The sequence below is a fragment of the Nocardia sp. NPDC005998 genome (genome assembly GCF_040614395.1).
Classification (GTDB): domain Bacteria; phylum Actinomycetota; class Actinomycetes; order Mycobacteriales; family Mycobacteriaceae; genus Nocardia.
The window spans coordinates 170,529-220,601 of record NZ_JBEXUI010000012.1; the positions used below are offsets into that span (position 1 = coordinate 170,529).

The 50,073-nt window shown below is 64.4% G+C and carries 37 protein-coding genes and 5 pseudogenes (1 of these 42 cut by a window edge); 19 read left to right on the forward strand and 23 right to left on the reverse strand.

What is annotated here, in order from left to right; all coding sequences use genetic code 11:
• A protein-coding gene (lpdA, locus tag ABZ293_RS19045) for a dihydrolipoyl dehydrogenase (RefSeq protein ID WP_355182234.1) crosses the window boundary here: on the reverse strand, nt 1-1,377 show its 5' portion. 81 nt of this gene lie to the left of the window's left edge; the window shows 1,377 of its 1,458 coding nt (coding positions 1-1,377); it begins with the start codon at nt 1,375-1,377; the stop codon falls past the left edge of the window.
• Between the two features lie 176 nt (nt 1,378-1,553).
• Nucleotides 1,554-2,753 carry a helix-turn-helix domain-containing protein gene (locus tag ABZ293_RS19050; RefSeq protein ID WP_355182236.1) on the reverse strand — a complete coding sequence of 400 codons (1,200 nt, stop codon included), beginning with the start codon at nt 2,751-2,753 and terminating at the stop codon, nt 1,554-1,556.
• A gap of 553 nt (nt 2,754-3,306) precedes the next feature.
• Between ABZ293_RS19050 and ABZ293_RS19055 the strand changes: the two genes are divergently transcribed.
• The 4 genes from ABZ293_RS19055 to ABZ293_RS19070 all read left to right on the forward strand — a co-directional run bounded on the left by ABZ293_RS19055 (nt 3,307) and on the right by ABZ293_RS19070 (nt 5,761).
• Complete coding sequence (locus tag ABZ293_RS19055; RefSeq protein WP_355182238.1) at nt 3,307-4,020, forward strand: SDR family oxidoreductase; 714 nt, start codon at nt 3,307-3,309, stop codon at nt 4,018-4,020.
• Between the two features lie 76 nt (nt 4,021-4,096).
• Complete coding sequence (locus tag ABZ293_RS19060) at nt 4,097-4,462, forward strand: SgcJ/EcaC family oxidoreductase (RefSeq protein WP_355182240.1); 366 nt, start codon at nt 4,097-4,099, stop codon at nt 4,460-4,462.
• A 37-nt stretch (nt 4,463-4,499) separates the two neighbouring features.
• Nucleotides 4,500-5,531 carry a nitronate monooxygenase gene (locus ABZ293_RS19065; RefSeq protein WP_355182242.1) on the forward strand — a complete coding sequence of 344 codons (1,032 nt, stop codon included), beginning with the start codon at nt 4,500-4,502 and terminating at the stop codon, nt 5,529-5,531.
• 92 nt (nt 5,532-5,623) lie between these two features.
• Nucleotides 5,624-5,761, forward strand: a complete 138-nt coding sequence (locus ABZ293_RS19070) for a hypothetical protein (protein WP_355182244.1) — start codon at nt 5,624-5,626, stop codon at nt 5,759-5,761.
• A 278-nt stretch (nt 5,762-6,039) separates the two neighbouring features.
• Here ABZ293_RS19070 and ABZ293_RS19075 read toward each other — a convergent pair whose 3' ends face one another.
• Complete coding sequence (locus ABZ293_RS19075) at nt 6,040-6,663, reverse strand: TetR/AcrR family transcriptional regulator (protein WP_355182246.1); 624 nt, start codon at nt 6,661-6,663, stop codon at nt 6,040-6,042.
• A gap of 94 nt (nt 6,664-6,757) precedes the next feature.
• A complete protein-coding gene (locus tag ABZ293_RS19080; protein WP_355182248.1) occupies nt 6,758-7,669 on the reverse strand; it encodes a LysR family transcriptional regulator in 912 nt (303 codons plus the stop codon).
• A 177-nt stretch (nt 7,670-7,846) separates the two neighbouring features.
• Here ABZ293_RS19080 and wrbA point away from each other — a divergent pair, with 177 nt between their 5' ends.
• Both wrbA and ABZ293_RS19090 read left to right on the forward strand, forming a co-directional pair.
• Nucleotides 7,847-8,455, forward strand: coding sequence for an NAD(P)H:quinone oxidoreductase (gene wrbA / locus ABZ293_RS19085; protein WP_355182250.1), 609 nt, complete (start codon nt 7,847-7,849; stop codon nt 8,453-8,455).
• 148 nt (nt 8,456-8,603) lie between these two features.
• Nucleotides 8,604-9,086 carry a DUF3237 family protein gene (locus tag ABZ293_RS19090; RefSeq protein WP_355182252.1) on the forward strand — a complete coding sequence of 161 codons (483 nt, stop codon included), beginning with the start codon at nt 8,604-8,606 and terminating at the stop codon, nt 9,084-9,086.
• Between the two features lie 382 nt (nt 9,087-9,468).
• On the opposite strand, the gene ABZ293_RS19095 is transcribed toward ABZ293_RS19090, so the two are convergent.
• The 9 genes from ABZ293_RS19095 to ABZ293_RS19135 all read right to left on the reverse strand — a co-directional run bounded on the left by ABZ293_RS19095 (nt 9,469) and on the right by ABZ293_RS19135 (nt 17,703).
• Nucleotides 9,469-9,789, reverse strand: coding sequence for a DUF202 domain-containing protein (locus ABZ293_RS19095; RefSeq protein ID WP_355182254.1), 321 nt, complete (start codon nt 9,787-9,789; stop codon nt 9,469-9,471).
• On the reverse strand, nt 9,790-10,143 hold the full coding sequence (locus tag ABZ293_RS19100) for a DUF202 domain-containing protein (RefSeq protein ID WP_355182256.1): 354 nt from the start codon (nt 10,141-10,143) through the stop codon (nt 9,790-9,792).
• Nucleotides 10,143-11,141: a LysR family transcriptional regulator gene (locus ABZ293_RS19105; RefSeq protein WP_355182258.1), complete on the reverse strand. Its 999-nt coding sequence runs from the start codon at nt 11,139-11,141 to the stop codon at nt 10,143-10,145. The genes ABZ293_RS19100 and ABZ293_RS19105 overlap by 1 nt, the downstream gene beginning before the upstream one ends.
• 39 nt (nt 11,142-11,180) lie before the next feature.
• Nucleotides 11,181-12,374, reverse strand: a complete 1,194-nt coding sequence (locus ABZ293_RS19110; RefSeq protein WP_355182260.1) for an acyl-CoA dehydrogenase family protein — start codon at nt 12,372-12,374, stop codon at nt 11,181-11,183.
• Nucleotides 12,374-13,600: a CoA transferase gene (locus ABZ293_RS19115; protein WP_355182261.1), complete on the reverse strand. Its 1,227-nt coding sequence runs from the start codon at nt 13,598-13,600 to the stop codon at nt 12,374-12,376. Before ABZ293_RS19115 ends, ABZ293_RS19110 begins: the two co-directional genes overlap by 1 nt.
• Nucleotides 13,597-14,949 (reverse strand): MFS transporter, encoded by a 1,353-nt coding sequence (locus ABZ293_RS19120; protein ID WP_355182263.1) that lies wholly within the window; start codon nt 14,947-14,949, stop codon nt 13,597-13,599. Before ABZ293_RS19120 ends, ABZ293_RS19115 begins: the two co-directional genes overlap by 4 nt.
• A gap of 319 nt (nt 14,950-15,268) precedes the next feature.
• Entirely contained in the window at nt 15,269-16,069 is an 801-nt protein-coding gene (locus ABZ293_RS19125) for an alpha/beta hydrolase (RefSeq protein ID WP_355182265.1), read from the reverse strand.
• A 48-nt stretch (nt 16,070-16,117) separates the two neighbouring features.
• Complete coding sequence (locus tag ABZ293_RS19130) at nt 16,118-16,822, reverse strand: alpha/beta hydrolase (protein ID WP_355182267.1); 705 nt, start codon at nt 16,820-16,822, stop codon at nt 16,118-16,120.
• Nucleotides 16,823-16,878: 56 nt separating this feature from the next.
• Entirely contained in the window at nt 16,879-17,703 is an 825-nt protein-coding gene (locus tag ABZ293_RS19135) for an alpha/beta hydrolase (protein ID WP_355182269.1), read from the reverse strand.
• Between the two features lie 204 nt (nt 17,704-17,907).
• Here ABZ293_RS19135 and ABZ293_RS19140 point away from each other — a divergent pair, with 204 nt between their 5' ends.
• Nucleotides 17,908-20,697 (forward strand): AAA family ATPase, encoded by a 2,790-nt coding sequence (locus ABZ293_RS19140; protein ID WP_355182270.1) that lies wholly within the window; start codon nt 17,908-17,910, stop codon nt 20,695-20,697.
• 462 nt (nt 20,698-21,159) lie between these two features.
• Here ABZ293_RS19140 and ABZ293_RS19145 read toward each other — a convergent pair whose 3' ends face one another.
• On the reverse strand, nt 21,160-21,738 hold the full coding sequence (locus ABZ293_RS19145) for an ester cyclase (protein ID WP_355182272.1): 579 nt from the start codon (nt 21,736-21,738) through the stop codon (nt 21,160-21,162).
• A 160-nt stretch (nt 21,739-21,898) separates the two neighbouring features.
• Here ABZ293_RS19145 and ABZ293_RS19150 point away from each other — a divergent pair, with 160 nt between their 5' ends.
• Nucleotides 21,899-22,510, forward strand: coding sequence for a helix-turn-helix domain-containing protein (locus tag ABZ293_RS19150; RefSeq protein ID WP_355182274.1), 612 nt, complete (start codon nt 21,899-21,901; stop codon nt 22,508-22,510).
• A 104-nt stretch (nt 22,511-22,614) separates the two neighbouring features.
• On the opposite strand, the gene ABZ293_RS19155 is transcribed toward ABZ293_RS19150, so the two are convergent.
• The 3 genes and pseudogenes from ABZ293_RS19155 to ABZ293_RS19165 all read right to left on the reverse strand — a co-directional run bounded on the left by ABZ293_RS19155 (nt 22,615) and on the right by ABZ293_RS19165 (nt 25,463).
• Complete coding sequence (locus tag ABZ293_RS19155) at nt 22,615-23,577, reverse strand: cytochrome P450 (protein WP_355182276.1); 963 nt, start codon at nt 23,575-23,577, stop codon at nt 22,615-22,617.
• A gap of 458 nt (nt 23,578-24,035) precedes the next feature.
• A pseudogene (locus ABZ293_RS19160) lies at nt 24,036-24,140 on the reverse strand (IS5/IS1182 family transposase); the annotation flags it as partial.
• 42 nt (nt 24,141-24,182) lie between these two features.
• Entirely contained in the window at nt 24,183-25,463 is a 1,281-nt protein-coding gene (locus ABZ293_RS19165; protein WP_355182278.1) for a GAF domain-containing protein, read from the reverse strand.
• Nucleotides 25,464-25,635: 172 nt separating this feature from the next.
• Here ABZ293_RS19165 and ABZ293_RS19170 point away from each other — a divergent pair, with 172 nt between their 5' ends.
• The gene (locus ABZ293_RS19170) at nt 25,636-26,439 is read left to right on the forward strand and encodes an alpha/beta hydrolase (RefSeq protein ID WP_355182280.1); all 804 of its coding nucleotides are present in this window, start codon (nt 25,636-25,638) and stop codon (nt 26,437-26,439) included.
• Nucleotides 26,440-26,787: 348 nt separating this feature from the next.
• Nucleotides 26,788-27,192, forward strand: coding sequence for a hypothetical protein (locus ABZ293_RS19175; protein WP_355182282.1), 405 nt, complete (start codon nt 26,788-26,790; stop codon nt 27,190-27,192).
• A 464-nt stretch (nt 27,193-27,656) separates the two neighbouring features.
• Here the strand turns inward: ABZ293_RS19175 and ABZ293_RS19180 are convergent.
• Nucleotides 27,657-27,912, reverse strand: a pseudogene (locus ABZ293_RS19180) (cytochrome P450); the annotation flags it as partial.
• An 817-nt stretch (nt 27,913-28,729) separates the two neighbouring features.
• Complete coding sequence (locus ABZ293_RS19185; RefSeq protein ID WP_355182284.1) at nt 28,730-30,148, reverse strand: condensation domain-containing protein; 1,419 nt, start codon at nt 30,146-30,148, stop codon at nt 28,730-28,732.
• 452 nt (nt 30,149-30,600) lie between these two features.
• On the opposite strand from ABZ293_RS19185, the gene ABZ293_RS19190 reads away from it, so the two are divergent.
• On the forward strand, nt 30,601-31,299 hold the full coding sequence (locus ABZ293_RS19190; protein WP_355182286.1) for an FkbM family methyltransferase: 699 nt from the start codon (nt 30,601-30,603) through the stop codon (nt 31,297-31,299).
• Nucleotides 31,300-31,473: 174 nt separating this feature from the next.
• Here ABZ293_RS19190 and ABZ293_RS19195 read toward each other — a convergent pair whose 3' ends face one another.
• A complete protein-coding gene (locus tag ABZ293_RS19195) occupies nt 31,474-32,652 on the reverse strand; it encodes a GDSL-type esterase/lipase family protein (RefSeq protein ID WP_355182288.1) in 1,179 nt (392 codons plus the stop codon).
• Between the two features lie 88 nt (nt 32,653-32,740).
• On the reverse strand, nt 32,741-33,310 hold the full coding sequence (locus ABZ293_RS19200) for a WHG domain-containing protein (RefSeq protein WP_355182290.1): 570 nt from the start codon (nt 33,308-33,310) through the stop codon (nt 32,741-32,743).
• Nucleotides 33,311-33,689: 379 nt separating this feature from the next.
• On the opposite strand from ABZ293_RS19200, the gene ABZ293_RS19205 reads away from it, so the two are divergent.
• The 4 genes and pseudogenes from ABZ293_RS19205 (at nt 33,690) to ABZ293_RS19220 (ending at nt 37,574) form a co-directional block, all read left to right on the forward strand.
• Entirely contained in the window at nt 33,690-34,592 is a 903-nt protein-coding gene (locus tag ABZ293_RS19205; protein WP_355182292.1) for a PHB depolymerase family esterase, read from the forward strand.
• Nucleotides 34,593-35,082: 490 nt separating this feature from the next.
• A pseudogene (locus ABZ293_RS19210) lies at nt 35,083-36,249 on the forward strand (IS256 family transposase); the annotation flags it as partial.
• Nucleotides 36,250-36,340: 91 nt separating this feature from the next.
• A pseudogene (locus ABZ293_RS19215) lies at nt 36,341-36,495 on the forward strand (transposase); the annotation flags it as partial.
• Nucleotides 36,496-36,878: 383 nt separating this feature from the next.
• Entirely contained in the window at nt 36,879-37,574 is a 696-nt protein-coding gene (locus ABZ293_RS19220) for a hypothetical protein (RefSeq protein ID WP_355182293.1), read from the forward strand.
• A 2,695-nt stretch (nt 37,575-40,269) separates the two neighbouring features.
• On the opposite strand, the gene ABZ293_RS19225 is transcribed toward ABZ293_RS19220, so the two are convergent.
• Nucleotides 40,270-41,346: a LuxR C-terminal-related transcriptional regulator gene (locus ABZ293_RS19225; protein WP_355182295.1), complete on the reverse strand. Its 1,077-nt coding sequence runs from the start codon at nt 41,344-41,346 to the stop codon at nt 40,270-40,272.
• A gap of 57 nt (nt 41,347-41,403) precedes the next feature.
• Between ABZ293_RS19225 and ABZ293_RS19230 the strand changes: the two genes are divergently transcribed.
• The 4 genes and pseudogenes from ABZ293_RS19230 (at nt 41,404) to ABZ293_RS19245 (ending at nt 46,425) form a co-directional block, all read left to right on the forward strand.
• A complete protein-coding gene (locus ABZ293_RS19230) occupies nt 41,404-41,880 on the forward strand; it encodes a hypothetical protein (protein WP_355182297.1) in 477 nt (158 codons plus the stop codon).
• Between the two features lie 609 nt (nt 41,881-42,489).
• Nucleotides 42,490-42,942 (forward strand): annotated as a pseudogene (locus ABZ293_RS19235) (ATP-binding protein); the annotation flags it as partial.
• 96 nt (nt 42,943-43,038) lie between these two features.
• Nucleotides 43,039-45,210, forward strand: coding sequence for a LuxR C-terminal-related transcriptional regulator (locus ABZ293_RS19240; RefSeq protein WP_355182320.1), 2,172 nt, complete (start codon nt 43,039-43,041; stop codon nt 45,208-45,210).
• A gap of 450 nt (nt 45,211-45,660) precedes the next feature.
• Complete coding sequence (locus ABZ293_RS19245; protein WP_355182299.1) at nt 45,661-46,425, forward strand: hypothetical protein; 765 nt, start codon at nt 45,661-45,663, stop codon at nt 46,423-46,425.
• 1,153 nt (nt 46,426-47,578) lie between these two features.
• Here ABZ293_RS19245 and ABZ293_RS19250 read toward each other — a convergent pair.
• Nucleotides 47,579-49,912 carry a helix-turn-helix transcriptional regulator gene (locus tag ABZ293_RS19250; RefSeq protein WP_355182301.1) on the reverse strand — a complete coding sequence of 778 codons (2,334 nt, stop codon included), beginning with the start codon at nt 49,910-49,912 and terminating at the stop codon, nt 47,579-47,581.
• Between the last annotated feature and the right edge of the window lie 161 nt (nt 49,913-50,073).

Consider the following 50,073-nt stretch of genomic DNA (forward strand, 5'->3'; position numbering starts at 1 on the left):
GGGGTGGGCGTGGATGGTGTCGGCGAGTTCCTCGAGGGTGGCCTCGAGCGAAATCGCTAGGGCGCCTTCGGCGATCAGGTCGCTGGCCGACGGGCCGATGATGTGCACGCCGAGCACTTCCTGATGCCGCGCACCGGCGACGATCTTCACGAAGCCCTCGGTCTCGCCGAAGGTCTTGGCGCGGCCGAGCGCTGCGAACGGGAACTTGGCACTGATCACCTCGTGGCCGGCAGCGTGGGCGGCGTCCTCGGTGAGGCCAACGCTGGCGATCTCCGGATGGGTGAAGGTCGCGGCCGGGATCACGGCGTAGTCGATGTGGGCGTCGTAGCCGGCGATAGCGTCGGCCGCGGTCAGGCCCTGGTGCGAGGCGACGTGCGCGAGCAGCGCCTTGCCGGTGACATCGCCAATGGCATAGACATGCTCGACACCGGTGCGCAGCTGCTCGTCGACCGGGATGAAACCCCGTGCGTCCGTGGCGATTCCAGCTAGATCCAGGCCGAGCTCGGTGGTATTGGGGCGGCGTCCCACACCGACCAGCACCACATCGGCATCGATCTCCCGAGCCTTCGGTCCGCCCACGCCGACGCGCAGCGCGCCCTCCGCCTGCACAATTCCGGTGACGGTCGAGCCGGTCAGCACGCTGATGCCGCGCTTGCCGAAAGAGCGCCCAAGCGCGACACCGATCTCCTTGTCCTCCAACGGAACCAGGCGATCCTGCATCTCAACGACAGTGACCTCACTGCCGAAAGTGGCGAATAGGCTCGCCCACTCCGCGCCCACCGCGCTGCCGCCGATGACGACCAGCCGCTTGGGCACCTCGGTCAGCCCGAACGCGCCGTCGGAGGTGATAACACCGGGCAGGTCTGCGCCCGGCACAGGCAGCAGCGCCGGCACCGAACCGGTCGCAATGATCACGTCGGTGGCGCTGACGTTGCGGACGGCGGTAGCCGTCGGCGCGGCAGCATAACGGGGCCCACCGGGGAAGACCGGCGACTGGCCCGCCTCGAACACCTCCACGGTGCTGGGGCCGGTGAACCGGGCATGGCCCTCGATGAGGGTCACGCCATTGGCCTTCAGCAGGCCGCCGACGCCGTCGGTGAGTTCCTTGACGATGCCATCCTTGCGCTGACGCACAGCGGCGAAGTCGAAGCGGACATTATCGGCGTGGATACCGAAATCCGCGGCGTCCTTGATGGTCTGAAAGATCTCGGCCGACCGCAGCATCGCCTTGGTGGGAATGCAGCCCCAGTTCAGGCAGACGCCGCCCGGGCGCTCCTTCTCCACCAATCCGACGCGCAGGCCGCGCTGGGCCGCACGGATGGCCGCGACGTACCCGCCGGGACCGCCGCCGACCACCAGAAGATCGAAATCCGGCACTCGTGGTGCTCCTCATCCTCGAATGAAGCCGACCCACCTTGGGTTGCGTCGTGGGTCGTTCATCCGAGTGTTCTGGTAATCAGAAGCCCAAACAATGACCTCGAAGTCCATTAATCCAGCATCCGAATTGGGCGCTGCGCCCAATTCGGTTGTTGGGACGAGCGGTTTCGCTCGGGTTAGTCGCGGGCCTGTCCGCCGAGGTTGAGAGCCGCCAGCGCAAGGGAAAGCTCCAGGTAGGGACGCTGTCCCTCCAGCGGGCGGCCGAGCAGTGTGGTGATGCGCTCCAGCCGGTTGATCACCGTGTTCCGATGGCAGTGCAGCCGCGGTGCAGCATTGGCCGCCGAGCGGTTCTCGGCCAGCCAAACCGCCAGGGTGCGCAGCAGCACATCCCGCTCTTTGACCGGCAGGTCGAGCACCGGCCCGAGGGTGGACCGCACCAACAGTTCGGCCAGGTCGGGCGACCGCAGCAGAAGCACCTCGGGATAGCGCTCATCGAGCGAAACCAGCACTCCCACAGCATCATCCGGCACAGTATCGAGCGCGAGAAGCGCCAACGCGTGCGCGGTAACGATCTCAGCCAACCCGGCGACCGCAGCAGAGACCGCCGCCCGCCCACGCACCTGCGATCGCAGCAGCTGCAGGACAGATTCGACCGATCGATGCTCCAGCGCGAGCAATCCCACTGTCGAATCCGTCCGATCGTGCCACACCGAACGAATTCCCACGGATGCCAACGCCGTTTCCGATCCAATGCGCAGCGGGTGCGACCCACCACGCGCCACCACCACGACATAGTCCCCGTGCACCGGCAGGTTCAACTCCCGCGCCGCCCGAGCCGCGAACAAGGCATCGCGCGCCCGCCCCGCGAGCAAATCCTCGATCAACCCGTGCCGCCGCCGCTCATCCCGCCGCACCCGATCCAGCTCGGTATTGCGATACGAAGTGACCAGAGCCGACGACATCCCGTCGATCACCGCCCAGATAGCAGTCCCCATCTCCCGGAACTGTGCGGGCGCCACATCCCCGGCCTTGTCCAGCAGCGCCTCCCACACAATGCGCCCGCCAAGCCGGAACGTGCGCTGCATAGCCTCCAACGGCACCCCCTGCTCCGCACGCAACTCACCGATCGACGCCGCCACATCATCGCGTTCAGGCCCAGCAGCCTGCCCACCGAGCAAGTCCAGAATCCGGGTAAGGAACCGCTGGCATCCATCCCGCAGATCCGCGCGTGTCACCGCCGAGTAATCGGTCCACTCCGGATTGTCGGTGAAGATAGCCGCCATCAACCGCCGGGTCAGTTCAGGAATCTCGCCCCGCAGTGCCGTAGCCAGTTCCGGTGATCCCAACGCGGACCCGGCCTTCTTGGGTGCCGCCATATCAGCACACGTTACGCCGAGCACCCCGGCCGACCGCACGGTGATAGCGCCGCCGGGCACTGCTGGAGCAGCGTTTGTGGCGTGCGCCCACGCCATAGGCAGCGACCCGGATATTCCCGACGGGACCGCGGCAGGCATCGAGCCGAGTCGAACTGGCGGACAACGGATTTCCGAAAACCCGCATGCCCCATAGGCCACCGCCCATATCCCTACACGATTCAGTCGCGGGTACCAACTATCTCAGCATCCGAGATCACCGCCGGCGATGCCCCACTCGGGCCAGCGCCTCACACCTCGGCGTATCGGATCGGAAACACGCTGACGGCCTTCGCAAATAGCAAACTTGTAGCTACCAAGCGCACAGCGCGATCGGGCCCGCTGCCGTAAAGCGGGCGCCGAGTACTTGCCGGCGCCCGCTAGGACAGAAATCCTCCGTGCTGGGAGCCAGAAAGTCGCACAGATCTGCTGCCAGTCGGTATCCCTCACACAATCTGACTGGTTAAGTAGATGACCGGTCGTCTTCACTCGGCCGATACGCAAAGGAGCACATGAGATGAGCATGCAACCGCAGAAAGTGGCTGTGATCACCGGCGCCTCACAGGGCATCGGTGCCGGACTGGTCGAGGGATACCGCAAGGCAGGCTTCGGTGTCGTCGCCACCTCCCGCACCATCACCGCATCCGACGACCCCGAGGTGGTGACCGTGCAGGGCGACATCGCCGATCCCGGCACCGCAGAACAGGTCGTTGCGGCCGCGCTGGATCGATTCGGCCGCATCGACACCCTGGTCAACAACGCGGGCGTCTTCCTCGCCAAGCCGTTCACCGAATACACCCAGGCCGACTACGACCTGGTCGTGGGCGTGAACGTCACCGGGTTCTTCCACATCACCCGCCGCGTGGTCGCGGCGATGCTCCCCCAGGGCTCGGGTCACCTCGTGCAGATCACCACCAGCCTCGTCGAGCATGCCAGCTCGGATGTGAACTCGGTGCTGGCGTCACTGACCAAGGGTGGACTGCAGTCGGCGACCAAGGCGCTCGCCATTGAGTACGCCGGGCGCGGTCTGCGCGCCAACGCGGTCGCGCTGGGTGTCGTCAGGACGCCGATGCACGCCCCGGAGTATCACGAAGCGCTGGCCGCGATGCATCCCATCGGCCGCATGGGCGAGGTCTCCGATGTCGTGGACGCAGTCCTCTACCTCGAGAACGCACCGTATGTGACCGGCGCGGTTCTCAACGTCGACGGTGGTCAGGGCGCGGGCCGCTGAACCGCCACCCCCGACCGGTGTGCTTCCCGCCCCGAGCGCACACGACACCGTCTCCTGATAAATGAGAGGGAAAGTCATGATCGATACCGAACGCACGGTCGCAACCGTGCTCGACGGCTGGAAGGCCGCGATCGACAACCACGAACCAGAGAAGGTCGCCTCCTTCTTCACCCACGACGCCCTGTTCCAAGGCTTCCGCCCCACCTACTCCATCGGCCGCCGAGGCGTGGCCGACTACTATGCCTCGCAGCCGCTCGGCCTCTCCGCCGACTACCGCATTCTCGAAACCAGGCAGCTCTCCGACGACGTGATCGTCGGATACCAAACCGTGGACTTCGGCTTCACCGATCGCCCCACACTTCCGGTTCATCTCACCGTCATTCTCCGAAATATGGCGGGTACCTGGCTGATCAGTCACTACCACGTCTCCAGAATCGACTAGACGAGAACAAGGCGAACAACGAAAGGTAGGACCAACGATGGGCTCACCACTCACCGGACTCGGAGTCATGAACCCCGTGCTCGCCGCGCCGATGGCCGGCGGGCCGTCGACACCCGAGTTCGTCATCGAAGCGGGCCGAGCAGGGAGCCTCGGATTCGTCGCCGCCGGGTACAAGGACATCGACGCGCTGTCGGAGCATGTCGGAGCGGTCCGGGCAGCCGGCGTCGCCTTCGGAGTGAACCTCTTCGCACCGAACCCGGTTCCGATCGCTCAGGATGCCTACCGCACCTACTCGCGCCTGCTTCAGCCCGAGGCAGATGTCGACGGAATCGACCTCAGCGAGATCGGACTGCGCGAGGACGACGATCACTGGGACGCAAAGATCGCGCTCCTCCTCGCCGACCCGGTCCCGGTGGTCAGCTTCACCTTCGGCATCCCCTCTGCCGCCGTCATCGCCGCATTCAAGAAAACAGGCACGGTCACCATCCAGACCGTGACCTCCACCGCCGAGGCGCAGCAGGCGGCGGACGCCGGAGTCGACATGCTCGCCGTGCAGGCCTCCGCGGCCGGTGGGCACTCCGGCACGCTGACGCCGGGGACGATTCCCCCGGTGATTCCCCTCGACGATCTCATCCGTCAGATCACTGCCGCCGTGTCGATCCCCGTCATCGGCGCAGGCGGCATCGGAACAGCGGATGGCGTCGCAGCGGCCATCCGCGCTGGAGCGGCAGCCGTCTCGGTTGGCACCGTTCTACTCCGCGCCGACGAGAGCGGCGCCTCCACCGCCCACAAGACCGCCATCGCCGACCCGGCCTTCGACACAACCATCGTGACGCGTGCGTTCACCGGTCGCCCGGCACGCGCACTCCGCAATGCCTTCACCGACAGGTATACCGAGATCGCACCCACCGGCTATCCGGCAGTGCACTATCTCACCAGCCCGATCCGCAAAGCCGCCACCTCGGCGGGCGACGCCCAGCGAATCCATCTCTGGGCGGGCACCGGATACCGAGAGGCGACCCCGGAACCCGTCGCCCGCATCCTCACCCGCCTCGCCTCCACATTGTGACGGCGGCGAACCAGGACTCCCCCGCAGCGCCGAAGGCGGATTCGACCTCACCCCGCAGACCGCCCTGCCGACACGAATGGGGTTCGACACGAATGGGGCTCGACGAACTCAGCCGGGTGGTCGAGCGCTATGCCGACGTCACGGCTGATGCGGATCGCCACCACATTGACCAGACAGCCCGGTTCGGTCTGGCACGAAAACCGATGCGGGGCAACTCGCCGCAGCACTGAGATTGGGGAGAACGCAAGCGAGTGGACGCGGAAGTGCCGCGGCGATCGAGGTTATTCGTCCCCTCGCCGAACCATTTCGACTCGAACCAGTCGACGAGCTGTGCACGACCGCGAGGGCGATGCTTCCGAAAGCCCCGCGATTGGCGACAAGGCATGCGCCACTGCAGGATTGGTGCCGATCCGAGCCGCCCGACAGACCGGTGATGACGAACTCTCGGGCTCGAGAGATCAAGGCCGCGGCATGTCGGCCGCGGGAATGTGGCGCTGATCGTCAGCGATCACACCAGCGTCGGCGTACTCGCCGCCGTGGGGTCGGCGCCCAACAGTGCCAGGCAGTTGGCCCACAGGGGAGTCAGATGGCTCGTGTTGTTGTAGAGCTTCGCGAACATCACCTGGCCCTCGAGTTGCGCCACGACCGATCGCGCAGCACCGTGGGTGTCGGAGACGGCGACCTGTCCGAGCGCGAGAGCTTCGGCGACAACAGCTTCCACCATCTCGACTTCGGCATCGAAGATCTGCTGCAGGCGCTCGCGCAGCGCCTCGGTGTGGTTGCTCATCTCGAGGGTGAGGTTGCCGAACAAACAGCCCGAAACGGTTCCACAGCTGTTCTGCCCCGACCGTTGAGCAGCCTCGGTCTCCTCGAACAGCTGCCGCAACCGCAACAGCGGCGGCGCGTCGCTTTCGAGTATGCGGATCCAATCACTGCGCTGCGCAGCCCAGTGCTCGTCGATCACGACCAGCGCCAGCGCTTCCTTGGACTCGAAGAAATAGTAGAAGCTGCCTTTGGGCACTCCGGCGGTCTTGCAGATCTCCGCCACCCCCAGAGCCGAATAGCCGCGTTGTTCTAGCAACGAGGCCGCGGCCTCGAGAATCTTCTCCCGGGCGTCACTGGTTCTTCCCATCCCACCATTGTAGACCGGTCATCTACTGAATGGATGTGCGAATCGCGTGGGTCGGGCCTGGGGGCGACTCCATTATGTGGGGCCGCGCAATCCCCTACTGGTGGAACGGATCCGCGGCTGGCAACCACGTATCGGCCGCATGGATCGCCGCGGGCCGATCGCCGGTCAGCAGATCGACCACGGCGAGAACACCGGGGCGGGACTCGCTGAGCCGCCACACCAGCGACCAGGTCCAGCACGGCTCGGGCGCGATCACCGGCCGGCGAATCAGGTCCTGCGGCATCGGCGTGGTTTGCCCCTTGGGCGAGTTGATGACTGGTCGGCGACTGCGGCGCACATGCTCGAAGAACGCCGGCCCGGTGATCCCGCTGTCGGAAATCGACACGATGCGAGCCCCACTTGCCCGCGCGAACTCCTCGGCGAACGTGTTCCACGACGACCACATCGCCGCGTCGTCATCGACCAGGATATCGGTATCACAAGCTTGGATCGCGCCCGTCGTCCGCCCGGCCGACACCGCATGGAGCCGGTCCGCGCCGATAAGGGCGGCATTCAGTTCCAGGCGCGCCAAATCGTGGGTCTGCAGCCAGCACACCGCCAGATCCAAGCCGCCTTCGGCCACACGCTGAGCCTGGGTGTGCGATGGGGCGACCCACGTATCGAGCAAAACCTGAGCCACCGTCGACGTACGCCCCAGCAGATCCGGTGGCAACCAGTTGACGTAGCCCAGCCGCACCGGCTCGAGCGCCACTACTCCGGCCGCGCGGCGGCGCAGGTTCTCGGCTCGCTCCACCACGTCGCGGACGTAGGGAAGCAGCGACGCGCCCGCAGCGGTCAACGCGACCGAACGGCGGTCTCGGTCGAACAACCGCACACCGAGATCGCGCTCGAGGCTCTTGATCTGCTGAGACAGCGAAGGACCCGCAATCAGCAGCTTCTTGGCTGCCCGGCCGTAGTTCAGCTCTTCGGCGACCGCGAGGAAATAACGCAACTGACGCAGCTCCACAAAACCCTATTGTACAGCGGTAAGAGCTTTTGCCTCTCAGGCGCTAGGCAATAAGTCCCTGCGAACACGGTCAGAACTTGGTTTTTTGTCGACCGGTCGTCTACTGTCATAAACGACTGGTCATCTACGACGAGTCAGAGGCACTCAGCTACCACTCAATGAAACGGAGACGCCGCTGTGGCTACCCCAGTGAATGTCGCGATCGTGTACTACTCGTCTACGGGCACCGTGGCCGAAATCGCCAAGGAACTCCATGACGCGGCGATCAAGACAGGGGCCGAGGTCCGGCTGCTCAAGGCAGCCGAGTTAGCTCCACGCGAAGCAATCGAGTCGAACCCGAATTGGGCGGCCAATCACGCCGCCACCGCGACGATTCCGCACGCCACCCCCGCCGACATCGAATGGGCCGATGTCGTCCTGTTCGGCACCGCGACCCGCTTCGGCAATGTCTCGGCCCAGCTCAAGCAGTTCATGGACTCCCTCGGCGGACTGTGGTCCCAGGGCAAACTGGCCAACAAGGTCTACAGCGGCTTCACCTCCTCCGCCACCGACCACGGCGGTCAGGAGTCCACGCTGCTGGCCCTTTACAACAGCATCTACCACTTCGGTGGCATCCTGGTCGCTCCCGGCTTCACCGATCCGCTGAAGTTCACCGATGGCAACCCGTACGGCACCTCGCATGTGGACAGTCAGGGCAGCAATCCGGTCAACGAGGCCACTCGTGCTGCCGCGCGATACCAGGCCCAGCGCGCCGTCCAGATCGCGACCCAACTCAAAGCGGCCTGATCGCAGGCCCGATTCCGGGGAGTCGGCGGGCATCGGTGCACGCGTGCAGACCTGCTGGGCGGCACGCCTGCACACCATCGTGGGGTGATGCCCGCCCAGCGATCCACGCAGACAGCAACCGGCCCGCGCAAAGACGGAGGTTCACCTCATGACCACCACACCACTGCCAGCCCCGAAGCTTCGTCTGGTCCTTCACATAGACGCCGCCCTCGGCACGCCCGTCGATCTGGGACAGGACGCCGACGGCCGACGGCACCGGATCGTGCCACATGTCGGTGGCACCTTCACCGGCCCGGAACTGATGACCGGGATCGTCCTGCCAGGCGTCAGCGGCGACTGGCTGACCATCAATCCGGACGGTTCCAGCATCGGCGACATCCGCATGGGCCTGCACTCCGCCTCGGGCGCCAACCTTTACCTGCAGATGCGCGCGTTGCGACACGGCCCACCAGAAGTGCTCGCCCGGCTGGCGGCCGGGGCGGATGTCGACCCCTCCGAGTACGTCTTCCGCGCTAACGCACAGATCGAAGCCACCGAACCGGATCTGAGTTGGCTCAACCTCGGTGTATTCACCGTTGTCGCCGGCCGCCAACCCGATGGAGTGTCCTTCGACGTGTACATCGTCGAGTAGCCGACCGGCCCGAGCACCCCCACCCGGCGCCCGAATAGCCCGGGACAGGCATTCAACAACCGTTGCTTCCCTTCGACGAGAATCGGCAAGACGGGCAGGCGCTTACGGGTGTCCTGGTCCATGCGGGCCTTACGCCGCGAGACCATACTTCCAGTGCTGGATGTCGTCGGCGCGGATCGGGCAGGGCACCGCCCACCGGCCCCAGCGGATCGGGTCGTCGAAGGCCCCGAGACAGAGCCTCTAGCCGCACCTGCGGCGGGCGGTACGGCCCGCCGGGCAGGGCGTCTGTGTGGGATCAGAGGGTGGGCCTATCAGCCAATGAAATTCAAGGTGGTCTTCCTGGCTTGCTGGTTCGCCGGCGCTGGGCCGCCCGCACCTGGCCTCACCGCATCAGAACCCACAGTCCACTGAGGCTCAGCAGGACGACACTCACGGCCAAGCCGGCTCCGGCGCCCACCGCCGGCGCGGCGTACTCGTCGGCAAATCGCGTCATCCGGACCGACCGCGTGCGATGCTCATAGAGGCCGACGCCGGCGACGAGCGTGCCGGCGATCGCCGGTCCCACAAGGGCCACGAAACCGCTCGACGGAAGCCAACGCAGGCACGCCGCGACCAACCCGAGTATCGACAGGCTGGTACGAACGAAGGACAGCGAGGTGCGCTCGGGCTGGAGCCCGCTGTCGGTCACCTGGACAGCGGGCATTCAGGAGTTCACCACTGTTACGACCAGGACGGCGGTGCAGATGACGAGCACCACACCGACAACTGGTGCCATCACCGGCGCCGGCAGGGTGCGGCCCGTCCGCAGCGCTCGCTCCGCGCTGATCCAATGCGCGAACGAGGCAACCGCGATTACGCCGCCGGTAACCAGCAGTATGGCGGCCAACATTGCACGAATCGCCGGCGCGAGCACGTCGCCACCAAAGGCCTCCAACCCGACGCCGCATGCGACGAATGCTGTTGCCGTCCGCATCCAGGCAAGGTAGGTGCGCTCGTTCGCGAGGGTGAAGCGCGGGTCCGGGTCCTCCCCAGATCGAAACGGTGTCCAGTTCGGCATCAACTGACCGGTCCCTTCGAAACGATGTGTCTTTTCGAGTCCAGTTCGGCTTCCGCCTCGAGCGCTGCATCGAGAAGTGATGTGCCAGCGTTCTGAAGTTCGGCGATTCGCGCATTGCGCCGTGCCAGATCGGCGTGACTCTGCACGACGAAACTCCTGGCCGCTGGGTTGAGGGCACCCGGGCGATGCACGATTCCGAACGGCGTACGGATATCGGGGTTCGTCTCGACCACGACGGCGCCGAGGCGGTGCGCAGCCGTCGCCATCCGCAACGGCAGGAAAGCACTGGCGGCGCCGTTGAGGACGAGGGTCATCTGCGCGTGCCGGTTCGGCACCTGCGCTCTGATCAGCGGGATCACCGATTCCCGTCGCAGTACCGAAGCGACGATATCGTTCTCGCGGCGAGCCGAATTGCTCACCGCCAATGGAACACCGTGAAGTCGTGCCAGCTCGAACGGTCGGGTCGTCTCGGTGGGAGTCCCGGGTGGCATCACGAGCAACAACCGCTGGACCCCCAGTTCCACCAGCTCGAGGTTGTCCGTCGGGACCGGAAAGGTCGTGAACCCGAGCTCGCAATGCCCGGCGAACACCGCGTCGCAGAGTTCCCCGGCACCCGGGAACTCCGACAGGTCGATCCGGATGTCGGGATAAAGTCTCATGAACGAGGCACTCCACGCGGCCACGGCCTCACTGGACATCTCCGGCATCGTGCCGATCGTGACCGACCCGACCTGTAGTTCACGGGCCCCACGCATGATGTCGTGCGCGGCGACGAGGTCGCTCAGCACCTTGCGGGCGGGCTCCACCAGTAGTTGACCTGCGGGATTGAGGACGAGATTTCGTCCGGTCCGGTGGAACAAGCTCAGCTTCAACTCACGTTCGAGCTGGCGGATGCCTTGTGAGAGGGACGCCTGCGCTACATGGAGGTGCTGGGCTGCCCGGTTCACGCCATCATGCTCGACAACGGCAAGGAAATACTCGAGTTGCCGTATGTCCATGACACAGTCTTCCTTTCGCATCGACGGATTGGCCGTCGCTCAGACACGGTAGGAGTCGGGCAATGTCCCGTCGACGCCGACCTGCTTGATCATGGCCTTGGCGAGGTTCCGCTCGTGGATCGGCGAGGATCCCTCATAGACACGCAGCGCCCGGACATCACGCCACATCCGCGGAACGGGGTGCGGGCCGACGATCCCCTCACCGCCCAGCAACTGGACACAACGATCGGCGACCCGACTCGCCATCTCGGAGCTGTACAACTTCGCCGCGGCGATGCGGTGCCGCGGGATGACACCTTGGTCGAACGCTCGGGCGCTCTCGACAACCAGCGCCCGGCCGGCTTCCATCTCGGCGAAACTCGCGCCGAGCGTCGCCCGAACGGCACCGAGGTCGGACAGCGGAGCCCCGAACTGCGTGCGGCCGGAGACATGCGCCGTCGTTTCTTCCAGCATTCGGGTCGCTTGGCCGACACAGGTCGCCGCGACGTGCAGGCGCGCGTGGTTGATGCCGCGCAGCGCCATTGTCAGGCCCGTGCCCTCCACCCCGCCGAGCAGGTTGTGCGCCGGCACCTCGACACCGTCGAAATAGATCTCGCCGACCGGTGCCTCGGCGTGCCCGTTCATGATTGCTGGCAACACAGTTCGCACACCCGGCGACGTGGCGTCCACGATGAACGCCGAGACCCCGTCGGCGCCGGGTGCGGTCTCGTCGGTGCGGGCGAAGACGACGAACGCGTCCGCCCAGCCGGCGTTCGTAATGTAGCGCTTGCTCCCGTCGAGGAAGTACACATCACCCTTGCGGTCGGCGGTGGTGCGCACGCGTGCCGCGTCCGAACCGGCGGATTCCTCGGTGAGTGCAAACGCGGTGACCAACTCCCCCGCCGCCATCGCCGGAAGCAGCGCTCGCCGTTGGTCTTCGGTGCCGTGGTCGAGGATCGCCTGCGAGCACAGGCCGATCACCGTCGAGAACCGCGACCGGTACACGCACGACGCACGGGTGAACTCGAACGTGAGCTGCACCTGCTGTTCCATGGTCCATTCGAGCCCGCCGTAGACACGGGGAATCGAGATCGCGAACAGCCCGAGTGCCGCCATCCGGTCGACGATGCGGGTGGGCACCGCGCCCGCCTCCACCATCTCGTTCTCGGCCGGGATCAGCTCGTTCTCGGTGAACTCGGCGATCACCTTCAGGTAGGTGGAGAATTCGTAGCCCAGGATCTCGGGGTCGATCATTAAAGGGAGCCTTTCGAAGAGGGGCAGTTGAATGCGGAGTCACCGACGACGCGGCTATCGAGCAGTCCGGCTACCTCCTGGTCCGTGTAACCGAGTTCGTGCAGGACGGCGGCAGTGTGCTGTCCCAGGGCAGGCGCAGCGACCGAGGTGGTGTGACGGCGGCCGTCGAGTGTGAATGCCAGGCCCGGACTGGTGTACCAGCCGGCGTCGTCGGCGACATCGACGAGGATCGCCGAGGCCAGCACGTCCTTGTCGTCCGCGATGTCGTCGAACGATCGGATTGCGCCGCAAACAATCTGGGCGGAAAGCAGCCGCGCGACCACCTGGTCGCGGGTCATCGTCCCAAATGCCTCGGAGAGTGCGGCGAGGAGTTCTTGTCGGTGCGCGACCCGTGCGGGGTTGTCGATGAACCTCGGATCGTCGATCATGTCTGGACGCTCGATGAGATGGCAGAGTGCAGACCACTTTTCGGCCGTGTATGCCGAGAGCACGATCTTTCCGTCTGCCAGGGTGACCACGTCGGCGGCTGGCGCGGCATGTGCCTGGCCGTTTCCCTTGCGCCGCGGAGCGCGGCCCGTAATCGTGTACTCCCCCCAGTTTGCCGCCTGCATCGCCAGCGTCGCCTCCATCAGCGAGGTTTGGACGTGCGCGCCTCGACCGGTCGCGGTCCGTTGGTACAGCGCGGCGAGTATGCCAGTGGCAAGCGCATTGGCCGCGGCGACGTCAGCGACGGCCAGACCCAGCCGTTGTGGTTCTCCCTCCGCTTCGCCGGTGGCGTGCATGAGCCCGAACTCCGCCTGAGCGGCGATGTCGAGTCCTGGACGGGCACTCGAGGGCCCGTTGACCCCGAACCCGGTCACGCTTCCGTGCACCAGTCGGGGATAGCGTCCGCTCAGTTCATCCGCACCGATGCCGAGCCGTTCGGCGGAGCCGTTGCGGAAGTTCTGTACCAGCACATCGGCCTCCGCCAGCAGCTTGTGCAGAATCACCCGCGCTTCCTCTTGGCCGAGATCGAGGGCGATGCTGCGCTTGTCCCGGTTGTAGGCCTGCACCATCGCTTCGCCGAACGTACCGATGCCACGTGCCTGGTCTCCGCGCAGGCTTTCCACCTTGAGCACATCCGCGCCGAGGTCCGCGAGGGTCTGGCAGGCGCTGGGCCCGGCAATGTACTGGCCGAGGTCGAGCACCCGGATGCCTGCGAGAGGTCCACTCATGGTGTTGGTCACCGAGCCTCCCGCGCCGTGTACTCGACAGTCAGCTGCTCGAGCCTGGCCTTGGCCTTCTCCGGGTTCAGCATCGCGCCGCCGACGACACCGAGCACGCACACTGTGATGCCGACGAACATGAAGCCGGTCGAGTAGCCCTGCGCCGCGCTGGGCGCATGCTCGACGATGAGTCCGAGGGCGTACGGCGCCACGATTCCAGCGACGCTGTAGGCGGCGATGATGCACCCGAAGAACGCCACCCGCTGACGGGCAGGCAGAAAGTCCGACGCCCCGGCGAACGCGACCGAGAATGCGACACTGTTGACGGCAAACGCGGCGATCACGAAAACCAGCTGCACCGGCCCGGGCGCGAGCTGGGTGAAGATCACCATCGAGATGCCTCCGACCAGCAGGTACGCGCCGGTGAGGTAGCCGCGCGCAACTCGCGAGCCGTAGCCCTTACGTAGCAGCCGTCCCGACAGCAGACCCGCCGACAGCAGGACGACGACCGCGACCACGTACGGCAGCGTCACCAGCGTCCCGACCGTCCTCGCCGAGTACCCGAGCCCCTCGTTCATGTATGCGGGCAGCCACGCCACCTTCAGAGAGGAGATGAGGTAGCCGGCGAACGAGAGGAGGACCAAACCCCAGAAGCTCCGCAGCATCAGCAGGCGCCGGAAGGGAACCACGATCGTGCCGTTGGGGTCTTGCTCGTCCACCGTCGCGATCCCCTCGACCGCAGCATCTGTCCGTTTGAACGGCAGCTTCTCCGTGTACCAGAACCAGGCGATCATCCAGAGCACACCCATGCCGACCAGGACAGCGAAGGCGGCGTGCCACGACCAGGTCAGAATCACCCACGTCAACAAGGGTGCTGCCACCAGCGGACCGACCGACGAGCCGGCGTTGACCAGCGCGCCGGCTGTGGCACGCTTCTCGGGCGAGAACCGGTCGGCGACGATCGACTGACACAGCGCGTGTGCGGGACCTTCGAAGAAGCCCAACACTATTCGGCACGCCAGCACCACACCGAATGACGTCTGGACGGTCAGTGGAAGCATGCTGGCGATCCAGCAGATCATCAGCAATCCGGCGCCCCAGGTGTAGGAGATCTTGCGGAGCACGGCGGTGAGAGTGACCGCCCCGATGGCGAACAGCCAGAAGAATGCACTGCCGAGCAGTCCGTACTGGCCCGCGGACAATCCGAGGTCTGCACGGATCTGTCGACTGGCAAAGCCGATCGCGGACTTGTCGGCGAAGTTCAGCGTGAAGAACAGGAACAGCAGGACGACGATGCCCCACGCGCGCCGGTTTGCCGGACGCGGGCGTCGGAGTCCGACGTCGCTGGGACGGGTATCGATCTTCACCATGAATATCCTCCGGAGTATGCGCTCGCGCAGCGGACGTCCCCGGCGGCGCATGTGATCGAGGCCACTGGAGCGGTACCAACAATCACAGCCAAGTCCCGGCGCATCATCAACCGGCAATACGCGGTCCGCCCGTACGCTTCTACCTATAGGTGCTGGTCAGAGGAGGTAGCACGGGCGGGCGCCGAGGCCACACCCAGTCGCCGGCGGGATTCGCGATCGGCATCCAGCACGCGTCGGCGCCGCCGTGAGCATTGCGCCCACGCACCGGAATGCAGCTGTGCCGCGTGGAATGTCCACGCGGCACAGCGGTTGTTGCTGGTCAGGAGACGGAATTGACGGCGTTGACGATAACCTTCGCTACGGCGTCGGGCTGAGAGACCGTGAGCGCGTGCGAGGCTCCGGCGATTTCAACGGTGTCGCGGGCCCCGGCACGCTGGGCCATGAACCGATGTGCGGCGACCGGGATGGTGTAGTCCGCGTCGGCGAAGATGAACCACGACGGCAGGTTCTTCCAGTTGGGTGCCCCGGACTTGCCATTGAGAGCGCGGTCATTGAGCGGGCGCTGGGTACGGGCGTCGAGTGCTGCTCGGGTAACGGGCACGTCCGCGGCGAACTGACGCGGATACTTGTCGGGCTGGATGTAGAGGTCGGTGCTGCCGTCAGGGAGCGCGACCTTTTTCAGGGTGTCACCGAGGGTGCTGCCCGGGAACCTGCCGGACAGCTCGCCGATGGTCTCGCCTTCCTCCGGGGCAAAGGCGGAGACATACACCAGCCCCTTGACCTTCGGGTCGCGGATCTGAGAGATGACCTGGCCGCCGTAGGAGTGCCCGACGAGGACGACGGGTCCGTCGATGGAGGACACGACGCTGCGGACCGCGTCGGCGTCGCCTTCGACGCTGCGTAACGGGTCGCCCACGGCGATATTGGTCAGGCCCTGCCGGTTGAGCTGGTCGATCACACCGTCCCAGCTGGCGGACTCGGCGAAGGCGCCGTGGACGAGGACGACAGTCGGCCGCACGTGGTCGGGGCCTGGGTCGGCGGTGGCGCAGCCTGCGCTAGCGATGGTCGAGGTGAGTCCCAGCGCGATGGCGGCAAGCTTGACGGCGTTGGTGAATCGCATGATGTTTCCTTTGTGATCGAGAGTTGTTCTGGCGAGGTATGACGCGATCTAGCGGATGGTGGTCTCGACGGCGGCGAGGACGACCTCGGCGACGGCGGCGGGCTGGGACGCGGGCAGCGCGTGTGCGGCTCCGGCGATCTCGACGGTGTCGCGGGCCCCGGCACGCTGGGCCATGAACCGATGCGCGGCGACCGGGATCGTGTAGTCCGCGTCGGCGAAGATGAACCACGACGGCAGGTTCTTCCAGTTGGGTGCCCCGGACTTGCCATTGACAGCGCGGTCATTGAGTGGGCGTTGGGTGACTGCGTCGAGTTCGGCTTGGTCGGCCGGGAGATCCGCGGCGAACTGGCGGTGGTACTTGTCACGCTGGATGTAGAGGTCGGTGCTGCCGTCGATAAGAGGGACCGGGTTCAGGGTCTCGCCGAGGGTGCTGCCCGGGTACTTGGCGCCCAGTTCGCCGATGCTTTCGCCTGATTCCGGGGCGAACGCGGCGACATACACCAGAGCCTTGATCTTCGGGTCGTGGATCTGAGAGATGACCTGACCACCGTAGGAGTGCCCGACGAGGACGACGGGTCCGTCGATGGAGGACACGACGCCGCGGACCACGTCGGTGTCGCCTTCGACGCTGCGCAGCGGGTTGGCGGCGGCGATCACGGTCAGGTCGTGGTCGCGGAGACGGCTGATCACCCCGTTCCAGCTGGCGGATTCGGCGAAGGCGCCGTGGACGAGGACGACTGTGGCGGTTCTCATGGCAGTGCTCCTTGCAACGTGCTGTGGAATGGGAATGGATTGCGTAACAGGTGAACTCAGTGCTTCAGGAATGCGAGCAGGTCGGCTTCGAATGCGGTGCGGAACTCGCCGTACAACCCGTGCGGTGCATCGGGGTAGAGGCGAAGGGTCGAATTCTTGATCAGCTCAGCCGATTTCACCGCCGAGTCATGAAGCGGGACGATCTGGTCGTCATCGCCGTGGGCGACGAGCACGGGGACGTCGATGCGCTTCAGGTCCTCGGTGAAGTCGGTTTCCGAGAACTGGGTGATGCATTCGTATGCGGCCCGGATCCCGGCCTGCATGCTCAGCCGCCAGAACGCGCGGCGGGCGCCCTCCGAGGTCGTCGCGTCGGGCCGGTTGAAGCCGTAGAAGGTCTCGCTCAGATCCCAATAGAACTGGGAGCGGTCCTTGTCTACGCCGGAGCGGATCGCGTCGAAAACCTCGATCGGGGTTCCCTCGGGATTGGTGTCGGACTTGATCATCACTGGGGGTACGGCGCCGAGCAGGACAGCCTTCGCGACGCGGGAACTGCCGTGTCGACCGAGGTAGCGAACGACCTCGCCGCCGCCGGCGGAATGTCCGATGAGAACGGCATCGTGCAGATCGAGCTCTTCGATCAGTTCGGCCAGATCGTCGGCGTAGCGGTCCATGGTGTTGCCGTCCCAGGTCTGGCTGGATCGGCCGTGGCCCCGACGATCGTGAGCGACGGCGCGGAAGCCGTTGTCGGCTACCAGGCGGGCCTGTTCATCCCAGGCGTCGGCGTTCAGCGGCCAGCCGTGGCTGAAGACGACGGGTTGTCCAGTACCCCAGTCCTTGTAGAAGATCTGGGCGCCGTCGGTGGTGGTGAATGTCGATGTCATGCCATTGAAGTTAGGGATTCGGGCACCCCGGGCGAATCAGTCGCACGACTGCTCCGGTGACTGTGTTGATGACTCAGTCACCCTGGCTCGATGACTCAGTCGCCCCGCTGGCGCTATGCACACCTTTGGCGCGTTTGGGTCCCCAGCGAACACGACTGCTGGGGCGCGTTGTACAACCCTCAGATCATCTGCCAGGATTCGCAGGTGGGTAGTGAGATTTCGGCGCCGCCGTTCTTCTCCAGCGACATGTTGGCGACCACGCCCGCTGGTTCCCGAGGTCTCGTCGGGCGCGAGCAGTACCTCACGCTGCTGCGGGACCTGCTCGATCGAGCTGTCGCGGGTAACGGGTCAGCGCTGGTACTGCGCGGCGAAGCCGGTATCGGAAAATCGGCGCTGCTGGCTGCGGTTCGGGATACCGCGATCGAACGGGGACTGACCGTCCTGTCGGCGACCGGCGTCGAGAACGAGGCGAGCCTGCCCTTCGCCGCACTGCACCAGCTGCTGCATCCGCTCATGTCCGAGGCAGCGAATTTGCCACTGACACAACAGCGCACACTGCGCGCGGCGCTCGGGCAGGAGGACGGCAGCCCGGATCTGTACCCGGTGGCGTTGGCCGCGCTTCAGTTGGTCGGCGAGGCCGCCGGAAAGTGCCCGACCGTCTTGATCGTCGATGACTTGCAATGGCTCGACAGCTGTAGTGCCGAGGTGCTGAGCTTTGTGGCTCGCCGAGTCGGCAGCGACGCGGTCCTCACCCTGGCCGCCAGCCGCGCCGGGCAGGCGGATCCGGCGCACCGGGCGAGACTGCCCGACATCATCGTCGACCCGCTGGACGAGCGCGATGCCATCGCGCTGCTCGATGCGCAAGCACCAGCGCTGACAACCACCGTTCGACAGCGGCTGCTCGAGCAGGCGTCGGGAAACCCGTTGGCGCTGATCGAATTGCCCCGGGCGTTACGCGAGACCAACGCTGACCGGGTAGTCGAGGAGTTCCCGCTCACCACCCGCCTCGAAGCCGCCTTCGCCGCCCGTTCCGCCGAGCTCAGTGATCCGGCCCGAGTCCTGTTGCTCGTCCTGGCCGCCGACGTCACCTGCGATCTCCGACGACTGCTGCAGGCAGCCACCGAACTCGCCGAAACCCCGGTCACCACCGCACATCTGCAGGAAGCCCTCGATGTCGGCCTGGTCGAGTTATCCAGCGCGGCACTGCGATTCCGGCACCCGCTGATGCGTTCGGCCGTTTATGTCCGCGCGCCACTGGCCAAACGACTCGGCGCCCACACCACCCTGGCTGGCGTACTTGCCGACTTCCCCGACAAGCAACTCTTGCACCGGGCCGCGGCAACGCTCGGAGCCGACGACACCATCGCGGCACTACTCGAAGATTACGCCGAGCGGTCCCGGGCCCGGGGCGCGATAATGGCCGCCGTCAGCGCGTTACACCGAGCAGCCGAACTCTCCGAGAGCCCGGACCGCACCACCGCGCTGTTATTGCACGCCGCCGAACTCGCCTGCGAAACCGGCGCCCGCCGCGAAGCCCAGGACCTGGTCGATCGAGCAAACCTCGGCGCATTAGGACCAATCGAGCGAGCGCGGCTCGCCAACGTACAGGAAGTCATCGCATTCGGCCGATACGACCCCGAAGGTCGGATATTCGAGCTAATCGATATCGCCGCACAGGTCCACACCGCGGGCAACACCGACCTCGCAGCCGAGCTGCTGTGGCGGGCCGCCTCCCGCAGCTTCTTTCAAGAGGCCTCATCCGACGCCCGCGAAGCCATCGCCACCCAACTCGACATCCTCGACCTACCCGCGCACGACCCCCGCCAGCTTGCCATCGACGCCTACACCCTGCCTTGGGACCGCGGCCCCGCGGTGCTCGACCATCTCGCGCGGCTGACCCCGGACCGCTCCGATGCCGCTGCCATGCGCTTCCTCGGCTACGCGGCCCTTTCCCTCGGCGACTTCCGGCGCGGCTCTAGCTACATCGACGCCGCCGCCAGTATCGGACGAAACCAAGGACGACTCGGACTGCTCGCTGGCATCCTCGGCGCCGGCAACTGGAGTCGCATCTGGCTCGGCGAATGGGACACGGTTCGGGCCGAAACCGAGGAGTCCCGGTCCTTTGCCCAGGAAACCGGTGAAGAATTCCATCTGGTCGCCGGGCGCACCAACCTGGCTATGATCGCCGCGCTGCGCGGAGAAACCGAGCTCGCCGACGATCATCTACGCGAGATCCACACCAGTCTGTTGGCCACCGGCATGCGGTCTATTCACGCCGCGGCCCAACAAACCCGCGGCATGATCCACCTCTTGGCGGGCCGCGCCGACGACGCCTACACGGCCCTTCAACGTGTCTTCGACCCGGCAGACCCAGTCAGCCACCCCATGCGTTGCTGGTGGATCGCTCCCGAACTCGCCGATGCGGCAGTCGCCGCGGAAAAGGTCGACGCCGCAAGACAATTGTTGGCCGAACTGCCTGCCCTGGCGACGCAGCTGCCCGCCCCGATGCTCAGCGTCGTCGACGAGTACAGCCGAGCGGTTCTCGCCGACGACGCCGACGCGGACACCGCATATGCCGACGCACTCAATAGCCACGTCGGCTCCTGGCCCCTCTACCGCGCCCGGCTGCAACTGCACCACGGTCGCCGGTTGCGTCGCCAACGCCGAATCTCGGAAGCCCGCGAACCACTGCGGGCGGCCCGCGACACCTTCGACGCACTCGGCGCGGATCCGTGGGCAGAAGCCGCTCGCAACGAGCTGCGCGCCACCGGGGAAGCCAGCACTCGTCGGACCCTCAACGCCCGCGACCAACTCACCCCGCAAGAACTGCAGATCGCCACCCTCGCCGCCGACGGACTCACCAACCGCCAAATCGCCGAGAGGCTCTACCTCTCCCACCGGACCATCGGTTCCCACCTGTACCGCATCTACCCCCGCCTCGGCATCACCAGCCGAATCGAGCTCGCCGAAGCGCTCGAAAGACCCACCACATAGCCGATCGCACGGTCGTGCGGTTCAGCTGGGTTCAGCCGAAGGGGCCTGTGCCGTCGGCGGGCATAGAGCTCGAATGTACAGCGGAACAGACCGGTTACGACGGCCTATTTCATCGGCACGCTCGCACCGACGACGGTGCAGTCGAGCTCCCCTTGACGCAAGCCAACGGTCAGCTCCGGGACCCGGCTGACGATGGTGGCAACCGACTTTGCCCAGTTGCCGACGGACGGCAACACCGAAGGTTGGGCGAGTGAGCTGGGCGAACTGGTCGATGCCGCCCTGATACCGAGACGCTGGCAGAACAGGTCTTCATTGCACGTAGCCCCGCCCCGAGCCGCCGCGGCATCCTCGCCGAGCTGGCCGATGGCCGCAAAGCCACGGCAACGGATCCGGCGGATCGCCGCCGATCCATGGAAGGACTGTCAGGCCCACAGGAAGCGCATCACGCCGACGACCCAGCGCTCAGCGGTTCTCGAGCGGTCCGTTGTGGAAGAGAGCAGCCGCATCGGCCGCTTGCTTCGCGACGTGGCCGGCTGCGCGAGTGGCTCGTCCGGTCAGCCGCCAGGAGAGCATGCGCACGGCGGTGGCCGGGGCCGGGGGAAATACGCCGAGCTGACCGAGCATGGTGATGTCGTCGCGTACCGCCTCGTGCCTGATCACCTTGCCGTCGCGGAGGTCGAGGACGTGGATCTGTTCGAAGTCGATCTCGCGTCCGGTGGGAGGTACGGCCTGGTCGAGGGCGCCGTCGCGGAAGCGGACGAAGGGACCGGTGTGACGACCCTTCATGCGCAGCCGCACCCAGACCTGCCCCTCGTTGCGGGCGACGCCGAGCACGGGGAAGTGCAGGTCGCTGAAGGCGGACCGCATCCATGCGCCCGAAGCCAGGACTCCCGCAGGTCCGGGTATCGCGCAGGCCGGGGGCGAGACGACGGAATCGCGGTTGTGGAAGTCCGCGGCCACAACGTCAGCGGCCAGCGCCGGATCTCCCGTCTCGAGGATCCGGAAGAGCCCGTGGGCCAGCTCCGCGGCGTCCATTCCCATGACGTCCATTCCTTTCGCCGGTCTGCGATCCGGTGCTGTGTGCGAGCGCTGGTCGGTCCGCCGGGCAGGGCGCCGAGCTTCACCTCGCGGGGTGAAATTGACTTTATAGGGCACCTAATGAATAGAGCAACTATGTGATCATCTCGGATAGGATGGCGCTATGTCCTCGAAGCGCACGTATGTATCCCCGTTGCGGGAGCAGGCCGCTGCGCAGACGCGCTCACTGATCCTCCTGCGGGCGGCCGAACTTTTCGCCGACCGCGGCTACGGGCGAGTGACCGTCGCGGACATCGCCTCCGCGGCCGGCGTCGCGTCGAAAACCGTCTTCGCGAGCGTCGGAAGCAAGGGCGACATCCTGGACCAGATCGTCGAGCAGGGCGTGGTGGCGTCCGGCTACGAACAGGCCATGCAGGGTGTGCTCGCCTTGCGGACACCGGAGTCGGTACTCGAGGCGCTGGCCCATGGCACACGCATCGGCAACGAGAGCCAGTTCACGGTGCACGAGGCGATTCGCAAGGCGCTACCCGTTCACGAGAATGGTGAGGCGCTGTGGGAGCGCGCCACCGCGGCCTACCGTGACGCGCTCCGTGCCGCCGCCCGCCATCTGCACGGCTTGAATCCGCCGCCGCCCTATCCGGTGACGGAAACGGCGGACCTGCTATGGCTCTGGTTCGGCCCGACGGGCTGGCGCACTCTGGTCGTGGAGAACGGCTGGTCGTGGGATCGGGCCGAAACCGTCCTCTACCGTACGGCCGTCGCCAGTCTTGGCTGAGTCAACGACTCCTGCCGGATACCGACCACGATTCCACCAAACTCCGATCACTCTCCCCTGCCCACCTGCGGAGTGTCTGGATGGTCGATCACGCTCGCGGTCTGTCATGCAAGTACGAGGCGTAGCGCGTGCGGTCCGCGGTGGCGGAATCCGGATCGCCAGCGGATCTCATCTTCGGGCACAGCCAGCATGGTGTCCGGCCAACGGGTGAACAGGCGGTCCAGTGTTGTTGCCGCGACGGTCCGCACCAGGGCAGTACCCAAGCAGGCGTGAATGCCATACCCCAGCGCCGTGTGCGGACTGCGAGGTTTGGCCAAATCGAGGCGCTCTGGATCGTCGTAATGGTCAGGGTCGTGGTTGGCGCTGGCAAGGCAGAAAAGCACAGTCTGTCCAGCACGGATTGTGTGGTCACCGATCTGTACGTCGACAGTGGCGAACCGCGGCCCCGCCAACACCTGCGGCGACAGGTAACGAAGAAGCTCGTCGACGGCCGCCAGTTGTCGTTGTGCATCAGCCCGGAAAACGCGCAGTTCCTCGGGATGGCAGAGCAAGGCCAACACAGCGCCGGAGATGAGATCGACAAGAACCTCGTACCAGACGAACAACATGTAGAACAGCAGCGCGACGAGTTCGTCGCGCTGTTGAGCACTCGATTCGTCGTAACCTGCGACAAGTCTCGCGAGCACCGTATCGGTCGGTCCGGAGCGCGCATGGTCGATCGTGGCCTCGATGATTGCGCGCATGGTCGCGAGCGTGTCTCGTGCGCGGGGGGCTTCGCCGTCAGCAGGCACAAGGGTCGAATTCGCCCATCCGAGTAGCGTTTCCCGCTCGGAATCTCCAAGGCCGAGCAGTTGCCCCAATATCGCGGCGGGTAGCGGCACCGCGAACTCGGTGACCAGATCGACCTCGCCACCGCTCAGCGAAGCTATGAGGTTATCGACAAACTCAGGCGCACACTGAGTCCACTGGGCCAATCGGCGCGGCGAGAACTCAGCGGTGATGGTCCGGCGGACCCGAAGATGATCGGCGGCATTCGCGTTCTGCAGGGTATTCAGCGGCGTCGGCACCGGAAACCCCTGGTAATCCTCACCATTCGAGTACCGATCCGCCACTGCGAACCGGCTATCCGCCAGCCCCGCCCGGACATCGCCATATCGGGTCACAAGCCAAGCCGGAGGACCATCGGGCGTGCGGACACGATGAACGCCACCTTCGTCACGCAGACGGTGCAATACCGGCCATGGACGAGCAGCGAAGTCGGTACCGAAAACCTCTATCACGCAACGCATCCTGCCGTATTTCGACGTGGCATGCTGCCGACCGCCATCTCCGAGCCGACGAGACCTACGAGATCCGGCCTTCCACCGCACTAGGGCGCGTCCTCAAAGCCGGTGTGTCGGTAGGCGGGTCTGCGCTGCGGGTCAATGGTTGTGCCCGGATGAGCCCGTCGGGTAGGGCGCTCATGTGCTCACGGCCAGCGAGGCGTGCACCCTGCAATGCTTTCGCCCAGGTCCGGCGTCTGGGCGGCGAGCGCGTCGATGCCTTCGTGCAGGTAGGTGTAGGTGGTGGTTTTGCCTATGCCATTGGCTCAGGCCGGCTGCGGCACCCGGGTGCAGTCGAGGAACCAGCGATGAGGGACAGGCGGAGGAGCCCGTGCGGCTTCGAAGCGCGTCTAAAGCGTGGTTGCCGGCCGGAGGAGACGGTTCCGTAGGCGCATGATTCCGCGTGCTCGGGAGTTCGGTAGGAGCGGTGGCCCTTCGGGGTCGCTGGACGAGTGGATACTGCGCTCGGCGGTGGGTATATGTTCGAGGTCGAGGAAGTCGGCGGTGGTGGCGATCAGCCGGTACGGGTTGGCGACCAGCCGATATCCGAGCAGCGCGCGCAGTCGGGTCAGTTCGGCGCGGATGGTGCCGGGCTTGCCTGTGGCACCGTAGATTTCGCGGGCAAGCTCTTCTGCCGTCAACCCGTCCGGATGCGCGAGCAGTAACACCACGATCTCACTGTGCCGCAAACTGAGTTGCCGACTGACCCCATCGATGGTGATGGAAGCTGACTTGCGGCCCAGGACCGTGACGCGCGCCAGGGTGTCGTCGTGCTGCGAGGAGTACACCGCGAACGGGCCGTTCGGCGCCAGCCGTTCGACAATGATGCGCCGTCCGTCCGGGAGGGTTGTCGCTCCTTCGCTGAGTTCCTGCGACCAAGACGAGGTGATCCAGTCCGCCGGTTCGGCGTGGACGACGCGGCCGTCTGCGGTCACCAGAGCAGCTCGCCCTCCGCAGCGGCGCAGCACCCGGTCGAGATAGCGGGCGCGGATTTCAGAGTCGCGGCGACGGCGGTGCTCGGCGAGGCTCGCTTCGGCGAGTCGAGCGGCAGCCGCCACGAGCGGCAACGCCAGCGAACGAGTGCGGCGGCGTGGGCAGGTGACGTCGACGACACCGACGAGCGCTCCGGTGGCCGGGTCTCGGATCGGGGCCGCTGTGCAGGTGTAGTCCACCGCGACGGACAGATAGTGCTCGGCACCGTGGACCTGGAAGGGTTTGCGCAGCGCCAGTGCAGTTCCTACGCCGTTGGTGCCGGCTGCCACCTCGCTCCAGCCGGCGCCTGCGACGAGGTGGGCGCGTTCGGCAGCGCGGCAGGCCGCGCTGTCGCCGCGGACCCACAGCAGATGACCATCCGCATCACCGACGAACAGCAGATGACCCGGTTCCGCGGCGGCGCCGCCCAGAACGGACATCATCACCGGCCATACCGCTGCCAGATGTCCCGTCACTTGCCGGTGCCGGACCTCGTCATCTCCCATCACGACCTGCGGGAGATGGCGATCCGGATGCAGCCCGACGCGCTGGGCACGGTCCCATGACGCACGCACATCACTGCGCACCCGCCGTGCGCGGCCACCGGCAAACATGTCGCCACGGGCCTCCATCAACTGCTTCTGATCCACATCATCCATCGTTCTGATCCAGCCATCGATCCGGTCGGACCACGCTACGAGGCAGGCTCTCTATGGACAACCCTTTTCAAATACTCGTGCAGCGTTCCCGCAACCCCCCGCAATGCTGTTGGCTGGGGCGGACTTGGCGTTGGACAGTTTCGGTAAGTGCCGTATCTCACAGGAGGTGGACATGCCGTATCTCGAACTGCCCGACGGGGTTCCGTTGTTCTACGACGATCAGGGTTCCGGTCGTGCGGTCGTGCTGATTCATGGCTGGACCATGAACGGCGGCTTCTGGCAACAGAACGTGCCGGCGCTGGCGGCGGGCAACCGGGTGGTCACACCCGATCTTCGGGGACACGGCGCCTCCGGGAAGACCGACGCGGGCCACACGCTGGCCCAGTACGCCCGCGACATCAGGTATCTACTGGATCATCTCGCGATCGACGAGGTGTGCCTGGTCGGCTGGTCGATGGGTACCGGGGTGATCCTCTCCTACATCCGGCAGTTCGGCTGCGACCGGTTGCGATCGGTCGCCTTCGTCGACCAATCCCCGCGATTCCTCGACGCCGACGGCTGGGACTTTCCGCTGCAGGGCAGCTACAGCACCAGCGACCTCGCCGTATTCGTGCAGGGTCTCGAACATGCCCGCCCGTCGGTGATCAAACCGTTCATCGCGGACTGCTTCGCCGATACTCCGTCCGATGAGGTGATCGACGCGATCTACGCTGAAACCACGAAAATGCCGACGGGTGCCGCAAAGGCCATCTGGTACGACATGGCTTACGCCGATCTGCGGTCGGCGCTGCCCGAGGTCCGGGTGCCGGCGCTGCTGACATACGGTGTCCGGAGCAAGATCTTCCCCGGCCCGCTGGACGAATGGCTCGCCGCCCGGCTGCCGAAAGCCGAGGTCGTACCATTCCAGCACAGCGGACACGCACTGTTTTCCGAAGAACCGCAACGGTTCAACGAGGTCCTCGGCAATTTCCTGTGAACCTCGAACATCGGCATGCTCCCGTGGCAGCGACCGCCCGCGGGTCGTCGCTGCACGACGGTCTCGCTGATCGGAAAGCAGAATCGATGATGAACCCGTTCGGGCTGAACACTATTCGCCATAGTCCACGATGTGGGCGCCATGCTGCTGCGTCGCATCGATGGGTGGGACCAAATCCGAGCGGAGCCGGTAGTGCGGCTACTCGGTAACCATTGCCGCACATTCGAATACACGCCGACAACGAAGGGCTCGTGTGCTGTCGAACTCCCTGTGACGGCTGTCGGGGTGCGCAAGCCCTTCTTCGACTGTCTGCTACTGAATGTCGGTGTGGAGCACGGCGATCACGCTGTGGCGGAGAAGGCCGTAAGGATCGTTCGACGCATCGCAGCCGCCGAGGACGCGGGGCAGATTGTCGTCAACGGCTGCGTCCTGTTGCCGGAATGCGGCGAGAATCGCCGTGTACCAGAGAAGTTGGATGTGCTGTCAGAACTCGCGGACACCCTGGATTTGCTGACCGAATTCACCGAGCGGCTCGAGGAACGCGGTGAACGGGTTCACCTGATGCCGTTCGGCTGGAAAACCCATTGCCACGTAGAACCTCTCGGATACCACGGGGCGGCGCCGTGGCTGATCCACCTATCCGCCTGCCCGGCGGGCACCGGCCTCGCCGGTGGAAGCAGTGGGACCATTCGCGCACACGCGCGACCCAGCCGCCCGCCGCACTGGAGGACAACCTGCACGACACTGTTATGAGAACGCCGTATCAGTTCGCCGATCAGCAACTGAATACAGATCGCCGTGGTGCAGTAGGACGTCAATGCACAGCGCGATCCCGATGAATGCGAACAGGACTCGCGCCGAAATGGGGCCGTAGCAAGTAAGAAAGCGCACGACTTTGCGGCAAACGCGCTGGGCCCAGGTGGTCCGTCGGACAGATAGGGCAAGGATCAGTAGCGACGGCAGCAAACTTTAAAGATTCTTCCGGAGCCGCACTGTCAGTCAGGCACCCCCAGGTTGCGGGCCAGCACTTGCCACGACTTGCGCATCGCTACGGCCAGCATCGCCGCGGCGCCGAGCGCCGCCAAGCGCGACCTTGCACGAAGGACATAGGTGGAAAGAATCGGTCGAATTCGGAACATATTGAAACCACATTTCATCAAACGTGCAAAAGGGCGCAACACCGTCGGTGCGCAGGTATTCGCTAGTGAGAGAGGATCTCAGCGGCGCTCGACACGCGCTGGCAACCCTCCTACAAGGGCCGTCGACACACGAATCTGGTGACGCGGGAACCAATCATTCGGTACCTGAAGTTTGTATTTCTGCAGAATGATCGCCAAGGTGAGGATGCCTTCGACATAGGCCGTTCGAAAGCCCACGCATTTGCGCGGGCCGACATTGTGCGTTTTTAGTGATCTTGCCGGTCGAGAACCGATCAGGGTTGAATACCTCGGGTCGTTCCCAGAACCGCGGATCCCCATGCAGCCCAGCAATTCGTAGGGACTGCGCGAGTATCGGGCTACCAGGCTGAGAAATGCCGTTAACGACGGACCAGGCGGACGACCGGACGCCGAATCCCGCTCGCCTCCAGCAGAACTAGCGGGGATAGAACGACCGAAGCCACAGGTGTCCGGTTTCATGCGTTATTCACTCCCAACATTGCCATTGCCGTTGCGTAGCGTGCCCGTACGCCACCCAAGCCTGTTCCCGATCAGGCAATTTGAGGACGGCGACGTTGACCTCCGTCTTTTCCGCAATAGAACAGACATCTTCCGCCAGCCTGCGGTAATGGTGCAAGACTCCGGAGGAGGGTTGCATCAGCGTTGCAATCCGTATTTCGAGGTTGTCGACACCGGATATCGACTTCGCGAAAGCCGGACTCGAACTCCGGAGGTGGCAGGTCGGGCATCTGCCGACGGGCCACCTGTACCTACCGCGTGCCGGCCAGATCCGCACCCGCCGCACTCAGGCGGTTCGTGTCGCACGATCCGTTCCTTGGGCACCTCGTCGACCAGCCCCGACATCGACCGGATGCGCGGGCTGCCCACCTGGTTTACGGCGCAACGACTCGACCGAACTATCGCGCGAGGCACATTGGCATCCACGGCCACGCGCCTCTTTTCAGGCTCTTTGGAAGGAATTCGATGATGATGCGGTGGCCGCCAAGAGTCACGCCGACACGCTGCCGAATGAGAACGAAATCCCCACGGTACCAACGCTTCTCGCCGCAACCAGCCCTTGGCGGCCACCCGCGAACCCGCCAACAGCGGCCATCAGAGGTTGAAAGACAAGCTCAGAGCTTGTCGGCGCCATCGCCTTTGTGGAGGTGGTCCAGAACCTCCATGAAGACAGATCGGATCGCGGCAGCGTACCGGTCGATCGACTCGCGCGCCGGTACGGTGTCAGGGAACAGCATGCTCAGCGAGGTGACATCCGGGAAACGGTTGATCCACAGCACGACTTCCCGAGAGCTGCCCCGATTGCTGAACAGACCGCCGTTGATCGCATCGAAGAACTCGATACCCACGAGCTTGCGAGCGTCGATATACGACACCGTCGGCGCTGACCAGCCAGGCTCGATCGGTATCCCATCTGTGGGCGTCAACAGCTCCAGCACTCGATGCAGAGATACGTCCGCTAGCTCCTTGCCGCGTGTTAGCGCCTGCTGCGCGGGAGCTATTAGTGACCCGAATCCAGCATCAGCAGATACCTCGAATGCTACTGGCACCAGAGATGCAAACCAGCCCATTGAGCTGTACTCGGCGGCCGTGGTGCGGGTGTCGACCGGCGTCAGCCCGAAGTAGAAGTCGCGGCCGGCCAGACGCTGCTCGGCCATCGCAACCACTGCGAAAACCCCACCGCTGAACCGCCCGCCATGATCGAGGCAGAGCTGTTCGAATCGCACCGCGTCGGCTTCGCTGAAGAGCGGCACCGTGATCTGCATCGAACGGGTGTAGCCGTCATCGGCCACCCCCAGTGGCAGCGCGAACGCAGGCAGCTCGCCACCGTTGCGTTGCAGCAGGTCGATCCAGACGCGAACTCCCGGTGATGATTTCGTGAGACTCGACGAGTACTTGCGTTCCCGCTCGCAATACTGGAAGTGACTTCCGACCGGCGACAACCCGCTGGCAGTGCCGGAGACCTCACTCCCATACAACCCCAGCAGATCGGTTATGGTGACGGCCTGGGAGACGCCGTCGGTGTGCAGGTGATCCACCGCCGCATACACGGTCGAGGAGTCGTCGCGGACGATGGCACCGAAGGTGAAACAGTCCCAGCGAAATGGGTCAGGCGTTGTCTGCTGCACCAGCTCACAGATGCGGTCTGCATCGGTCTGCTCACCCAGATCGACCGGCGCGAGTTCGACCGCATCCGATTCGACCACATGTCGCGCGATCATGCCATCAGCCGCAATCTCGAACCAGCTGGCAAACGTATCGTGCCGCTGCACAAAGCGATTGATCGCTCTCGTCATCGCCTCGGTATCCAGTGTCCCGCGAATGTCGAAGGTAATCACAACCAGCCCGGAAAACCGGAAGCCGGCGTGGCGGTTACGGTGGGCCGCTTTGAGGTATTCCTCTTGCTGATGCGACGGCGGCGTCGGGTTCACGGGCGCCTTCGCTGCCGCAGCCACTGCCAGCTGGGTTGCCTTCCACGCCACAAGCTTTCCCGGTGCAGGCTGCCAATCCTCGATGAGCCCGAGACCCACCACGCGACTCTCCCTCGTGTCGGTTCGGATGCGGTCGGCGCTCACCATAGCGGTCAGCACCCGGTAGCCGGTACGTACGCAGCTCTCCAATAGCGAGAAGCTGATCTGGGGATGTGTTCCCGACGGTGGGAACTGGCCAGGTTGAGCCTCCTATTCACCGACGTATCGGTTGAGGTCGAGAGCGGTTGTGCAGTGAACCCGCCTATCGCACTACCCGCCGCAGCTGTACCCGCCTTTCCCGAGCGTCATGGCACTATCAGCTCATGCGTTATATGCAGGAAGGATTTGCCGATCAGGTACCGGTCGATTTCGAACTGTGCGGCTACACCCTGTCAGTGCCGTCCAAACATGTTCTGACGCACTTCTATTCGCCGACCAGCGGCGGTTTCCAGCCATACCGAGAGCAGGGCTTGATCCTGGTTACGACGGCATTGGAACGGCTCCAGCGCCGCGGTGTGGCCGTCGATATCGGCGCGAATGTGGGAGATACGCTAGCCATCATCGCTCGCCACAGCGCACTCGATGTCATCTGCGTCGAGCCGTCCGACTTCTACCTACCGTACCTGCGGCACAACGTGACTCGTCATTTCGCAGGCCGCGCCAGAGTCCTGGACTGGTTCGTCACGGCACGGGACGACGAACCCGGCCGAGCGCTGTTCCACTGGGGTGGCACCGCCAAGGCGATAAACCAGTCCTATTCCGAAAGTGGCACCGTGGCTTCGATCGGCAGGCTGATCGCCGACGCCGGCGAGGTCGCGCTGTTGAAGATCGATACCGACGGAGCGGACCTGAGCATCATCGAAGGCTGCCTGGACGCGCATCAGCCGACCTTCCCCATCTATTTCGAGCTCGAGAAGACCAACCCCAAACCAGACAAGGTGGGCGCGTTCTGCGCCCAGGCGCAAAGGTTCTTCTCCCGAGTGGTCGCCGCCGGCTACCGCCAGGCGTTCGTCTGGGACGACCCGGGGCGCTTCTATGGCCGCCTCGACCTCTCCGCCGACATGACGGTCAAGAATCTTTTGAACTACCTGACCCAGCTTCGGCATCGCCCGATCTGGGGCTACGACATCTGCCTGGTGCACGACAGCGACACCGCCTTGTCGAAGCAACTGTCGGCGTTGATCTCCGAAGATCAGTTCGTTCCGCTGGATTGAAGCCTCAGCACTCCCGTCACTCGCTGCCATCCCTGCACATGTCGTTGCAGCCTTCGAAGACACCGACATCAGAGTGATCGAGTTGTCCGGCATCTTGCAACTGCTACCGATCCACCCCATTTCTGCCGCCGGCGGGGCGCCGAGGCTGGCGGGCTGGTGTGCGGCAGTGGCGGGTCAGGCGGTCTTGGTGGCGAAGGGGCCGTCGTCGCCGAACGCGAGTTGTGCGAAGTTCTCGCCGATGCGGTGGTGTCCTGCGGGGTCGGGGTGGACCTCGTCGGGCAGCGGGAATTCGGCGTAGTCCTGCTCCCCGTAGAGTTCACGGCCGTCGAGGTAGTGCAGGTTCGGGTCCTCGACCGCCCGCTGTCCGACGATCCGGGCGAGTTCCTCACGGATGACGATGAGCGTCAGGCGTCCTGCGGCGCGTTCGGCCGGATCGCCTGTCGCCTTGAACTTCAGGGTGCCGTTGGCGAAGTCGGGCATGAGGGGGCCGGGGGTGCCCTCCTGGACCGGGCACAGGACAGGCGAGACGACCAGGAGCGGTGTGGTCGGGTGCCCCTCGCGGATGGTGTCGAGGAAGCCGTGGACCGCGGGGGCGAAGGCGCGCAGGCGCATCGCGTCGGTGTTGACGATGTTGATGCCGATCTTCAGGCTGATCAGGTCCGCGGGGGTGTCTCGCATGGCGCGGGCGGTGAACGGGTCGAGCAGTGCGCTGCCGCCGAATCCGAGGTTGACCAGTTCCACGCCGCCCCGGGCTGCGGCCAGGGCCGGCCAGATGGCGGTCGGGTGGGTGGCGTTGGAGCCGTGGCTGATGGAACTTCCGTGGTGCAGCCATACCTTGCGCCCGTGGTCCGGTGCGAGGTCGACGGGGGCATTGGTGCGCAGGGAGATCAGCTCGGTGATCTCGGTGTGCGGGAGCCAGATCTCGATGTCCTTGTCACGCGCCGGAAGGCCGGTGAAGCGGGCGGTGCCGACGGGCCCCTCATGCAGTTCGGAGGTCTGGATGACCATGTCGGTGATCATGCGGACGTTGCCGCCGGGCACCGTGGCCTGGGCCGCGAGGCGGCCGTCGACCAGCAGGTCGTAGACGCCGTCCGCCGGGGCCGGGAAACCCTGGTAGACCCGCTTGGTGGGCAGCGTGTCCAGCTCGATGGCGGTGGCCTTGGTACGGAACACCAGCCGCACGCCGGATGGCTGGGCCTCCGCCAGGGTCAGCTGCTCGTCGGGGATCTGCCGGCGCGCCGGAGCGGGCAGCCGATGCGGGAGCAGGCCGTGCGTGGTCACCTCCAGGTCGAGGAAGCCGCGCAGCATGTCCGCGGTGACGGGTGTGGTGGTCCAGTCGTGCTCGGTGTTCATGGTTCCCAGCCTGTTGATCGAGGTGTACGGGTTGTTCTGATGTGCCGGTGCGCGGTGCGGCGGACCGCCTCCGGAGTGGGCCTGCCGGTCAGGGGGTGCTGTAGTTGCGCAGCAGAGCGTCGAGGGAATCCAGCATCCACAGCCAGGACTCCTGCGAGTCGACAGCGGTGTGGCTGAAGCCTCCGGCCAGCTCCAGGCTGATGTAGCCGTGGAAGGCGCCGCCCAGCATCCGGACCGCGTGCGTCTGATCCGGCTCTGTCAGGTGGTAGGCGCGCAGGAGAGCACGCGTCATCTGGGCGTGCCGGACGCCGGCGCTGGCGGCTGCCGTCGCGGAGTCGAGCCTCAGCCGGGTAGCGGCGTAGCGCCCGGGGTGCTCCCGGGCGTAGTCGCGGTAGGCGTCCGCGAAGGCAACCAAGGCGTCCTTGCCCGCCCGGCCGGCCAGGGCGTCGGCGACCCGGTCGGCGAGCTCCTCCAGTGCGAACAGGGCGATCCGGGTCTCGAGGTCCTGCGAGCTCTTCACATGCGAGTACAGACTCGCGGTCTTCACGTCGAACCGCCGGGCGAGCGCCGAGACGGTCACCTGGTCGAAGCCGACCTCGTCGGCGAGTTCCGCCCCCGCCCGTGTCAGGCGCTCCGAGGTCAGCCCTACTCGAACCATAACCTTCTTCCCGTTGACCTAATGCCGTTATGAATTTGCCTAAAGCATATAGGCAAGTTGTCCGGCTTTCATGAAGGCACTGACTGAGCAAGAGACCGGTATGTCGGTCGAGTGATGTCGAGGCGGTGCATTGGATCGTGACTCGGGTTCAGCCCTTGGTGGCGCGACCGATCCTTTGCTTGGACCGGCATGAATACACGGTCGGTGAGGTGGTCAGGCGCCGATCGCTCACACCTGCGGTTGCCGTCGAGCCCGGGCGGCCAGCTCGATGCAGCCGGCCCGATCGCGGTCCATGTCTGCGATATCCGTTGTTAATCAACCATTCTCGAACATTCCCAGTCTTCACAAATGCGCATCGATTTCGTGCCATAGTGAGTCGGTGTTCTGGCTTCGCAGTGTCGCCGTCGCCGTGGCCTGTTGTGCCCTGTCGGCGACGGCCTGTCAGAGCCCCGCCGCGCCACCGACCTCGCCGAGCCCTCCCGCCGCGCCTACACAGGACGACAAGCCGGGCTCGGGTGACCAGCGGATCATCATGGAATTCGGCGGCAAGACCCGCTCCTATGTAGTGCACGCGCCGCCGAGCTACGACGGCAGCACCGCCCTGCCACTGGTGGTCGCCCTGCACTTCTATCCCGGTGACGCGGCGCGGATCGCCACCACCAGCGGCTTGAATGCCAAGGCGGACAAGGAAAACTTCCTCGTCGTCTATCCGGAGGGGCATGCTTCCGGATTCAACGCCTTCCTCTGCTGCGGTTCGGAAGACGATGTCGGCTTCGTCAAGACTGTCCTCGCCCGAATGATCAACGCCTGGAAAGCCGACCCGAAGCGCATCTATGCCGCAGGCATCTCGAACGGCGGCGATATGTCCTTCAAACTCGCGGTGGAACTACCCGGCACCTTCGCCGCCATCGCCGCGGTCAGCGGGGGTTTCATCGGCTCCGCCGCGGCGCAGCCGTCCTACAAGCCGACGACACCGGTATCGGTGATCACCTTCCTCGGCGGCAAGGACCGCTACTTCGGTCGATTCGACACCGGGATCACACAGTGGCAGGAGCGACTCGCCTGCGCTCCCGGGGTTGCGCGGGACGACCTTGCCAATGGCATCACCGTCGCGACGGCCACCTGCGCCGATGGCAGCACGGTCGAGATCTACCGACTTCCCGAGATGGGGCACTCATGGCCGGGTGCCGCGCAGGGCGAACTCTCCGATGCGGGGGCCGGGGTGAACGCGACCGACCTCGCGTGGGACTTCTTCGAAGCCCACGCAATCCACGGTCGATGAGGCTTCAAACCCTGCACGACCTGCCCCGGGCGATGGGGAAGCACTACATCGACATCCCGGAGACAGCTCCCAACAACCGCGACGTGCTCGAACGATAGGCCCCTGGCCGGTAAGCAAGCCAAAGTGTGACTTTTCTGTGGAGTACCTCGAGTCTCACCGGTGATGCTTGCAACAGAAAACCCCTTCCGATGCTGGTCGGAAGGGGTTTCTTTGTCGGGATGACAGGATTTGAACCTGCGACCACCTGACCCCCAGGGAACCGAAATTTATCCTGGAGTGTCCAGCCGGTGACATTCCGTGCAGGTCAGAGGCCTTTCAGCGTCCGGCTCGTTCTACCCGGTCCGTCTTGTATCGACCTGTCTTGGCAAGTTCTAGGCACGCTAGGAGGCGTTGTAGTCGAGGAGGTTGCCGACTTTTTCGCCAGCGGGTGCCCCGGTGGCCGACGGCGATGGATCGCGGCGCGGTGGGCCGACTTGCGAACGGCCGCATAGTGTTGAAGCAGTTCACCAAGGCGGTGCTCGAGACCGCGTTGAACGAGGAGATGACCGAGCACCTCGGCTTCGACAAGAACGAAGCTCCCCTAGATCGGGAAACGACCAACGTGCGCAACGGGACTCGCTCCAAGACGGTGTTGACCGAGGCCAGCGGGCACGTCCCGATCGAGGTGCCCCGCGATCGGGAGGGCAGTTTCGAACCGCAGATCGTCAAGAAACGCCAGCGCCGGTTGACCGGTGTGGATGAAATCGTGTTGTCGCTGTATGCGAAAGGCCTGACGACTGGGGAGATTTCGGCGCATTTCGCCGAGATCTATGGGGCGTCGGTATCGAAGGAGACAGTGTCTCGGTCTCGGATCACCGACAAAGTGGTCGACCAGATGCAGCAGTGGTCGTGCCGGCCGCTGGATGCAATCTATGTGGCCGTGTTCATCGATGCGATCGTGGTGAAGGTCCGTGATGGTCAGGTCGCCAACCGTCCGATCTATGCCGCGATCGGTGTCACCGTCAACGGTGAGAAGGACATCCTGGGGTTGTGGGCCGGCACCGGTGGCGAGGGCGCGAAATTCTGGATGAGCGTGCTCACCGACATCCGCAACCGTGGCGTGAAAGACGTGTTCTTCCTGGTCTGCGACGGGCTGAAAGGGCTGCCCGACGCGGTCGGCAACGTGTGGCCGCTGGCCACGGTCCAGACGTGCATCATCCATTTGATTCGGAACACGTTCCGGCTGGCGGCCCGCCAGCACTGGGACGCGTTGCGCCGGGATGTGAAACCGATCTACACCGCACCCAACGCCGCCGCGGCACGAGCGGCGCGCGATGAGCTCACCGAACGATAGGGCACGAAATACGGTGCGATCGTGCGTCTTTGAGAGAACGCGTGGGAGGAATTCATTCCGTTCCTCGACTACGACATCGAGATCCGCCGGGTGATCTGCTCCACCAACGCCATCGAATCCTTGAACGCCCGCTACCGGCGCGCGATCAAAGCCCGCGGGCACTTCCCCACCGAGCAAGCCGCGCTGAAATGCCTGTATCTGGTCACCCGGTCGCTGGACCCGACCGGGGCCGGTCGGGCACGATGGACCATGCGCTGGAAACCCGCGGTCAACGCATTCGCGATCACCTTCGCCGACCGCTGGCCCGACGCCCAAACCTACTGAGAGAAACCGCCGGAAACACCCTTGGCGAGACAGTCCCACCGGCCGACGACAACACGCCGGACGCCGGCTTCACGGAGACTGCGCCAGAGCCAAGGTCAGGGATGGTCAGGTCACCAACAGGCCCATCTATATCTATGTGGTCATCGGCGTGACCTGTGCCGGGAACGCGACATCCTCGGACTGTGGGCTGGCGAGGGCGGTGAGGGCGCGAAATTGCGGCTTCAAGTGTTGACCGAGATAAAGAACTGGTGATCATGTCGAGCCGGAACCGGCCGTAGGGGTTGACGTTGGATCAGAACAGCGGCGACATAGTGCGGCCCTCGTTCCCGCCGATCAGGTCGTGGAGTTTCGGATCTTCGAAGACCGGCTTGTGGCCCGGCATTGTGGCGGGCGGCCCGGGCAAGGAGCCGGGTCATGGATGCTTCGGAGCAGTGGTTGGTGGATATTTGACCCCCGGATTCGGAACCGTCATCTGTGGGGGCCGGGTCAGCGAGGTCGTTCGGGCCTGTTCGGTCGTCGGAGGACGCCGGGGCGTCATCGACGGTGGTGTCTTGGCCGGTGTAGTTGTCCTGGCTGGCACAGTGGTTGTCGTGACCTTGATGGATGCTGTCGTGGAGTGATTCGGGACCGTGGGCGCGGGTGCCGATGTCCTGGTCGCGGTCGTGGTCGGTGTGATGGTCGTCGGGGTTGTGGTTGTCGTCGCCTCCGTCTGCGTCGCTGTAGTAGGACGCGGCGGCGTAGTGGTGCCGGTCGGGGTGAGGGTCACCGCGATGGGCGTGGTGGTGGCGGGGTCCTGGCTGGTGGCCACCAGCGTTGGATCGGTGGTGGAATTCGCATCACCGGGCGGGGCAAGCGACATTGAAAAACCCACGCTCGCACTGACACTGATCGATGCGCCGCTCTCAGCGGTCGCGCTTGTGTCGGCGCTGGTAGTGGCCGTGTCCACCGTCGTTTCGGCTGGGGTGAGGATAGTTGTCGGTTCTTCGGTCGTGGTGGCCACATCGGTGACAATTGGGTCGGTCGGGATGTCGTTTCGGGCGGGCATGTCGCTCGGCGTTGTCGACGCACCAGCCCCGCTGCCCACTGATGCCGCATCGAAACGAGTGATGGCATTGTCGATGGTGTGCGGCGTGGAAACGGTCGACGCCGGCGCAGTGTTGTCCACACGGTCATCTCCGCCCGAGTCCCACACTGCGGCGACCCCGACCAGCACGGCGAGCAGCGCCGCGGCCGCAGCCGCATACGGCACGTCCCTGCTTGTACCTCGCCCTGCAACGTGCGCTGTGCTCGCAGACTCCCTCCGCAACCCTGCAGGGTCGGACTGAGGACCATCGCTTTGCGCCTCGAGGGCATCTGCGGCAGAACCATTCTCATCACCGCGGGTCGCGCTGCGTTCAGCCCTACCGGGACCGTCGCGATCGGGCGCGTCGCTGTCCATCAACTCACACCTGTCGTTGTTCTGTTCACGAAGCACTGCGACTGGTAGGCCGCAGGAGGTCCCGCGACTTCGCGCGGGCGCGGATTCGGGAGGCCGACTCCCGTGGTTTCGACCGCAAATACGAGCAGCGCATGGATACGATTGCCGACGCCGGGCGTCAGCTTCGGGCCATGAAGTCCGGCTCCACCATGATGGCTGCGAGTACGCGTGACTTACCGTTCGAGCCGTCTCGACCGACCACTGAAACGAGCCGGCCCCCAACCGATCACGACGATTCCGACCGCTGTCGCCAACCTGGCGGTGTGTTGGATCATGTGACGTCCGTTCCCACTGATCGGTTGTGACCAGCGATTTCACCGATTTTCCGTGACGCTAGCAGCGCACCCATGTCGAAACACCCGCCATATCAACTATCTTCAGCCTCGGCTGAGTGCGCTCCGCCTGCGGAGCGGAACTTTCACGTGAGGCCTACAGTCGTCAGCGCCTGTCGCACGTAGCGCGGAACAGGTCCCAACAGGGGGCTACATGTGATGACCCAGTGGCCCGCTGCTTCCAGCAATGGGACCGTCTTGTGCCAGCACCATGCCCCATGACACCCACCATGCGCCAACACGACCGCACTCATCCGGCCTCGCCTTCCCACGTGCGGTTGTTCACGACGAACGATCGCGGACCACCGAGTCCGAAACATCGGCCGAGTTCCCTGGTCGATCACCAGGGCAGTCGGTTTCGATGCTGGTCACCGATGCATTCACCCGCGGAGGTTCTCCGCACGCGCAGGCATCGGCGCTACGTCGTCGACACTCCAACGACGTGGCGTCGACAGCTCCGGCCCGCCGGGTCACTCGCGAGGCACTCACGCTCGACCCGGGATCGGCGACCCGGACCCGTATGACACCGTACAAATACGGATCTTTTCAAACCACCCGATCCATAGACTCTGAGCGCACAAACACCTGTTCCTATTCAACGAAATGATGAGGTTGGGATGAGGACATCGAGAGCGGTCGCAGCGTCTGCGGCGAGCGAGGCCGCACCGCTCAGCGCAGGAGTTATAACCGGCGGCGGTAACGCCTCGGCCGCCTCCTACAACGGGGTGTACGGTGCCGGCCATTCCGTCATCGACCACCACGACCTGATAGGCGGTACCACATTCCCGATCCACGAGAACGGATGGAATTGTGTTGTAACCGTGAGGGATACACCCGGTCAGGCGATTCCCATGCTGGCCGATGTGGGACCTCCAGGATGAAAGAGGACCGCCGTAATTACACAACCTATGCCGTCCGCGGTCTATGTGCATGCACCGCATACCTGCATCGAATGGGAGGGACAACTCCAGCCACCGCCGGCCCAAGGGAACTTCTTTATCCAGGAAGGACACTACGGCTGATGCTGCCCTCATAACGGCGGTCCCGCGGCGGCGGGCATCACGGTGGCGATTCCCGGTCGGAGCAACTCAGCGCTGGACACGCGCCGCCGTACGGCGGTCGGCAGCATTTCGCGCAGATGGCGGGGTTGTCTATTCTCCGGCGAATCTGATTCCGATCCGATCGGCCGCACCTAATGGCTCGGTCCGAAGGAGCGACCGACGCCACAACACCTGACGGCACGATCGTCCACTCCGAACTGCAACTGGACCTGCGACGATCTGTTCCCATCGTTGGAAATATCTCAGCAAAAATTCCTTACCATGTTCAATTCTAGGCTTTACAACAACATGAAAGACGGTCTTCTCCGATGAAAAAGGCTCTTTACGCTGCAACAGTTCCCCTGGCTGCGGTGGCCTTGTCTGTGCTTCCCGCCGGGTCTGCACAGGCTGCCGCCTCAGCCTCGAACGCAGCACAAATTTGCGGATCAGGGTATCAACCACTCGACCAGAAGACCATACCCGGTGCAGTAGTCTATCTTTCCTACAATGGGGGCACGGACTGCGTCGTGACCATGAAGACTGCGTTTCTCGGTCAACCGACCACCACCACGGCTGCCATCATAGTCACCAACAGCACTGAAATTGGTGGCCCGTCAGACCACGATACAGGTAACTATAGCTATTATGCTGGCCCAGCTCGGGAATATGCACCAGGGAAGTGCATTCGATGGGGCGGAGATGCTTTGAACCCCGACAGAAGTATGGGCGGATTTTTAACCGGACCAGAGCACTGCGGCTGAGATCGTTTCTCCTCTCGTCGATTTCGCCTTCGTCAGTTTCTTGTAGCAGGTGGGCGTGGCGAGGAGGGTCGGAAAGGCGCAGAAGCGGATGCTTTTGCGCCCGAACCTCAGTCGAGCCTGCTCGTGAGGCCGAAACGTCAAGCATCTCTTGAGAACAAACGGTTAAGAATGTCCTGAGACTTCACATTTGACACTCCAAAGGCCGAATGCTCATGGCTGGGTATCCCCTGGTTCGACGATCGACTTATCACGATCAGCGAAGCGGGACAGCCGATCCGACCGGAGCACTACTCGGACATGTTCCAGCTGTTTCGAGAGCGCGCCGGTCTTCGCCGCATTCCACTGAAGGGACTGCGGAGCACGAGTGTCGGCCTAATGCTGGCGCTCGGCATCCCTGCACATGTCGTCGCCTAATTCGACGATGAGCCGTTGGAGTGCTGCTGGCGCGTTGCCCGCAGTCCCTGTTCGGCATTGGCCACCAGTTGCACGCGTGATTGTGCGCCGCGCTTTGCCAGTATGGCCGAGACGTGCGACTCCACTGTGCGTTGTGAAAGGTATGTCCGAGCCGCGATTTCGGAGTTGCTGTGGCCCAGGGCAATCAATTCTGCCACGCGTTTTTCGGCAGGTGTCAGCGCTGGCTGCCCGGTGTTGGTGTGACCGCTCAGACGATTGCGGCCTCGACGAATTCCGAACTGGCGCAAGCGCGCATCGGCCCGTGTGATGCCCAATGCCGCCCCGAGGGCCGAGTACTGATCTACCGCTCGGTACAGCGCGGCACGTGCATCGTCCCGGCGCCCCGATGCGCCGAGCAGCGTAGCCAGGTTCTCGCACGCCTGCCCGACGTAGTGTGGACGGCCCGCGGCCCGGAATTCGACTTCGGCCGACTCGACCAATGTCGGCTTACTGTCGGCGAGTCCGCGACAAAGGAGTGCTGTGCCACGGCGGGCGGCAGTCGAATATCGACTCTCCCATTGCTCAGCAAGCAAGGCCACCTGCGTTGAGAGCTTCGAATCTCCGGCAGTCAGCGCCATCCGAGCGAGGTCCGGATATATGTAATAGCGCAACGCCATAGTGGCACCGTCAGCTGTGTCATCACAGAGCACTACCAGTCGCTTGATCGCATCCGCTAACTGTCTGTTTGCTTCGTCTGCGAGCGCTCGGGCCCATGACCACACGAATTGCTGCTCGCAGGTGTCCGAGGCTTCGCGGAAATCGGCCGGATCCAATACTTCCGCACCGATGATGCCGCGATTGATCTCGATCAGTGTGGACCAGCTTCGCGTCGTAGGGTCGTCGGCCCTTACAGGCGAAGATGATTCGATCTGGTCCTCGGCTACCGCGTCCCAGTTGCCGGTGAGGAATCGAAGCCTTGCATGAGCCCGCCATGACCGCGTTGGGTCGATTCCCGGTTCCACGCGACCGAGTTCGAGGGAGCGATTCAGCGTGTCCTCTGCTTCGGTCGTGCGCCCCAACTCGATCAGGCACAAAGCGCGAACCGCGAAAAGGTCGAATGCCAGTGGGCGCCACTGCAACAGGACACCGCAATGGCGGTGGTCGTCGGCTACTTCATTGCCCAATTCGGCGGCCTCGTCCAACAGGCCCTCGTGGTAGCGGATCATCCCCAGCACGTGGCGACCGAGTCCTGTTGCCGTCGTGTCGTTTTCCGACTCGCCAACCGAGATAGCCTCGGCCGCGGCTGCCTCGGCGTCAGTGGTGCGCTGGCGGGCCAACAGAATCAGGGCCGCCAGACCGGACAACCTGCCTCGCACAGCCTCGTGGCGATCGACCCGATCGATGGCCGCATTAATTGTCTCCAGCGCATCGGTGAAGCGACCTTGGGTGTATTCCACGTGCGCGCAGAGCCACACCATGTCGGCGAGCTCGCGGGGGTGACGATCCGACTGGCGTGCGTGCTCCAGCGCCGATCGAACAACAGGGACCGCCGCAGCAGCGCGACCACAGCGCAGCAGCGCTCGCACCCGCCACACGGACAACACCTCGACGATATCGTCGTCTGGTAGCCCCACCGCGCAGGCTCGTGTCAGCAGGCGGACCACGAGTCGCGAGTCCTGCAAGGTCAGAACGGCCGCGACTGCGGCAATCCATTCGAGCAGGTCTTGGTCGAACGATGCGCTGGCTGCCAACAAGTAGCGTGCGATTCGCTGGTCGGATACGCCGGCTGGGATGAGCCGCCGAGCTGCGTGCAGGGGCATTTGCGCGCGGTCCGGTGCGGGCAGACGATTGGCGAAAGTCGTGCGTAGTGCATTGTCACGAAAGGTCAACTCATCACCCATATGCTGCAGAACACCGCAGTCCACCGCATTGTCGAGCATCGCCCATATCGTGAGCAATGGCTGGTCGAGGATGATCGCGAGTTCAACGGGCTCGATATTCGGCCCGACCGCGGCTGCCGTTGACAATACGTTCTGCACAGCTGGATCCAGATAGTCCAACTGCCTCGTGTCCTCCATAACCAGTCCTCCCAGGCCAGGTCTACGGCAGTCTTGTATCCAGTCACAACGCTCGTCAAGGGCCGGTACTCCCGCACGTGGGCATTCCCGATCGGTAGTGTCGAGTCTTTTACACTGACAATTGTGGTTAGCAGCGCGAACGGCGAGTTACACGGCCGTATGGACGAAATCGCTTGTGCGACTGAGTTGATCACCCAGGCACAGGCGGGCAACGGCAACGTCGCGACGATTATCGGCGAGCCCGGCCTCGGGAAGACCGCGCTGCTGAGCTTGCTGCGCAACGAGGCAGCACTCCGGGGTTTCCGGGTGCTTGCCGGAGCGGCAACCCGCCTCGACAAGCATGTGTCATTCGCCGGCCTCAGTGCCTGTTTCGAGGGGCATATCGGGCCACATGAACCGCTCATCGAGAGAGTACTCACGCTGCTCAGCGGGGTCGAAAGAGCGGAAGGTGGCCTGCTCGGCCGAGAACTCGCGATCACCGAGTCGCTGTTGGCCCTCATGGACCACTGGTGCGCTACAGCTCCAGTGGCCGTCATCGTGGACGACGCGCAATGGGCCGACGGCTCCACGATGAAGGTGTTACAGCACCTGAGCCGATATGCCGTCCAGCAGCCGGTACTGCTGTTGATGGCGACTCGTCGATCGCAGTTGCCGACGGTCCTCGCCGAACTGGATTCGACCGGCGGGCACCACATCGAGCTGGCACCGTTGAGCGAGCCCGCGGTGGTGGCAATGGTGGCACAGACGCTGGGGCGAGCACCCGAGCCCGTCGAGCTGGCGGCCGTCGCCAGAGCTGGCGGAAATCCGCTGTATATAACGGAAATACTCGCGGGAATCACGCATACGTCGACGCTTCCGACCGCCGGACAGCCACCTGACTCCTCTGACGATGTCATTGAGGCGAGGCTTGCGCTGCTCCCAGCGTCCGCACGTCAGGTGCTGTCGGTTGCGTCTGTGCTAGTGCCGAATATTGTAACGACAGAGCTCGCGGAAGTGCTCGATGCTCCCGCTGGGCATATCGACTCCGTCGTGAAACTGGCGCTTGAGGCCGGATTGCTGGCCGGTACCCCAGAACGGTTCACCTTTCGCCACGATCTCATCCAACAAGTCCTAGCTGAGCGTGTGCCGCAGGCGACCCAGCGGAACCTGCACGATCGGGCCGCGCTGATACTAGCAGCGAACGAGGCCTCGCCCGAGCGCGTCGCGGGCCACCTGGTGCAGGCTGCTCACCATATGGTCAACCCGACAATGGAAACTTGGCTGCTCGACAATATGAGCGGACTTGCCCTCCGGGCACCGGAACTCGCGGCCGACTTGATCGAGCGCACCCTACCGAGAGTCTCGCGGGTGTCCAACGCCTACCGGGCATTGTGGGAGCACTATATTCGCGCATTGCTGACGAAAGGCAGCTCGAGTGAAGCCGAAGCGTCGATCCGCGCGTTGTTGCGGTCGAACGAGCCCATGGACCAACTGCCGTCATTCACCGCAATCCTCTGGTGGCTTCTCACGATGGCTTGCATCGGGCAAGGCAAGCTGGACGAGACGATATCGACGATTCGGCAGGTGACGGAACGGCAGATACTCACCGAATCGGAGCTCTCCCGCTATACCGGGCTTGCCAGTATCTGCCATTATCTGCTCGGTCGGCTGGAACCGGCCGAGCTCGCAGCAAAAGACGCTTTCACGCACGGCGACTTCGGAAATCACGCTGCGGTGACATTGGGATCCCTGGCCTACATCAGCGGTCGGCTGGACGAAGCATTGAGCTACGGCCAACTCGTCGTGCACGGCTACCAGACGCAACCACTCGATGACAAATCGGATCAGTTCGATCCCTATATGCTGCAAGGCAACAGTCTTGCCGAATTGGACCGCTACCCCGAAGCTCTCCACCTTCATGGAGTAGCGGTGCTGCACGGATACCAACACCAGGGCACGTTCATCGCGTCGAGCTTGTACGCGCGGGCACGGATCCATTTCCTCACCGGCAATTGGGATGACAGCCTGGCCGAAATCGAGGCGTGCGCAGACACGCCGGACCCCATGGACTTCGGTCCGACAGGACTAGCTCTGGCCGACTTGATCGCCGTACGACGTGGCATGAGCCCGGCGGTCCATCCGTACTCGTCGGCCGAGGGATTCGGCAGCCGCGACCGAAAACCGTGGCAAGCGTGGACGCACGCCCTCCTACTCGAACGCGACGGCGAACTGGAACACGCCCAGCAAGTGCTCGCCGAAGTATGCACGCAGACCTTGGCCGTGCCGACGTTGTATTACCTGTTCCCGGATCTGGCTCGTCTTGCCTTCACGTGCGACAACGACGCACTCTCCCATGAGATCGCAGCGAAAGCCGAACTATTGGCCGAGACATCGACACCAACGCACAGCCGCCGCGGTACCGCGTTGTACTGCCGCGGTCTGGCGGATAGTCGGCGCGACTTGCTCGACGCGGCGGCCGACGCGTTCCGCAGCGCCGGGCGACCGCTCTACGAAGCATTGGCTCGCGAAGCCCTCGCTGCCGCCCTGGCGGCCGATGGACATCGAACCGAGGCACGAAAATCGCTGGTAGCGGCCATCGCACAGTATCAACGACTCGACGCGTATTGGGACATAGCCCGCGCCGAATCAACATTGCGCAAACATGGAGTCCGCCTCGGTCAGGTCGGCCCCCGCAACCGACCCAAAACAGGTTGGGCAGCATTGACTCCCACCGAGCACCGGGTCGCGAAGCTGGTCGCCGAGGGCCACTCCAATGCGGCGATCGGCACTCAAATGGTCCTGTCACGGCGAACCGTTCAATCTCATGTATCCAGCATCCTGACCAAGCTCGCGGCACAATCCCGGGTTCAGATCGCGATCGAATTCCATCGCCAGCGCTGAGGCAATGTCGATCCTTGGACAACCGACGAACGAATAAACGAACCCCATAAGCGCATCGTCACGGCCGAACGCGCCCAACACGATTCCACCGTTCTCTCGAGCTGTCAGCATGGCCAGCAAAACCCCGGCGTACGATCACGTTGGCGCGCAACGAGACTCGGCGCAAGTTCGGGCTCGACTCCGAGGACACTGCGTTTGGCCCGACCGCAGGGCCCGCTCGGACGTGGGCGGGACAAGTGCGTCTCTCACACCCAGTGAGCGCACCGTCGCCGAGAGGATGCGCCAACGCAGCGGTTGCGAATCGCCTCTATATGCCGAACACACTGTCGCCAAGCATGTTTCGAAGATCCTGGCCGAACTCGAACTCCGCTCTCGCATCCAAATCGCAGGAGTCCTCGCGAGCCCGCAGGGTACTGCCAGGATGTCAGAACAGACCGATACTCTCGCGATATGAGCGACATCACGAAAAGCGTTGAGGTCCCGGAGTACACGGACGCCGAGTTGGTCGCAGGTGAGGAACTCGCCGGCGAACCGGCCTTCTGGCTTGCTCACCTGCTGGTGACGATGGGCGATCTCTCGGCCGACACAGATGAATACGGCGTCGCGGCGTCCGCGTTCAAGCCGATGCTGGAACGTCTCAGCGACGCCGAGCAACCGTGGCGTGTGTTCCGGGTCGCCTTCGGCGACGGACACACTGTCTTCGTCATCTATGCCAACTTCGAGGACACGAATACAGTCGAGTTCGTGGTACGCCACCCCACCTGGGACCGTCTCGGGCATCTGGGGCAGTGCGGGCCCGAGGAGGCCGGGCCGGGACTGTCCTGGACGGAGTTGACCGCCATCGCCGCGAGCGTGCCGGAGCACGCGTCTGACGCCGAGGGCCTCGTCGATCCGGCACAGCGCCTTCTGCTTCTCTTGCCCATGCTCGGGGACGCCGCCACGCCAGAGGACGCATGGGAGGTCGTCGCCCGCGCCCTCGTTCGCTGCGGTGCACCAGACGATGTAGCGCCCCGGTTCGCACGGGAGCTGCTCGGGACCGATATCGACGATGGGTATTCCGAACCGTCGTGGATGGTAGCCGGGGACAATCCGGTGCCCATCTGCTCTTCGCACTACAGCCCGCGCCAGATCCCTATCGCGCTGGGGATTACCCCGAATCAGGCCCAAGCCTTGGCCGAAGCGCTCCGCGGCGACGGCCCGTCGGGACCGATCTGAGTAAGCGTGTCCGGGCCTCAACAACTTTGGGCTCATCGGACCACTTGACCAGGCCGCTATGCACCGGTTTACCACTGCTGGCAACATAGCTCGACCGTCACCAAGTGCAGCGTTAGCTTATGGGACACCCACCGAAAGGTATGTCCCCGACATGGATCTGATCACAATGATTTTGGCGCCGTTTACGTCCTTGACAGACACCGGCAGTTCCTGCACCAATTGGTGCTTTCCCTGGTAGAGAGCCCATTATTCCGTTAGGACGAAAGGAGGTTCAGTGTGCGTATCACCAAAGTCTCCGCCGCCGTCGCAGTCGCAATCGCCGCAACGGGGCTGGCAATGAATTGCGGCGCTGCACCAAGTCACACAGAAGGCGTCGCAGCAGAGGGTGCCATCGTTTCGCCGACCGTGGATAGCCGTGCCGATGAGCCGATCGGGGACCACGCGAGTGCGTGTGATCTCCCCGGAGTACTGGCCAATCCCGGCACGGCGCTAATTTGCGTCATCACCGGTTCGTCCAGCTTCTGACGAGGCCAACGACTGCGTTCTCGGCCGGTCGCCGCTCGCGCGACGACCGGTCAAGAGCTAACGCATGCCCTATGACGAATCTTCCCAGGCCGAGAAACGTATCTGCCAAGGTGCGCTGATTCACCACCAACGCCGTCAGCGGCCCCCGCTTCCCACGATTCACCGACCTGCACCAACTGGCAAAACGTCGACCAGCCCTATACCAGGCGGGCTTGAAACATTGCGTCGTCATACCTTGGGACCTTCAGCTTCATACCCTTTAGAAAGGTGTCGACGTCGGGAAACGCCTGGGGCAAGCCAGCACCGGAGGTCGGTATCGCGCAGATGAGCGGCGGCGCGCAGGCGCTGTCGGACTCGCGGGCCGTCGATGTGAAACTCAGCCCCGATGTCGCTCTCCGAGCGCTGCTCGAGCCAAAACATCCGAGCAGCATTGGCTTTCGGACCGGACCACCCAGTGAGGACACTCCTAGCTTGCGCGGGGCTTTGACACACCAGGTACCAGTGCGGTTCATCCCTGGCGCTCGGTCCATGTCGATCTCCTCCTGGCGGCGCCAAGTGTCGATCGTCTGACCGCTGACCCCCAGATCCGCCGCGATCTGAGCGATCGGCTGCCACCAGGTCGAACACCTTACGAAGGACCGTCGACCATATCCTCACGGCGGTCCGACGCCGCAGCTATGTCGCGAACCAACGTCACTGGTTCCTGCGTGACACCCGAGAACGTCGTGCCAAGGGGATGTCCTGAGATCGGATCGACGAAGTCGGCATAACCGTTGTGGAGCAGGACTTGGACCGCGAAATGGCTCAATGCCGCGACGAATTCGATCGGCTGCTCGGCCACCCACCATAGGTCGTTGCCGCGAAGATAGTTGTCCCGGAGAAAATCTGCTTCGGTCACCACCTCGTCGGGCCTGTGTTCACCGGTAACCACGCGGTGGCGGAGCGTTTCGCCTTTCACTCCCGACATGAGTTCGGCGAGATCCGCGCGGCCGAGAATGTCGAGCAGGTCGCCGTCCGGCGTGCGGACGGCGACGTGCCGAGGCACCCATTGCCCGTCCGCCATGGCATCGATGACGACAACGTCCCAACTCGTCAAGGAATGCAGAGCGCCCGCCAAGAAGTGGCAATACGCACCGGCGAAAAATTCGGCGGCTTGTTCATCGACAACGCCAGGTGTGAGGGTCAACTTGTGACGTCCGTGGGATGTCGGCTCCTCCAGGTCGAACTCGATGGGGCCATTGAGGTCGAGCAGGAACGGATCAGAACGCCAACGGGATTCATCCGGCAGCACCGGCGGTTGAGGCGGTGGCGGAACCGCGGTGTGGTCCGAGTCGGCGCCGCGTGCCTGAAACCGGCGCCACTCGAGGTTTTCTGGATGGGCGGGAGGCGTGAAATGTTCCGCCACCCGCGATCTGGATTCATCGATGAATCCTTGCTGATCAACCCGTCCGGCAGCGGCCGATCGCGTCGAGATCGACCTGGAAACGACGCTCGCGTCCGGTGCGCCCAGTAGTAGCAGGACCTCCTGGGCTGTGTCGGTGGAAATACCGTAATTGCGGCAGGCATTCTGTACGATCTCCGGTCGCGCCTCGACGGTGTCGGTCTCAATTCTCCTGAGTTGCCGCACCCCTACACCGATCGCGAAGTCATTCTGTTCGATTCCCAGGTAGCGGCGCAGCAACCGCAACCAATCATTGGCCGGATACGGCATCTTGGGATCTACATCGGCCGCGCGCGGAGCAAACTCACGCCCCGGATCAAACCGCCCGACACCGCGTCCTCCGCAAAACCAGTGCAGCAGCGCCACCGCGAAATCGTCGGGAAGACTGTTCGTGATGCATACGGCGATCGCCATTTCCGCCGAAGCCTGCTGGTCATGGTGTTCAACTCGACGTATTTGCCGTATGCCGTAACCGTCTGCGAAGTTGTGCTGTTGCTTGCGCAAGCGACGACGCAGCAGCTCGAGCACGTCGTTCAGCGCAAACGGCTCCTCCGGATCGAACTCGTTGAGATCGATCGGCCCCTCGGGGATCGGGGGAATGGCCCTGGGGTGCAACGGTTCACGGAACGTAGAAAGGTCGTCAGCGACCGGGCCTGGTTCCAATCCACGAGCCTCTTCGTTGACCGGGTCGGTAGAGGCTGCACTGTGCCCCGGCTCCGCGCCGGTGCTTTCGGGCGACGGGAGTACGCTCCGCGCGGACATCGGGTCGCGTTCGTCGCGTTCGTCCTCGGCTGCACGCCGCAGCGCATCGGCGAACAGCCCGAGCGCCCGCTCAACGTCGTCGGAGTGGCGGCCGGGACGGTTCTGTCCACGGGCGTACTCGGTGACCAACCGGCGCTCGCGGCGGTCCAAAGACGCCAGCGCGCGGTAAGCGGCCGCCGAACTCGTCTCGTCGAGCATCGAGGCCAGCGGTCTGTCGGCCCGCCGCCGAAGAGCGAGCAGCGCCGCACGCTCGCGTAACGCGGAATCGATTGCCGCCTCGACATATTCGGGTGGCGCGAAGGCCGGCACACCTCGCCCGCGCAGCACATCGGTGATGGCAACCGCCAAGGCGCGGTCCGCACGGCGCGCTGTCACCTTCCGCAGCGTCTTCTCGAATATCTGCGCCGGGTAGTCGGGACCGACGATCCGGTTCAGTGCGGCGTTGGCATACCGCAGGTTCGAGTGCACCGTCTTGACGCTGGTACCGATGTGTTCCGAGATCTCGACCGGCGTCATACCTCGCGCCAGCAGCTCGACACATTCGGCCATCATGCCCGACAGCTTCCACAGCACGTCTTCATCTGCGGCCAATCGCGCCCTGATCGAGCTGAGCGGACTGTCCGCAGTGATCAGCCAGGTGTCGATTCGTTCGCGGGCTTCGGTTACCCAATCCGCGGTCAGATCAAGAATTTCCGCGATATCGTCCTGTGACACACCCGCGTGAAACAACAACGCGGCATCGGCCAGATCGACCGGCATGCCCGCCAATGCCCTCCACACCCGCTCACGATCACGCCTGTGAGTCACTGGGTTTCCGGCAGGGTGGCTAGTGCCTCTGCAAGGAAGGTTGGCTCGGTAATCGGGTCAGCGGGGTGGCGAGTTGATCGCTGGCGCTGCAGTGGTGATGCTGCCTGGGGAGG

Bases quoted from the DNA above. Each gene is read 5' to 3' on its own strand.
- ABZ293_RS19130 (WP_355182267.1), bottom strand. From the start codon at position 16,822: ATGAGAACCGCCACAGTCGTCCTCGTCCACGGCGCCTTCGCCGAATCC.
- ABZ293_RS19145 (WP_355182272.1), bottom strand. From the start codon at position 21,738: ATGGGAATGGACGCCGCGGAGCTGGCCCACGGGCTCTTCCGGATCCTC.
- ABZ293_RS19055 (WP_355182238.1), top strand. From the start codon at position 3,307: ATGAGCATGCAACCGCAGAAAGTGGCTGTGATCACCGGCGCCTCACAG.
- ABZ293_RS19135 (WP_355182269.1), bottom strand. From the start codon at position 17,703: ATGACATCGACATTCACCACCACCGACGGCGCCCAGATCTTCTACAAG.
- ABZ293_RS19165 (WP_355182278.1), bottom strand. From the start codon at position 25,463: ATGGATGATGTGGATCAGAAGCAGTTGATGGAGGCCCGTGGCGACATG.
- ABZ293_RS19100 (WP_355182256.1), bottom strand. From the start codon at position 10,143: ATGCCGAACTGGACACCGTTTCGATCTGGGGAGGACCCGGACCCGCGC.
- ABZ293_RS19050 (WP_355182236.1), bottom strand. From the start codon at position 2,753: ATGGCGGCACCCAAGAAGGCCGGGTCCGCGTTGGGATCACCGGAACTG.
- ABZ293_RS19120 (WP_355182263.1), bottom strand. From the start codon at position 14,949: ATGGTGAAGATCGATACCCGTCCCAGCGACGTCGGACTCCGACGCCCG.
- ABZ293_RS19070 (WP_355182244.1), top strand. From the start codon at position 5,624: ATGGGGCTCGACGAACTCAGCCGGGTGGTCGAGCGCTATGCCGACGTC.
- ABZ293_RS19105 (WP_355182258.1), bottom strand. From the start codon at position 11,141: ATGGACATACGGCAACTCGAGTATTTCCTTGCCGTTGTCGAGCATGAT.
- ABZ293_RS19125 (WP_355182265.1), bottom strand. From the start codon at position 16,069: ATGCGATTCACCAACGCCGTCAAGCTTGCCGCCATCGCGCTGGGACTC.
- ABZ293_RS19195 (WP_355182288.1), bottom strand. From the start codon at position 32,652: ATGAACACCGAGCACGACTGGACCACCACACCCGTCACCGCGGACATG.
- ABZ293_RS19090 (WP_355182252.1), top strand. From the start codon at position 8,604: ATGACCACCACACCACTGCCAGCCCCGAAGCTTCGTCTGGTCCTTCAC.
- ABZ293_RS19060 (WP_355182240.1), top strand. From the start codon at position 4,097: ATGATCGATACCGAACGCACGGTCGCAACCGTGCTCGACGGCTGGAAG.
- ABZ293_RS19170 (WP_355182280.1), top strand. From the start codon at position 25,636: ATGCCGTATCTCGAACTGCCCGACGGGGTTCCGTTGTTCTACGACGAT.
- ABZ293_RS19095 (WP_355182254.1), bottom strand. From the start codon at position 9,789: ATGCCCGCTGTCCAGGTGACCGACAGCGGGCTCCAGCCCGAGCGCACC.
- ABZ293_RS19245 (WP_355182299.1), top strand. From the start codon at position 45,661: ATGAGCGACATCACGAAAAGCGTTGAGGTCCCGGAGTACACGGACGCC.
- ABZ293_RS19110 (WP_355182260.1), bottom strand. From the start codon at position 12,374: ATGATCGACCCCGAGATCCTGGGCTACGAATTCTCCACCTACCTGAAG.
- ABZ293_RS19250 (WP_355182301.1), bottom strand. From the start codon at position 49,912: ATGCCGGTCGATCTGGCCGATGCCGCGTTGTTGTTTCACGCGGGTGTG.
- ABZ293_RS19075 (WP_355182246.1), bottom strand. From the start codon at position 6,663: ATGGGAAGAACCAGTGACGCCCGGGAGAAGATTCTCGAGGCCGCGGCC.
- ABZ293_RS19065 (WP_355182242.1), top strand. From the start codon at position 4,500: ATGGGCTCACCACTCACCGGACTCGGAGTCATGAACCCCGTGCTCGCC.
- ABZ293_RS19150 (WP_355182274.1), top strand. From the start codon at position 21,899: ATGTCCTCGAAGCGCACGTATGTATCCCCGTTGCGGGAGCAGGCCGCT.
- ABZ293_RS19230 (WP_355182297.1), top strand. From the start codon at position 41,404: ATGGCGGTGGTCGTCGGCTACTTCATTGCCCAATTCGGCGGCCTCGTC.
- ABZ293_RS19200 (WP_355182290.1), bottom strand. From the start codon at position 33,310: ATGGTTCGAGTAGGGCTGACCTCGGAGCGCCTGACACGGGCGGGGGCG.